55 protein-coding genes (1 of these 55 running past the window's edge) are annotated in these 57026 nt (G+C 58.8%); 31 read left to right on the forward strand and 24 right to left on the reverse strand.

Annotated features, from left to right (window positions below; genetic code table 11):
* The 11 genes from YWC_RS30435 to YWC_RS30450 all read left to right on the forward strand — a co-directional run.
* Positions 1–252: integrase core domain-containing protein (locus YWC_RS30435; protein ID WP_036215568.1), on the forward strand; the 252-nt coding region annotated here is incomplete at its 5' end.
* A 2494-nt stretch (positions 253–2746) separates the two neighbouring features.
* Complete coding sequence (locus YWC_RS33905) at positions 2747–2887, forward strand: hypothetical protein (RefSeq protein WP_229413168.1); 141 nt, start codon at positions 2747–2749, stop codon at positions 2885–2887.
* A gap of 28 nt (positions 2888–2915) precedes the next feature.
* The gene (locus YWC_RS0122785; RefSeq protein ID WP_229413169.1) at positions 2916–4217 is read left to right on the forward strand and encodes a TolC family protein; all 1302 of its coding nucleotides are present in this window, start codon (positions 2916–2918) and stop codon (positions 4215–4217) included.
* 13 nt (positions 4218–4230) lie between these two features.
* On the forward strand, positions 4231–5622 hold the full coding sequence (locus YWC_RS0122790) for a multicopper oxidase family protein (RefSeq protein WP_027867466.1): 1392 nt from the start codon (positions 4231–4233) through the stop codon (positions 5620–5622).
* Between the two features lie 95 nt (positions 5623–5717).
* The gene (locus YWC_RS0122795; protein WP_027867467.1) at positions 5718–6065 is read left to right on the forward strand and encodes a copper-binding protein; all 348 of its coding nucleotides are present in this window, start codon (positions 5718–5720) and stop codon (positions 6063–6065) included.
* A 94-nt stretch (positions 6066–6159) separates the two neighbouring features.
* The gene (locus YWC_RS30440; RefSeq protein ID WP_084416539.1) at positions 6160–6774 is read left to right on the forward strand and encodes a DUF305 domain-containing protein; all 615 of its coding nucleotides are present in this window, start codon (positions 6160–6162) and stop codon (positions 6772–6774) included.
* An 88-nt stretch (positions 6775–6862) separates the two neighbouring features.
* Complete coding sequence (locus YWC_RS0122805; RefSeq protein WP_027867468.1) at positions 6863–7291, forward strand: YybH family protein; 429 nt, start codon at positions 6863–6865, stop codon at positions 7289–7291.
* A 23-nt stretch (positions 7292–7314) separates the two neighbouring features.
* Positions 7315–7683: a copper resistance CopC family protein gene (locus tag YWC_RS0122810; protein ID WP_027867469.1), complete on the forward strand. Its 369-nt coding sequence runs from the start codon at positions 7315–7317 to the stop codon at positions 7681–7683.
* Positions 7684–8583, forward strand: a complete 900-nt coding sequence (locus YWC_RS32280; RefSeq protein WP_027867470.1) for a CopD family protein — start codon at positions 7684–7686, stop codon at positions 8581–8583.
* A 186-nt stretch (positions 8584–8769) separates the two neighbouring features.
* Positions 8770–11190: a heavy metal translocating P-type ATPase gene (locus tag YWC_RS30445; protein ID WP_156923849.1), complete on the forward strand. Its 2421-nt coding sequence runs from the start codon at positions 8770–8772 to the stop codon at positions 11188–11190.
* Positions 11191–11197: 7 nt separating this feature from the next.
* Positions 11198–12589, forward strand: a complete 1392-nt coding sequence (locus tag YWC_RS30450) for a hypothetical protein (protein ID WP_229413170.1) — start codon at positions 11198–11200, stop codon at positions 12587–12589.
* A gap of 138 nt (positions 12590–12727) precedes the next feature.
* Here YWC_RS30450 and YWC_RS32285 read toward each other — a convergent pair whose 3' ends face one another.
* The 10 genes from YWC_RS32285 to YWC_RS30470 all read right to left on the reverse strand — a co-directional run bounded on the left by YWC_RS32285 (position 12728) and on the right by YWC_RS30470 (position 24103).
* The gene (locus tag YWC_RS32285) at positions 12728–13021 is read right to left on the reverse strand and encodes an H-NS histone family protein (protein ID WP_084416540.1); all 294 of its coding nucleotides are present in this window, start codon (positions 13019–13021) and stop codon (positions 12728–12730) included.
* Positions 13022–13213: 192 nt separating this feature from the next.
* The gene (dmeF, locus tag YWC_RS0122835) at positions 13214–14173 is read right to left on the reverse strand and encodes a CDF family Co(II)/Ni(II) efflux transporter DmeF (RefSeq protein WP_156923854.1); all 960 of its coding nucleotides are present in this window, start codon (positions 14171–14173) and stop codon (positions 13214–13216) included.
* A gap of 32 nt (positions 14174–14205) precedes the next feature.
* Entirely contained in the window at positions 14206–14382 is a 177-nt protein-coding gene (locus tag YWC_RS32290; protein WP_084416541.1) for a DUF1289 domain-containing protein, read from the reverse strand.
* Positions 14383–14389: 7 nt separating this feature from the next.
* Entirely contained in the window at positions 14390–14668 is a 279-nt protein-coding gene (locus tag YWC_RS0122840; RefSeq protein WP_027867472.1) for a metal/formaldehyde-sensitive transcriptional repressor, read from the reverse strand.
* Positions 14669–14748: 80 nt separating this feature from the next.
* Positions 14749–15684, reverse strand: coding sequence for a cation diffusion facilitator family transporter (locus tag YWC_RS30455; protein WP_051306679.1), 936 nt, complete (start codon positions 15682–15684; stop codon positions 14749–14751).
* 57 nt (positions 15685–15741) lie between these two features.
* Positions 15742–18921, reverse strand: a complete 3180-nt coding sequence (locus YWC_RS0122850; RefSeq protein WP_027867473.1) for a CusA/CzcA family heavy metal efflux RND transporter — start codon at positions 18919–18921, stop codon at positions 15742–15744.
* A 14-nt stretch (positions 18922–18935) separates the two neighbouring features.
* Complete coding sequence (locus YWC_RS0122855; protein WP_027867474.1) at positions 18936–20177, reverse strand: efflux RND transporter periplasmic adaptor subunit; 1242 nt, start codon at positions 20175–20177, stop codon at positions 18936–18938.
* A 9-nt stretch (positions 20178–20186) separates the two neighbouring features.
* Positions 20187–21482, reverse strand: coding sequence for a TolC family protein (locus tag YWC_RS32295; RefSeq protein ID WP_084416542.1), 1296 nt, complete (start codon positions 21480–21482; stop codon positions 20187–20189).
* Between the two features lie 73 nt (positions 21483–21555).
* Entirely contained in the window at positions 21556–21900 is a 345-nt protein-coding gene (gene czcI, locus YWC_RS32300; protein ID WP_084416543.1) for a cation efflux protein, CzcI family, read from the reverse strand.
* A 61-nt stretch (positions 21901–21961) separates the two neighbouring features.
* Positions 21962–24103 (reverse strand): heavy metal translocating P-type ATPase, encoded by a 2142-nt coding sequence (locus tag YWC_RS30470; protein WP_036215586.1) that lies wholly within the window; start codon positions 24101–24103, stop codon positions 21962–21964.
* Positions 24104–24454: 351 nt separating this feature from the next.
* Between YWC_RS30470 and cadR the strand changes: the two genes are divergently transcribed.
* The 3 genes from cadR (at position 24455) to YWC_RS0122890 (ending at position 28851) form a co-directional block, all read left to right on the forward strand.
* Entirely contained in the window at positions 24455–24862 is a 408-nt protein-coding gene (gene cadR, locus YWC_RS0122880; protein ID WP_027867476.1) for a Cd(II)/Pb(II)-responsive transcriptional regulator, read from the forward strand.
* A 715-nt stretch (positions 24863–25577) separates the two neighbouring features.
* Complete coding sequence (locus YWC_RS33045) at positions 25578–27098, forward strand: competence protein CoiA family protein (RefSeq protein WP_156923850.1); 1521 nt, start codon at positions 25578–25580, stop codon at positions 27096–27098.
* 229 nt (positions 27099–27327) lie between these two features.
* The gene (locus tag YWC_RS0122890) at positions 27328–28851 is read left to right on the forward strand and encodes a hypothetical protein (protein WP_027867478.1); all 1524 of its coding nucleotides are present in this window, start codon (positions 27328–27330) and stop codon (positions 28849–28851) included.
* A gap of 611 nt (positions 28852–29462) precedes the next feature.
* Here YWC_RS0122890 and YWC_RS0122895 read toward each other — a convergent pair.
* The 9 genes from YWC_RS0122895 to petA form a co-directional block, all read right to left on the reverse strand.
* Positions 29463–29948, reverse strand: coding sequence for a hypothetical protein (locus tag YWC_RS0122895; RefSeq protein WP_027867479.1), 486 nt, complete (start codon positions 29946–29948; stop codon positions 29463–29465).
* A complete protein-coding gene (locus YWC_RS33050; RefSeq protein WP_156923851.1) occupies positions 29945–31840 on the reverse strand; it encodes a tyrosine-type recombinase/integrase in 1896 nt (631 codons plus the stop codon). Before YWC_RS33050 ends, YWC_RS0122895 begins: the two co-directional genes overlap by 4 nt.
* Positions 31837–33372, reverse strand: coding sequence for a site-specific integrase (locus YWC_RS33055; protein ID WP_156923852.1), 1536 nt, complete (start codon positions 33370–33372; stop codon positions 31837–31839). The genes YWC_RS33050 and YWC_RS33055 overlap by 4 nt, the downstream gene beginning before the upstream one ends.
* Positions 33369–34556 carry a tyrosine-type recombinase/integrase gene (locus YWC_RS30480; RefSeq protein WP_084416545.1) on the reverse strand — a complete coding sequence of 396 codons (1188 nt, stop codon included), beginning with the start codon at positions 34554–34556 and terminating at the stop codon, positions 33369–33371. Before YWC_RS30480 ends, YWC_RS33055 begins: the two co-directional genes overlap by 4 nt.
* A 485-nt stretch (positions 34557–35041) precedes the next feature.
* Positions 35042–35524 carry a ClpXP protease specificity-enhancing factor gene (locus YWC_RS0122910; RefSeq protein WP_027867481.1) on the reverse strand — a complete coding sequence of 161 codons (483 nt, stop codon included), beginning with the start codon at positions 35522–35524 and terminating at the stop codon, positions 35042–35044.
* A 141-nt stretch (positions 35525–35665) separates the two neighbouring features.
* Positions 35666–36277 (reverse strand): glutathione S-transferase N-terminal domain-containing protein, encoded by a 612-nt coding sequence (locus YWC_RS0122915; RefSeq protein WP_026354566.1) that lies wholly within the window; start codon positions 36275–36277, stop codon positions 35666–35668.
* Between the two features lie 99 nt (positions 36278–36376).
* Entirely contained in the window at positions 36377–37138 is a 762-nt protein-coding gene (locus YWC_RS0122920) for a cytochrome c1 (RefSeq protein ID WP_027867482.1), read from the reverse strand.
* Positions 37139–37160: 22 nt separating this feature from the next.
* Positions 37161–38576 carry a cytochrome b gene (locus YWC_RS0122925; RefSeq protein ID WP_027867483.1) on the reverse strand — a complete coding sequence of 472 codons (1416 nt, stop codon included), beginning with the start codon at positions 38574–38576 and terminating at the stop codon, positions 37161–37163.
* 1 nt (position 38577) lies between these two features.
* Positions 38578–39192, reverse strand: coding sequence for a ubiquinol-cytochrome c reductase iron-sulfur subunit (petA, locus tag YWC_RS0122930; protein ID WP_027867484.1), 615 nt, complete (start codon positions 39190–39192; stop codon positions 38578–38580).
* Positions 39193–39421: 229 nt separating this feature from the next.
* On the opposite strand from petA, the gene mscL reads away from it, so the two are divergent.
* The 4 genes from mscL to YWC_RS30485 are packed head-to-tail and all read left to right on the forward strand — an operon-like array spanning position 39422 to position 42174.
* Positions 39422–39835 carry a large conductance mechanosensitive channel protein MscL gene (mscL, locus tag YWC_RS0122935; protein ID WP_027867485.1) on the forward strand — a complete coding sequence of 138 codons (414 nt, stop codon included), beginning with the start codon at positions 39422–39424 and terminating at the stop codon, positions 39833–39835.
* A 22-nt stretch (positions 39836–39857) separates the two neighbouring features.
* A complete protein-coding gene (locus tag YWC_RS0122940; protein ID WP_084416546.1) occupies positions 39858–41069 on the forward strand; it encodes a Do family serine endopeptidase in 1212 nt (403 codons plus the stop codon).
* A gap of 18 nt (positions 41070–41087) precedes the next feature.
* Positions 41088–41789: a DUF2461 domain-containing protein gene (locus tag YWC_RS0122945; protein WP_027867487.1), complete on the forward strand. Its 702-nt coding sequence runs from the start codon at positions 41088–41090 to the stop codon at positions 41787–41789.
* A gap of 10 nt (positions 41790–41799) precedes the next feature.
* Positions 41800–42174: a cupin domain-containing protein gene (locus YWC_RS30485; RefSeq protein ID WP_036215594.1), complete on the forward strand. Its 375-nt coding sequence runs from the start codon at positions 41800–41802 to the stop codon at positions 42172–42174.
* A 168-nt stretch (positions 42175–42342) separates the two neighbouring features.
* Here the strand turns inward: YWC_RS30485 and YWC_RS0122955 are convergent, their stop codons facing one another.
* From YWC_RS0122955 to YWC_RS0122975, 5 genes are all read right to left on the reverse strand, one after another.
* Positions 42343–43374 (reverse strand): NAD(P)H-dependent glycerol-3-phosphate dehydrogenase, encoded by a 1032-nt coding sequence (locus YWC_RS0122955; RefSeq protein ID WP_036215614.1) that lies wholly within the window; start codon positions 43372–43374, stop codon positions 42343–42345.
* A gap of 25 nt (positions 43375–43399) precedes the next feature.
* Positions 43400–43840, reverse strand: a complete 441-nt coding sequence (locus YWC_RS0122960; RefSeq protein WP_027867489.1) for an SH3 domain-containing protein — start codon at positions 43838–43840, stop codon at positions 43400–43402.
* Positions 43841–43918: 78 nt separating this feature from the next.
* Positions 43919–44377, reverse strand: a complete 459-nt coding sequence (gene secB / locus YWC_RS0122965) for a protein-export chaperone SecB (RefSeq protein WP_027867490.1) — start codon at positions 44375–44377, stop codon at positions 43919–43921.
* A gap of 131 nt (positions 44378–44508) precedes the next feature.
* Positions 44509–44778: a glutaredoxin 3 gene (gene grxC / locus YWC_RS0122970; protein ID WP_027867491.1), complete on the reverse strand. Its 270-nt coding sequence runs from the start codon at positions 44776–44778 to the stop codon at positions 44509–44511.
* 20 nt (positions 44779–44798) lie between these two features.
* Positions 44799–45200, reverse strand: a complete 402-nt coding sequence (locus YWC_RS0122975) for a rhodanese-like domain-containing protein (RefSeq protein ID WP_027867492.1) — start codon at positions 45198–45200, stop codon at positions 44799–44801.
* A gap of 210 nt (positions 45201–45410) precedes the next feature.
* Here YWC_RS0122975 and gpmA point away from each other — a divergent pair, with 210 nt between their 5' ends.
* From gpmA to gspD, 13 genes are all read left to right on the forward strand, one after another.
* Positions 45411–46157 (forward strand): 2,3-diphosphoglycerate-dependent phosphoglycerate mutase, encoded by a 747-nt coding sequence (gene gpmA / locus YWC_RS0122980; protein ID WP_027867493.1) that lies wholly within the window; start codon positions 45411–45413, stop codon positions 46155–46157.
* 9 nt (positions 46158–46166) lie between these two features.
* The gene (locus YWC_RS0122985; protein WP_027867494.1) at positions 46167–47582 is read left to right on the forward strand and encodes a murein hydrolase activator EnvC family protein; all 1416 of its coding nucleotides are present in this window, start codon (positions 46167–46169) and stop codon (positions 47580–47582) included.
* A 19-nt stretch (positions 47583–47601) separates the two neighbouring features.
* Positions 47602–49083 carry a S41 family peptidase gene (locus tag YWC_RS0122990; RefSeq protein WP_027867495.1) on the forward strand — a complete coding sequence of 494 codons (1482 nt, stop codon included), beginning with the start codon at positions 47602–47604 and terminating at the stop codon, positions 49081–49083.
* Positions 49084–49251: 168 nt separating this feature from the next.
* Positions 49252–50046: a HesA/MoeB/ThiF family protein gene (locus YWC_RS30490; protein ID WP_051306680.1), complete on the forward strand. Its 795-nt coding sequence runs from the start codon at positions 49252–49254 to the stop codon at positions 50044–50046.
* A 103-nt stretch (positions 50047–50149) separates the two neighbouring features.
* Positions 50150–50593 (forward strand): type II secretion system major pseudopilin GspG, encoded by a 444-nt coding sequence (gene gspG, locus YWC_RS0123000; RefSeq protein ID WP_027867496.1) that lies wholly within the window; start codon positions 50150–50152, stop codon positions 50591–50593.
* A gap of 8 nt (positions 50594–50601) precedes the next feature.
* Entirely contained in the window at positions 50602–51090 is a 489-nt protein-coding gene (gspH, locus tag YWC_RS0123005) for a type II secretion system minor pseudopilin GspH (protein ID WP_051306681.1), read from the forward strand.
* A gap of 11 nt (positions 51091–51101) precedes the next feature.
* Positions 51102–51473 (forward strand): type II secretion system minor pseudopilin GspI, encoded by a 372-nt coding sequence (gene gspI, locus YWC_RS0123010; RefSeq protein ID WP_027867498.1) that lies wholly within the window; start codon positions 51102–51104, stop codon positions 51471–51473.
* On the forward strand, positions 51470–52105 hold the full coding sequence (locus YWC_RS0123015) for a PulJ/GspJ family protein (RefSeq protein WP_027867499.1): 636 nt from the start codon (positions 51470–51472) through the stop codon (positions 52103–52105). Before gspI ends, YWC_RS0123015 begins: the two co-directional genes overlap by 4 nt.
* Positions 52105–53139, forward strand: a complete 1035-nt coding sequence (gene gspK, locus YWC_RS0123020; protein ID WP_027867500.1) for a type II secretion system minor pseudopilin GspK — start codon at positions 52105–52107, stop codon at positions 53137–53139. The genes YWC_RS0123015 and gspK overlap by 1 nt, the downstream gene beginning before the upstream one ends.
* Before the next feature lie 16 nt (positions 53140–53155).
* The gene (gspL, locus tag YWC_RS30495) at positions 53156–54400 is read left to right on the forward strand and encodes a type II secretion system protein GspL (RefSeq protein WP_051306682.1); all 1245 of its coding nucleotides are present in this window, start codon (positions 53156–53158) and stop codon (positions 54398–54400) included.
* Entirely contained in the window at positions 54397–54939 is a 543-nt protein-coding gene (locus YWC_RS0123030; RefSeq protein WP_027867501.1) for a type II secretion system protein M, read from the forward strand. The genes gspL and YWC_RS0123030 overlap by 4 nt, the downstream gene beginning before the upstream one ends.
* Positions 54936–55709, forward strand: coding sequence for a type II secretion system protein N (gene gspN / locus YWC_RS0123035; protein ID WP_027867502.1), 774 nt, complete (start codon positions 54936–54938; stop codon positions 55707–55709). The genes YWC_RS0123030 and gspN overlap by 4 nt, the downstream gene beginning before the upstream one ends.
* Positions 55709–57026 carry the 5' portion of a type II secretion system secretin GspD gene (gspD, locus tag YWC_RS30500; protein ID WP_051306683.1) on the forward strand. The gene runs 1064 nt beyond the window's last position, so the window shows 1318 of its 2382 coding nt (coding positions 1–1318); its start codon is at positions 55709–55711; its stop codon lies beyond the right edge, outside the window. Before gspN ends, gspD begins: the two co-directional genes overlap by 1 nt.

Here is a 57026-nt window from a genome sequence, read left to right on the forward strand (position 1 = left end):
GAGCCTTCTGTGGGCAGCAAAGGCGACAGCTATGATAATGCCCTAGCCGAGACCATCAACGGGCTCTACAAGGCTGAGTTGATCCACCGCCGTGCTCCTTGGAGAACACGTGAAGCCGTTGAACTGGCCACGCTGGAATGGGTTTCCTGGTTCAACCACCACCGCTTGCTGGAGCCGCTCGGTTATATACCGCCAGCGGAAGCTGAGGCAAACTATTACAAGCAGTTGAGCAGTCAGGCTGTTCCGGCCTGACTCACACTAACCGGCCTCCACGAAAGCCGGGGCGATTCAGTATCAAGGCCTGCCGCGTGTTTACAATTACTTGCTACGGTAGTGTCCGCGAACGTACGTTCCATCACGACGTGTGTAACCGCTAACGTGTGTCGTCTTGGGCCTTAGTGTTGCTGAGCTGATGTCGCCATAGCAGGACCCATTCTCAGCGCAAGTCGGCCCGGCTGCGACTGGTAACACGACTGTTTCGACTGCGTCAGGGCCCAGGGCAGTTGGCGCCTTAGGTTTGGTTGACGCGCTCTTCGCCGTTTCAAAAGAAGCCTGTTGGCCACCTGTAATGTAGGTGTCGCGAGTGCGGGCGTGGGGCGAGCTTGAACTACGTCCCGGCGCCGACGATAGTGACTCCGAAGTCCTGACCGTATGAACACAGCTGCTGTACCCCTTCTGGCAGTTATACGCATTTCGGCGTGAAGCGGATTCCGTAACGGTCGTACGTTGGACGTCAGTGAGGATGCTCGCATCGCATCCAGAGTATCCGCTGTTGCAGCTGTGGAAATTGCGGGTACGACCTGACGCATCGACTTGTGCGCGCTGTGCTGCAGTCAAAAGCGCCGTATCGCACCCTGAGTAACCTCTATCGCAGCTGGCGAAATTTCGAGCCAGGGCCGAGAGCTTAACTTTGTCATGCTGCTGCTGTGTCAGCAGTGTCAGGTCGCAGGATGAATATCCGCTATCGCAGCTCCGAAAGTTTCGGCTGTGCTGGGATTTGAGCACTTGTGTCTGCTGTGCTGTCGTTAGTAAAGATTCGTCACAGCTGCTGTAACCGCTATCGCAGCTCCGAAAGTTCCTAGCCAAGGCAGAACTGTGAACCTGTGTTCGCTGAGACTTAGTCAGCAGGGCCAAGTCACAACTTGAGTATCCACTGTCGCAAGAACGGAAGTTTCGTGCGAGGGTTGATTGACGGACTCGCTCGAGTTGCGACCCGTTTAATAAAGATATATCGCAGCTTGAATACCCGGCCTCGCATGAGCGAAGGTTCTGGCTGACTTGTGACTCTTGAGCACCAGCTTGCGTCCATACAAGCAGAAGCAGGGAAAGCCAGAGTCGGATGAGGGTCGTCATGAAAATACCGTAATGTTGTGGTAGCGCAAAAGTATATATTTTCGTAGCGTATTGATACTGCCTTTTTTTGTAAATCTGGCAATGACACGGCGCCGGGGCTTGGCAGACGCAACTATTTGTTAAGTTCAGTGCGATTTCGCTTGACCTTCCTGTTGTGGGAAGGTGTATCTTGGATTTGTGTCACCTTGACGGTGAAAGAGCTCGTGCTACACTTTCGACCAATGAATCGAACCCTGAAAACCTACGTACTATGGCTGCTAATCGCCGTGATGCCTTTCCAGGCATTTGCAGCGAATGTGCTGCGGGCGTGCGGTTCAAGTCATCAGAGTATGAGCATGGTCGCCAGCGCGATGGACCACGGTAACGTATCAGATATTTCTGACGGTGCAGGCATGGACCAACCGTCCGGCCAGGATGACCATTGCCCAGAGATGGCGTCGTCTAGCAAACAGAGCAGCGATACGTCCACAAGCATCAAGCATGGGTCGTGCAGTGCTTGTGCTGCTTGCTCTGTTGGGGCCTTCGCTCCCCCTCAGCTGTTGACCTTCAAACCTTCCTTCAGTAACGCTGAGGTCTATGAGACCTTCGGCTCTACATTTGTCGGCGGATTCATCCCCGACAGTCTCGAACGTCCCCCCCGGCCCTTCGCCGTTTAATCGTTTTCGGTAGCAACGACGCGCGTACTCGCTCGTATTTCGTTGTGCTTTTGTCGCGCGATACTACTGCGCGCCTACTTTCGATTTTGGGACAACTATGTTTTCAAAGCGTTTTGTTGCCGCTACCGCGGCAGCCGTAACTTCGCTCGTGTCCTTTGCGAGCGAGCCTCCAGTTTCTCTTAAGGTCGCTGACCCAGCTGCCCAAGTTCCGCAAACGTCGTACACCTCGGTTTTGTCGACATACACCCCAGTGAGGGAGAGTAACGTCTCACCTGACAAAGTATGGCGAGAGGCTAACGCTACAGTTGCAAGCGAGGGCATGCATGGGGAAGCTCATGGGGCCGAATCTCCGGCGCCGCAAGATGCTAGCGGCCACTCTGGGCACACGATGCCGGCCCAAGGTGTAAATCCAAGCGCTAGCCCGAGCCGCGCAACACCAGCTGCACCCGCTGGCCAGGCGTCCCATGCCGGTCATCAAATGCCAGCTCCAACAGCCTCTCCAGCGACGTCTAATGGCCAACCTGCCGCTGCAGCGCATACGGGCCATCAAATGGCGCCAACTCCAAAGCCAGACCCACACGCAGGTCATCAGATGGCACCAGCTCCAAAGCCCGACTCGCATGCTGGGCATCAGATGGCACCAGCTCCAAAGCCCGACCCGCATGCTGGGCACCAGATGGGCCAGCCGAAGAAGCCAGCCAATGCGGCTAGCGCAGCACCTGCGAGTGGAGCAATGAATGACGCTGCGCATGGGCAGCATCAGCAACCTCAAGAAAAAGGAACCAGGAAATGAGGCCTCTGAATATCACACCTGCTTTGAAGACTTCTGGCCTCCTTCTAGCGATATCAGTTTTGGCCGGGTGCTCGACGCTGTCTAGCGACGGCGGAGCAAGTGACGTCTCAACGTTGACGAAACCGCGGACCGGCTTCGGAGTCTCGGCAGAGCGCAACGACAAAGATGCGCAGACTAGCACTACTGAAGTCTCGAAGCTGTTGTCGCCGCCGCTGACACCGGACAGCGCTGTACAGATTGCCCTGCTCAACAACCGCGGCTTCCAGGCGTCACTGGCGGAGCTGGGCGTATCGGAAGCCGACTTCGTTCAAGCCGGCCGGCTGCGTAACCCTGGTTTCTCGTTTAGCAAGATGCGGGGCGTCGACACTACTGAAATCGGACGTAGCGTCATGTTCGATTTGATTGGCCTCCTGACTCTTCCAGTTCGAAGCACTATCGAACGCGGCCGGTTTGAACAAGCGAAGCTGGTCGCAGCGTCAGAAGCCGTCCGCTTAGCTAGCGAAACTCGCCGGGCTTACTTCAACGCTGTAGCGGCTGCTCAGGCAGAGAAATTCATGAGCCAAGTAGTAATTTCAGCCGAGGCTGGAGCTCAACTGGCGCAAGAGCAGGCGAAGGTTGGTAACTCTAGCAAACTGGACAGGGCACGCCAGCAGGCGTTTTATGCCGAAGCAACGACGCAGTACGCCCGTACCCGCCACGCTGCGACGGCTGCACGTGAACAACTCGTGCGGTTACTCGGCCTCTGGGGTTCAAACATCAACTTCAAAATTCCTGACCGCTTGCCGGACCTGCCGCAAAAGCCGAATGAGCCTGGTGCGCTTGAGGCAATGGCGATGGAGCAGAGGCTCGACATTCAGTTTGCCAAACGAGATGTCGAAGCTACTGCTCGGTCGCTGGGCCTGACCAACGCGACGGGCTTCATCAATGTCCTTGACGCTGGATATGCCAATAAGAGTACGACGGGCGCACCTCGCGAAAACGGCTACGACATATCACTGGAGCTGCCCATTTTTGACTGGGGCGGGGCACGACGGGCTCGTGCCAAGGCTACCTACATGATGTCTCTCAACCGCACCGCTGACACTGCCATTCGAGCGCGCTCGGAAGTGCGCGAAGCGTATTCGGCGTACCGGACTACTTACGACGTCGCCAAGCACTATCGCGACGAAGTCGTCCCGTTGAGAAAGCAAATTTCGGACGAAGTTCTTCTCCGCTACAACGGCATGCTTGCCAGCGTGTTCGAGCTTCTGGCCGATGCACGCGACCAGGTGATGAGCGTGAACGGCGCCATTGAAGCGCAGCGCGATTTTTGGATTGCAGAGACCGACATGCAAGCAGCTATCAATGGCGGCGGCGGGGCTGTTTCGCAAGCAGTGACGGCAAGTTCAAGTTCTGCGCCAGCAGCACAACATTAATTGGAGAGTTGAGATGGTTTCACGTAGAGATTTATTCACCGGTGCAGCAGCCTTGGTCGGGGCCGGGGTAGTCAGCCGTGTTGGCGCAGCGTCCCTCCCAGAAGCGGTAATCATTCAAAGTGCTTCCACACAGGTGCCGCCGCCTCCACCAAACGGGCGCCCGTACAACCCAGTGGTGACGCTCAACGGTTGGTCGCTCCCCTGGCGTATGAATAACGGGGTAAAGGAATTTCACTTGGTTGCTGAGCCCGTCGTACGTGAATTCGCACCGGGCATGAAAGCGAACCTCTGGGGTTACAACGGCGCTTCACCAGGGCCAACCATTGAGGTAGTTGAAGGCGACCGTGTTCGAATTTTCGTGACGAACAGGCTCCCTGAGCATACCAGTGTGCACTGGCATGGTCAGCGCCTGCCTAACGGCATGGATGGCGTTGCCGGATTGACGCAAAAGCCAATCCAGCCCGGTAAGACGATGGTCTATGAGTTTGAAGCGAAACGCCCGGGCACCTTCATGTATCACCCGCATGCGGACGAAATGGTGCAAATGGCTATGGGGATGATGGGATTTTGGGTAACTCATCCGAAGAATCCCAACTTCATGAAAGTCGACCGCGACTACGTATTCCTCCTCGGTAGCTACGACATCGAGCCTGGTAGCTTTGTGCCAAAGACATCGACGATGTTGAACTTCAATTTATTTACGTTTAACAGCCGAGTGTTTCCGGGAATCGATTCAATGGTCGCGCGCCAGGGCGAGCGCGTGCGCATTCGTTTTGGCAACTTGACGATGACCAATCACCCGATTCACCTGCACGGCCACGAATTCGAAGTAACTGGCACGGACGGCGGCTGGACTCGACCGGAATCGCGTTGGCCAGAAGTGACTGTCGACGTCGGCGTGGGTCAGATGCGCGCTATCGAGTTTGTCGCAAGTGACCTGGGCGACTGGGCATTCCACTGCCATAAATCTCACCACACCATGAATGCAATGGGACATGACGTTCCCAACATGATTGGCGTATCTCAGAGCGACGTCGCGAAGAAGATTAGCTCAATCATTCCGGACTACATGGCCATGGGCTCGACAGGTGGAGCGATGGGTGAGATGGAGATGCCGCTGCCAGAGAACACCCTTCCGATGATGGGGGGACAAGGACCCTTTGGCGGAGTTGAAATGGGCGGCATGTTCACTGTGATGAAGGTTCGTAAAGACCAGAAGCGAGGCGATTACAGCGACCCGGGTTGGTACAAGCACCCTGCTGGAACTCTAGCGTATGAATGGAATGGTGCCCCGCCTGAAGCTACCAGGAACACCTCAGCCGGCGGGCAGTCTATGCCTGCAGGTAAGCCTGCTCAGAATGTGGAATTTAACGTCCGTAAACCATCGGGCCATTCGGGGCATTGACCTCAAGCGAAGTGACTGAGTTTGAGCGTAGTGAATCGTGTGTAACTGGCAGTTCGAAATGGGCTGCTAAACCTAAATCAAAGAAGAGATATCGAATGAAAATCGCAAAAATCGTTGCCAATGTCGCCGCCACAGTTGCTCTCCTCGCTTTCAACAGTGCGATGGCGCAGTCTCACGACCATGGAAATCACGCGCCCGCGGCAGTCGCAGGTCAAGAACTGGCACTGTCGGAAGGCGAAGTCAAGAAAGTCGATAAAGACACCGGGCGTTTGACTATCAAGCACGGTCCACTTGAGAACCTTGGTATGTCCGGGATGACTATGGTGTTCGGTGTAAAGGACGTTTCAGCACTCGATACGCTCAAGGCCGGCGACAAGATTAAGTTCGTCGCTGAAAGGCTTGATGGGCGCTTGGTGGTGACCCAGTTGGTGCTTCAAAAATAAGTGAGGGAGGTAGGAGGCGTCTGTGTCTGAATCAGCATCGGCGCTAGGTGTATGTAATCGGGTGAGTACTCTTGCAACCAACCAAGGAGTAAATATGAAAATCTCGAAAATCGCACTAGCCGCAATCGCCGTGATTGCGCTGTCTGCTAACGCGGCACCTCAGCATCAAAGCGGCGCACACGGTGCCGCTGGGCATGACATGACAAACATGCAGTCGATGCACAAGAGCTCGCCGAACGCGGCTAAGGCGCCGTATGAACTGCAGTTCCTGGACACCATGGCGATGCACCATCAGATGGCTATGCACATGGCCAGCCTGGTCGAAACTCGTTCTGCTAGCGAACACCTCAAGGGTATGGCTAAGAAGATGATGGCCGAGCAGGAGAAAGAGATTGCGCAGCTCAAGGGTTGGAAAGAGCAGTGGTATGCCGGCAAACCAGATGCAGTAAACATGAAGATGCCAGGCATGTCCGAGTCGATGAAGGGAATGACAGGCGACAAGCTAACGTCGGCGAAGGGCGAGCAGTTTGACCGTATGTTTGTGGACATGATGAGTCAGCACCACAAAGGCGCAATCAAGATGGCGCAGACCGCGGCACCAAAGCTCGAGCACGCCGAAGTTAAAGAGTTCGCAAACAAGCTCGTCGAGATGCAGAAGAAAGAAGTGGCACACATGGCAGAAATGAAGAAATCTTCGGCGAAGAAATAAGACGCTGCAGCTGAGCGAAGAGCCGACAAGCCTGTCAGCGATGAATGGCTTGTCGGGTCGTCCCCTACAACTACCAACCTATAAATCTATGCGTAAAACACTGTTTGCCATTGCTATCTCGGCCGCATCGCTTCAGGCATTCGCAGCAACGCCGCTTGAAACGTTAACTGCGTTTCATGCGGCACTGTCCGCCGGAAAGGCTGACGCAGCAACCGTTTTCCTCTCCCCAACCATCAACATTTTCGAGTCCGGTTACGTCGAGCGCTCCCGCGATGAGTACGCTGGTCACCATCTTCCTGGCGACATCGCGTTTGCCAAGGCCACAAGTCAAACGGTCGTGCGACAGAACGAAAGAGTTGAGGGAAATATCGCCATCGTCACACGTGAAACGGAAACAAAAGGCAAGTTCAAAGGGACCGATGTTCACTCGTTTGGCACCGAGACTGCCGTATTGGAAAAGCAGGGTGACAAGTGGGTCATCACGCACGTTCACTGGTCTTCCCGTAAAGCCAAATAACCAATCACCTACATAGAGGCAATATGAAAACCCTTCAAAAAATCGTAGCAGCCTGCGTTTTTACAGCAGCCACCATTGCGGCCCCATTTGCCATGGCGCACGCGAAACTCAGTACCTCGAACCCGACGCCAGGGGCGGTCTTAGAGACAGCTCCTGCCGAAATTACCCTGACTTTTAATGAAAAAGTCGAGCAGGCGTTTAATACTGTGACGTTGACTTATACGGATGGGAAGGTCATCGCAACCGACAAGGCGAAGGTCGACGTCAGCAACCCCAAAATTGTGCGACTTCAAACCAAGGGTCTGTCCACCGGTACTTACACCGTTAAATGGGCTGTCGCCGGAAACGATGGTCACCGTCGTACGGGAACTTTCTCGTTCTCGGTGAAATAAATGGATAGTGTCCTGGGTCTACAGGTTGGGTCAGCCATTTTCCTGAACGTTGCGTTCGCTTGGCTTGTAGGTTCATGGCTCGCACGCCGCTGGATGTTGGCAGCCGGTGTTTCGAAACCGGACACCGAACGCCTGCTAGGTTCAGCTGACATCTTTGCTGGAACACTGGGAGTGTTGGCAGGCTGCGCGGGTCTATGGGCTTCCGCCGCAGTCATGGGTGGTGTGAGCCTGGCGGAAGCTAAGGACCTCGTGTGGCAGATGTTGACCATGACGAGTATCGGACGAGCTGGCTATATTTCGCTTAGTGCTCTAGCGCTCGCACTCGCGATTCGCGCCTATCGTTCAACGGCCGCATGGCGTGAGTGGGCAGTGCTTGCGGCATTAGGCGTCTTTGCGTTTGTACGCGCATCGATGGGCCACGCTGGAGAGAACGGTTACTGGACTATTCCTTTTGCAGCTGAGGTAGTTCATCTAACTGCTATGGGAGCATGGACCGGCCTTGTGTTTGTCTCAGCTTGGAAGGCGATGGGAGCCGACGCGCTCCAAGACGATTCGAATCGGATGGGTGGATATCTCGAGGCGATGTCGGTAGCGGCCACTGTTGCAGTCATCGCGATTTTTGCCACGGGATTATTTAACTCATGGCACAGGGTTGGCACCGTGGACAACCTTCTTGGCGGCACCCTCTATACGACGGCGCTTTTGGTAAAGGTCGCTCTAGTTGCAGTGGCTTTGCTACTGGGCGGGTACAACAAATTTTTCGGACTGGCCCTTGCGCGGAACTCAGCGCATGGTCTTGCGCGCGTGAAGTTGGCACTAACGATAGAAAGCATTGTTTTACTTGCTGTGTTGTTCGCTGCGGCTGTTTTGACTGCGCAACAGCCGCCAGCTGCCATGTGAGTGCTAACCGTCCAAATATTGCATATTTCTGAGGTATTTGCCAGCTTAAGAATGCTTGACCTTCCCATTTTTGGAAGGTCCAAAGTGCACTGTGAATGAGCTATCACGCGTAGATACGCAACTCTGCCGCACACCTTCTAGTAGTGCTGCAGCTTCGGACGACATCACGAACATTGAGAGGCGACCATGGCTGAGCGTAAAGCGACACACGACCATATGGCGGGAAACGGCCACCACCACGCGCATAGTGCGGAGTCCACGCGCCTTCCAGACCAGGCATCGGACTCAAAGCCATTTGTTGACCCTGTATGCGGGATGAAGGTTGGACAGAACCCCGAGCGTGAGATTTCGTTTGAGGGCGAGGTATATCACTTCTGCAGCGCAAAATGCATGGTTAAGTTTAGGGCCGCTCCAGAGAGCTATTTAGCCCCAAAGAACTCAGCCGAGGTGCGCCTACAGGAAGCACCGGCAGGGACAATTTTTATCTGTCCGATGCATCCTGAGATTCGACAGCCTGCGCCGGGAAATTGCCCGATTTGCGGTATGGCGTTAGAGCCTGAGCTCCCGTCGTTGGAAGATGAAGAAAATCCAGAGCTGGTCGACTTTCGCCTGCGCTTCTGGTGGACGCTACCACTGACAGCAGTTGTCTTTGCGCTGGCAATGTTCGGCCATATGCTTTTCCCGGCAGGCGTAGCGGGACAGAACTGGATTGAGTTAGCGCTAAGCACACCGGTAGTTCTCTGGGCCGGCTGGCCATTCTTTGTGCGATGGTTCCAATCCCTCATACGCATGCGCCCGAATATGTGGACGCTCATTGGCTCAGGGGTCATGGCTGCGTATGGCTACAGCGTCGTTGCCACTTTAGCCCCAAGCGCTTTCCCAGTTAGTTTCGCGAGCCACGGTCGTATCGGTGTGTACTTCGAGGCGGCGGCAGTTATCGTTTCGCTGACGCTCCTTGGCCAAATCCTCGAACTCCGTGCGCGCTCACAAACTTCTGCTGCCATCAAATCGTTGCTGGGTCTGGCTCCCAAGACCGCAAGACGCATTGCTTCGGACGGAAGCGAGGAAGACGTTCCACTTACCCATGTACACGTTGGGGATTCCCTCCGGGTTCGTCCAGGTGAGAAAGTCCCGGTAGACGGAGTGGTGTTGGAAGGGGCGAGCGCGGTCGACGAGTCGATGCTGACAGGCGAACCCGTGCCCGTAACAAAAAGACCTGGCGACCGGCTGATAGGCGCAACTATCAACACAAGCGGAAGCCTTGTAATGACCGCGGAGAAGGTCGGGTCAGAAACGATGCTGTCGCAGATTGTCCAGATGGTTTCGCAGGCTCAGCGGTCTCGCGCGCCAATGCAGCGCCTGGCTGACTCGGTTGCCGGATACTTCGTTGTCGTCGTGGCAGCAATCGCGGTTATGACCTTTGTGGTCTGGGGGCTGTTTGGTCCCGAACCAAGCTGGGTTTTTGGATTCGTCAATGCGGTAGCAGTGCTCATCATCGCCTGCCCATGCGCGCTCGGCTTGGCCACCCCGATGTCAATCATGGCCGCGACCGGCCGTGCGGCAACGCAGGGTGTTCTCTTCCGCGATGCTGCAGCTATCGAAGACCTTCGGAAAGTGGATACCCTCATTGTAGACAAGACGGGAACGCTAACGGAAGGGAGGCCGGCGTTTAACACCGTTGTCGCGGCGCAAGGATACGACGATGAGTACGTCCTGCAGCTCGCCGCGAGCCTCGACCAAGGCAGCGAACATCCGCTAGCTCACGCTATCGTGGCTGAGGCAAAGAGCAGAGGGATTTCGCTCTCGAAGCCTGAGTCCTTTGAGTCAGCCAGCGGTATCGGGGTGACAGGCGTCGTAGAGGGAAAACGTGTTGCTCTAGGCAATACGGCACTGATAGAGTCTTTGGGCGTAGCTTGGGCCGGCCTTACAGGACATGCTGAGACTCTAAGAGCCGAGGGTGCCAGCGTAATGTATTTGGCCGAGGACGGCACGCTCGTAGGAATCTTGGCGGTATCCGACCCCATCAAAGCGACAACGACAGAGGCGCTGACAAATCTGCGTAACGATGGGATTACTGTCGTGATGGCTACCGGGGATGGAATCACAACGGCGCGCTCGGTTGCCTCGAAACTCGGGATAGACGAGTTCCATGGCGAAGTAAAGCCTCAAGACAAGCTGGCTTTGGTAGACAAGCTGCAGAAGCAGGGGCGGGTGGTTGCAATGGCTGGCGACGGCATCAATGATGCGCCGGCGCTCGCCAAAGCAAATGTCGGTGTAGCCATGGGTACGGGGACGGATGTGGCTATCAACAGTGCCCACGTCACCCTCGTGAAGGGAGACCTACGCGGCATTGCAGTCGCTCGCTCCATCTCTGTACAGACAGTGCGAAACATGTGGCAAAACCTCGGCTTTGCCTTTGTCTACAACGCGCTCGGAGTTCCACTGGCAGCTGGAGTGCTCTATCCCTTCACTGGACAGCTGCTGTCGCCGATGATTGCCGCTCTCGCCATGAGTCTTAGCTCGGTCTCAGTAATCACTAACGCTTTGCGTCTTCGAGGACAGGTGGCTCCGGCGAGTACCCGCGCCATGAACTCACATCAAGGATAGGACGCACATGCGACACTCAGACATCGTTAGCGAGAACCAAGTGAGCGCCTCTTGCTTGTCCAAGTTGCAAGCAGAGCAGCTCAACAGTTCCTGCTTCTGCAGCAGCCTGGACAAGTCTGTCTTGAAGGCGGCACTGTCTGGTGAAGTGCACGACGACACGCTTTTTGAGTTGATAGAGGAACGATGTCCGTTCCTGTTCTCGGCACGGCCAGTGTTTATTTCACAGACCCAAGCAGACAGAATCAAGGAGGTAGTTGCGGCGCTTGAGTCAGTCATCAGGCTTCCCGCATACAGGGAGCTCATACTGGCCGATGCGCCAGACATCGCCAGGATAGGCACCTGCGGTGTACAGGGCGTATTTTTCGGATACGACTTCCACCCTGACGGCGAGAACCTCGGCCTCATTGAAATCAACACGAACGCCGGAGGCGCATTGCTTAACGCCGTTATGGCGAAAGCGCATCGAACCTGCTGCCTGGACGATACGCAACTGGCACAGGCGGTTTTTTCGGGCGCTACGTTCGAGGACCAGATAGTTCAGATGTTCAAGTCGGAATGGGCCGCTGCAAGACCAGCCGCGCCTCTACGAACCATTGCGATAGTAGACACGCAACCTCATCAACAATACCTCTATCCGGAGTTTCTTCTCTTTCAACGACTGTTCGCCAGGAACGACATCAATGCCGTCATCGCAGACCCTGGTGAACTTGCGTTCAGAAACGGAGCACTGTGGTGTGGTGAGCTGAAGATTGACCTGGTCTACAACCGACTTACTGACTTCATGCTTGAAGCGCCCGAGTCGCGCCCTTTGCATGACGCCTACTGCGAGGATGCCGTCGTACTCACCCCGCATCCTCAAGCTCACGCTCTCTACGCAAACAAGCGAAATCTCACCATTCTGAGCGATGCCACAGCACTGGAAGCTCTCGGTGTGCCCCAAGCGACGATTGAGATATTGGTTGCTAACGTGCCGTCCACGGAGAGCGTATCGACAAGTAACGCTGAACGATTGTGGAACGAGCGCCGCAACCTGTTTTTCAAGCCTGTCGCCGGGTATGGAGGAAAAGCTGCTTACCGGGGCGACAAGGTCACAAAGCGGGTTTGGCAGGAAATATTGGCAGGCGAGTATATCGCCCAGCGGGTTGTTGCTCCGGGCATGCGAGTCTCCGGCACGGCACATAGTCCCGAAACGTTGAAGTTTGACTTACGCAGTTACGTTTACGACAGCAAGGTTCAGTGGACCGCAGCGCGCGTCTACCAAGGCCAAACTACGAACTTCAGAACCCCGGGCGGCGGCTTTGCGCCTGTCTATACTCTGGCTGACAAAGACTTGGCCGCGGAGTTGCTTGAGATTAGAGCAGCTGTGAGTGAGAGCTGCTGCGCTAGTGACTGTAAGTGACCAGGCGCAGCGCTGATGAGCAATGGACGAATAGCTGACTGGGACGTCATTAAGGCAGGGCAGAAGTCTTACCTTACGCTTTAAAAGCACATGAGTTCACACGTGCCCCAGTGAAAATCTACACGAGCGCGGGTTACTTCACTTGATAAGGAATTCTTCCTTATTTCTGCCGCTGAGCCAACGAGGCGCGCGGCCACGGCCTGTCCAGGTTGCTCCAGAATCTGGGTCGCGGTACTTGGCTTGAACCGTTCCCTTCTTCTCCGCCGACTTTGTCTTCTTGTTTGATTCGGCGAAGTCTAAGGGCGAAAGTTTATGTGCATCCATGAGCTCACGAACTTTGCGACGAGCTTCAACGAGTTCATCTTGGCGTGCTTGCTCGGCGAGCGCCTGCAATTTTGCGATTTGTTCCTGATATTCTTGATAGGTAGGCATAGAGGACCTTTGGTGGTATGTAATAGTCAGCAATTTACCACGCCGGAGCTTTAGCGAAGTAAACCCTTGCCGTCGCCAGTCGCACCGCTTGCGATGAGTTAAGCCGAGTGTTCCTCATTGTTCTCAGGCTTCGAAAAAGCCTACACGCCAGTTCAACTGGCACGAGGTGCTTTGGCACTGGCAAAGTCCTGCTTATGAACGATAGTTCAACTCAATTGTCGAATGAACTATCTCCTCGTGTATCGAAAGCTGCTCGCGCACTCTTTCCGCAGTAAGGGTTGGGTCACGCGTGACCACGCTCAATGCGCAAGAGTAGCCTTGCCGGCCGACTCGCCACACGTGGAGGTCGACAATCCTAGTATCGCTATTTCCTGCGTTCGCTTCGACTACCTCACGAATCTCTTCGACCACTGGGGCGTCCATCTCGCGGTCGAGCAGAACCTTACCGGACTCTTTCATGAGGTTCTTAGCCCAAATCGCAACTAGGACGGCGCCCACGATACCCATTGCTGGGTCCAGCCAGGCCCATCCAAACATCCAACCGCCCACAAGCGCGGCAATCGCGAGTACCGAGGTGGCGGCGTCAGCGACAACGTGGATATACGCCGACTTCAGATTTAAGTCGTGGTGATTGCCATGGTCGTACGCGTCATGGTGGTCGCCGCCGTGATGGTGGTCATGCTCTCCATGATGGTGGTGTGCGCCTCCCAAGATAACAGCACAGACGACATTCACGACAAGTCCAATGACCGCAATGATGATTGCTTCGCGATAGTGAATTGGCGCCGGCGAAAAAATTCGCTCGACTGAGCTGACCGCCATCAAGACAGCGATGCCAATCAGAGAGACCGCGCTAGTATACCCGGCCAAGATTTCAATCTTCCAGGTTCCAAACGCGAATCGAGGGTCATTCGCGTATTTGCGGGCAGCTGAGTACGCGAAAGCACTAAGCCCGATTGCGAGGGCATGCGAGCTCATGTGCCACCCGTCCGCAAGCAGTGCCATCGAATTTAGCCACCAGCCAGCGACGATTTCGATAACCATCATCACTGCAGTAATCCACATGACTATTCGCGTTCCGCGCTCACCCGCCTGGCTACCCTTGTCGAAATTATGTGTGTGAACCCATGGGGAGAGGTCGTCGTTCTGCAGGCTAATCTTCATGGCGTTTGTGTGCTGACCAGTCATTTCCCTGTCAGCTTTTTCTCGCGTCTTCCGCGCTCATTGATAATTTGATGACGGGTGTGGTCCGTCATCTTTTTCCAGCCCTGCGCCTCAGGTCGCGTCCGTAGGCAGCCTGTACAGTAGCCTGTACGACCGTCGAACTTGCACAGGTCAACGCATGGTGATTTGACAGCCATTGCTCGCTCACTTCAGGTATGAGCGGACAACATCGATGAGCTCATCTGCACCTTGAGCGCGCTCCTCGTCACTCTGAATTGATGGGCTAGCTACATGTTCGCGGATGTGGTCTTCAATGACCTCGGCCATTAAACCGTTCATCGCTCCCCGGGCGCCCGCTAACAGGTGCAGGACTTCTGTGCAACCGCTCTCAGATTCTAACGCTCGCTCGACGGCTTCGAGCTGGCCGCGGATGCGACGAACTCGGTTGACCAATTTTTCCTTCTGACGGCTTGTATGTGACATTTCACCCCCTAAGCTTAAATGATAGCATAGGGGGGTAGGGTATGTCCCCGCATCTTGGCGCGAGGTCTTCGACGCCTAAACTAATGCGTATGTCCGGCATGCGGGTCGTTAGATAGCTTGTCTGAGAAGTGAAACTGTTCGTCTATTTGATGACACGGCGTCAGTTCACCCTGTACGGTGATATGCGCAATACCGAATTTCTCGAACATGACCTGCCTTACCGTGTGTTGAATTGTTGCCGGCAATACTTCATCGTGGTGTACAAGGTGAACAGTCATGCTAGTTTTCCCGCTGCTGATGGCCCAGACGTGCAAGTCATGGAAGCTAATGACGCCTGGAACTGCACTCAACGCAGCGCCCAAATCGTCGATATCGATTTCTTCAGGAACACCCTCCAGCAAGATGTTTACGCTCGCCCTTAGGAGGGCCCATGTGCGGGGTAGAACCCATATTCCGATAGCAACCGCGACCGCAGAGTCAACCCATGTCCAGCCTGTGTATCGGATGACCAGTGCGCCGCCGATGACGCCGGCCGACCCTAACAGGTCACTCCAAACCTCTAGGTACGCCCCTTTCATGTTGAGGTTCTTATCTTTGCCAGACTTCAGAATGCTGATACTGACTATGTTTGCGACCAGGCCTACCGCTGCATACGCTAGCATGCTGATGGATTGAATTTCAGGAGGATTACCTAAGCGCTGATAGGCCTCGTAAAGGATATAGATGGCCACCCCAAACAGCATCAACGCGTTGAACGCTGCCGCCAGAATTTCAAACCGGTAGTAGCCGAAGCTGCGTTTTCGGTCGGCGGCCCGCTGGCCTATGCGAATTGCAACAAGCGCAATTGCGAGCGCCGCAGCATCAGTCAACATGTGGGCTGCATCAGATATAAGCGCCAGACTCCCCGTGACGATACCTCCGACTGTTTCAGCAACCAAAACGCTACTCGTTAAACCAAGGGCTATCCACAATGCCCGTTCACTACTACCCGACGCGTGGTCGTGTTCAGCACTCATAAAGCCTCCAATGTTCGTGAAGAGGGGCTCACAGCCACAATGAGCCCCTTTGATTTTTTAGGTTGTTACCAAGTGCTCGTTGCCTTTTGACGCCGCGATGTCGACATCTTCTTCTTTTCGATATGCGAAGCGGTACAGCAGAGGTAGGACAAGTAGCGTCAACGCAGTCGAGGAAAGAATTCCGCCTATAACAACTGTCGCTAAGGGGCGTTGTACCTCGGCGCCTGTCCCTGTGGCGATAGCCATCGGTACGAAACCAAGTGATGCAACCATCGCTGTCATAAGGACAGGGCGGAGCCGCGTAAGAGCGCCGAGTCCAATTGCTTCGTCCAGAGACATGCCTTCTTCACGAAGGCTGCGAATGAACGAAATCATGACCAGGCCATTAAGCACTGCAACGCCTGACAAAGCGATGAAGCCGACTGCTGCGGAGATTGAGAAGGGGATTCCCCGAAGCCAGAGTGCAAGTACCCCCCCGGTAAGCGCAAAAGGAATGCCTGAAAACACAATCAGTCCGTCACGGAGATTGCCGAACATGGCGAAGAGCAGAGTGAACACTAGAAGCAGAGCTAGTGGAACCACCACCTTCAAACGGCCGGCAGCCGACTCCAGTTGCTCGAATTGCCCGCCCCATACTGTCCAGTACCCGGCCGGTATTGACACGGACTTTTCAATCGACGCTTGAGCTTCGGTCACGAACGAGCCAATGTCTCGTCCGCGAACGTTCGCAGACACGACAACGCGCCGCTTTCCGCTTTCTCGACTAATCTGGTTAGGCCCAGGGCCAACCTCCAGAGTTGCAACCTCACTTAATGGAATAAAACGTGGACCAGAGGTCGATTGCTCCGAGCCGGGTAGCGCTATTGGCAGACGTCTCATCGTCTCAAGGTCGTTTCTCGTACCCTCTGGGAGGCGCACCACGATATCGAACTGACGGTCGCCTTCAAAGACGGTCCCTGCTTCAGTTCCGCCGACGGCAGTGGCTACCGCCTTCTGGACATCACTGATGTCTAGGCCATAGCGGGATGCTTTGCCTCGGTCGATATTGACCGTTAACGTAGGCAAGCCGCTAGCTTGCTCAACCTTTACATCAGTAGCGCCAGGAACCTTCGACAGGGCAGTGGACAGCCGAGCTCCGGTCGCGGTAAGCACCTCCATATCGTCACCGAACACTTTGACCGCGACATCGCTTCGCACCCCCGAAATCAGTTCGTTAAACCGGAGCTGGATAGGCTGAGAAAACTCGTACGCATTACCAGGCAGAGTCGCTGCCGTTGCTTGAATCGCCTCGAGCAACTCGTCACGGGACTTCTTGGGTTTAGGCCACTGTGACTCCGGCTTGAGCATCACGTATCCGTCGGACATGGTTGGTGGCATAGGGTCGGACGCCACCTCAGATGTTCCAGTACGGGCAAACACGCGCTCAATTTCCGGATGCTTGGCTTTAAGTTCCCGTTCTAGCTGAGCTTGCATAGTGACTGTTTGGGACAAGCTAGTGCCTGGGATGCGGTTTGCGTTGATGGCAAAGTCGCCCTCGTTCAGGCTTGGCGCAAACTCGCTGCCAAGACGCGTCGCTAGGAGGCCCGAGAGTACGATGCTGACTACTGCGAAAGTAATGACAACGGCACCGTTAGCCATGACCTTGCGAAGGAGCGGCTCGTAGAGTCGCGTGGCTTGGTGCATCAACCTGCTTTCCTTTTCCGCCACCGACTTACCAATGAACAGCGCTACGGCCGCGGGAACGAAAGTAATTGAAAGAATCATCGCCCCAAGCAGTGCGATGACGACAGTTATCGCCATCGGATGGAACATCCTGCCCTCGACACCGGAAAGCGCAAAGATAGGCAGGTAGACCACCATGATGATGAGCTGGCCGAAGAGTAGCGGCCGGCGCGCTTCGCGCGACGCAGCGAAAACCTCTTCGAAGCGTTCGGCTCGAGTCAGAGGGCGGCCGAGCCGTCCCTGTGCTTCTGCAAGTTTTCGCACGCAGTTTTCGACGATAACCACCGCCCCGTCGATGATGATGCCGAAGTCTAGGGCGCCCAAGCTGAGCAAATTAGCGCTGACCTTGTACGTGACCATGCCTGTAAAGGTGAAGAGCATCGAAAGAGGTATGACCATCGCAGCGATGATTGCAGCGCGGATGTTTCCCAGGAAGAGAAACAGCACTGCGACGACGAGCAACGCGCCTTCTACCAAGTTCTTCTTGACGGTATTAATGGCCTTATCGACCAGCACCGTTCGGTCATAGACCGTTATTGCATTCACGCCCTTTGGAAGTGTTCGGTTAATTTCCTTCATCTTCAGGTCGACCGCCTGGGAAACAGCGCGGCTGTTCTGACCGATAAGCATGAAGACCGTTCCAAGCACCACCTCGCGCCCGTTGTCAGTCGCGGCGCCCGTACGAAGCTCTTGGCCAATACTTACTTCAGCCACATCCCGAACGCGAATCGGAATTCCCTGAGAGGTTCCAAGGGTGATACTTGCAATCTCATCAAGCGACCGTACCTGTCCCGGTGCGCGAACCAGAAGCTGTTCGCCGCGACGTTCGATATACCCGGCTCCCGCCGTGCTGTTGTTACGGTCTATCGCTTCCACAATGTCCTTCATCGTGAAACCGTATGCGGCCAAGCGCTGCGGATTGGGGGCCACGTGGTACTCCTTCACGTATCCACCAATGGAATTGACCTCAGTGACACCAGGCACAACGCGAAGCTGCGGCTTGATAATCCAGTCTTGGACCTCCCGAAGGTCTGTCGGCGTGTACGGTGTCCCATCGGGCTTGCGTGCGTTCTCATCAGCCTCTACTGTCCAGAGGTAGATTTCTCCGAGCCCCGTCGAAATGGGGCCCATTTCCGGGGTGACGCCTGTTGGTAGGCGCTCCTTTGCCTCCTGCAGCTTTTCGTTCACGAGCTGCCGGGCAAAGTAGATGTCGGTCCCGTCTTTGAACGTCACCGTCACTTGCGAAAGTCCGTAACGAGAAATGGACCTTGTCTGCTCAAGATTCGGCAGACCAGCCATTACGTTCTCGATAGGATACGTTACCCGTTGCTCCGACTCGAGCGGCGAGAACCCGGGCGCCGCAGTGTTAATTTGGACCTGAACATTCGTGATGTCCGGGACGGCGTCTATAGGAAGACGTTGATAGTTGTAGACTCCAATCGCCGCCATACCGGCAACGATTAGAAGGACCAGCCATCGGTGCGCGATGGCGAAGCGGATTAGACGTTCGAACATGAGTGTGCTCCGCCTTAGTGAGAATCTTCGTCGCTGGATTTACCCAGCTCCGCTTTGATTACAAAGCTGTTGGCGGCAGCGTACTCGGTGCCTGGGGCGAGACCCTTCGTGACCTCGACCGTCGCAGTATCTCTACGGCCAAGAGTCACGTGCTCCGCTCGGAAGCCTCCGGGCATACGGACAAATACCGTTGGCTTCTCTTCAACAGTTTGAAGCGCGGCCGCTGCAACCGTAACCGGCGCTTCCCGCTGATTTGACTGGAGCTGTACCTCGACGTTGACGAACAGTCCTGGACGCCAGGATAGGGCGGGATTTGGAAGGACAACGCGGGCAGTGGCAGTACGAGTTTCAGCACCGAGCAGCGAGCCGACGTACGCAATTTTCCCAACGGCCTCAGTTTCAAGCGCGCTTGCTCTGACTGTGACTTGCTCCCCAACACGCACGTTAACGAGGTCACTGGCCGGCACCGCGACATCTGCCCAGACGGTGGAAAGGTCGGCAATGGTAAAGAGGGATGAGTTCTCCTTGACAGACTGACCCAAGGAGACGGCCTTTTCTACGACTACACCGTGGAAGGGAGCCCGGAGCTCGTAGCTGTTCAACCCGCCTTTGGAATAGGCGCTGGAGCCGAGAGCGCGAAGCTTTTGCTCCGCGTTGCGATAGTCAATTTCTGCTTCCTGCATCGCTTGGCGGGCCTGCAGATAGTCCTGCTCTGGCGAGATTTTTTCTTCCCACAGTTTCTTCTCACGCGCGAGGGTCGTTTTGGCAAGCGATAGCCGCTTTTCGGCAGTGAGCAGTTGGCTACGCAGGTCCGAGAGTTCCACGCTTGCGATAACGGCCAGCACTTGCCCTTTTTTCACTGATTGGCCGATGTCCGCGTGTACAGCCTGTACGGTCCCCTCAAGGAGTGGGACAACCTGTGCCGTCCTGTCCTGGTTGAACTTAATCTCTCCCGGAAGAGAAAGCGTAGAACGTATCGTAGCTGGCGCGGCCTTCAATACCTTGATTCCTGATGCCGAGATTTGAGCGTCCGTGAGTTTGACGCTGTCGGAATGCGCCTCTTCGGCTTCATGGGAATCTTCGCCGGCCTCGCCTTCCGCCTTGCTCGCCATCTGTTTCTCTGCGTGCTCTGCCTCACCTGCCTCGGCAGCTGGAGCCCCTGGCTTGGTCAATATGATAAGGAGCGCCAGGACGACGCCTACGGCTAGGATGCCGACGATATACGCCAGCTGTTTCTTTGACATTTTGCTGTCCATTTTCGTCTCTTAGTGTTCGATGTTCGGCGTGTCTACGCCGGTAATACGTGTGATGTCCGCGGCGGCACGATGCGATTCAGAGAAAGCACGCAGGTAATCCGCTTTCGATTGGATAAGAGTACGCTGAGCATCTAACACATCGAAATATGCGAACTTGCCAAACTCAAATCCCTTAACGGCTGCGTCATATGCGCTTTGGGCACCTGGAAGAATGTCGGAGGCGAGTGCCTGAGCCTCATGACGAGACACGCGCAGCCGTTCATACGCTTGGGCAAGGTCGGTGTAGGTCTTGGTCTCGGCAGCTTCGAACTCATCCTTTGCAACATCTGTTCGACGCAGTGCTTCAAGGACGTTTCCACGATTCCTATCGAATAGCGGTAGAGGTACCGAGAGGCCAAAGACTGCCTGATTTCGACCCGGCTCAGCTGACCGCTTTACGCCAGCCGTAATGGCGACGTCAGGAATACGCCGACTCTGTTCAACTGCGACGAGGGCCTCGCGACGGGCCACCTCGACACGAGCGCGGACTACTCTAGGCAAGGACGAGAACTTAGCAGCTAGAACGTCCCAGCTTGGAAGCTCGGGAAGATTGGATACCGTACCAACGGCATGCTGGAATTGCGGAGAGCGGTTTTTCCAAGTAGAGGCCAAGGCAAGCCGCGCGTTGTTTAGTTCACTCTGCGCTTTAGAGACCTCGAGACGAACATACGATTGTGCGACACGGGCCCGGGTTTCCTCTACCGGTGAGGCTTTACCTGCTTGCACGCGTTTAGAGACCGCAGTCGTCACTTTGTCGGCAACGTCTTGCGATTCTTGGGAAAGTCGCAAACGCTCCTGGGCCGCTACCGTGTTCATGAATGCCGTAATGACGTCGGCCTGCACTGCAGCGCGCCTGACGCGAAGGTCAGCCAGTGCCGCGTCTTGGGCCCGTTCAGCTGCGTTCATACGACTAGCACGTCTCCCGCCCAGTTCAAGCGGTTGGCTGAGCTGAACAGTAGTTTCTCTGGTTTCGCGCCTGGTATCCTCGACTCTAATCTCAAGAGTTGGGTTGGGCAGGGTTCGGGCCTGCATGGTCGCCGCCTCTACGGCCAGGACCTCATGTTCGGCTGCGCGAAGTTCAGGGTTCGCCTGGAGTGCCAAGCGAAGCGCGGCTTGTAGAGATAACGGGTCAGAGGCTTCACGCGTTTGGCTGGCAACACTTGAAGGCATCGTATGCCCGAGCTGCGCAGCCGGGTGCGCCGTTATTTGGGCAAGAGCTGGACAGCTCAATGCCACCGCAAGAAGCGGAATGATTGGTCGATACATCGAATTCTCCGAAATTTGGACGAAATTCGACGGGACCCCTTGTTAGGGACTAACGGAGGGAGTCTCGTCGCTGCTAGGCGACGAGATGCCAATCGGGCTTTGAGGGGCCCTCTGGGATATGTGATGAGTAGTTCAGCGTTCTGAGTGCTGCATGACGGCGCGCCTCAGGATTGGCAGGTTCGTCAGGGGTACTTGTGAAAAAGGCATGCGAGAAGAGGTGGCAATACTCGCAGTCTGCGTGTGCTTTCTCCATCTCTCCGTCGTCGTCGGCCGCGCCGAGCTTCTCCTCATGCTCGTGCGCATGGTGCCCAAAATGCAGAGTAGCTCCGGTCTCATGCTGGCAATACGAGGCAGCGGCTGACCAGGAATACTGGGCAGGCAGTACGAGCATCAACAGTATGAGGAGAAATCTTTTCACGTTGCGGACGATAGCATAAGTATGGTTAAGACGAAGTGTGGGCTCACAATATCGGCGTGGTCTATGACGGTGCTCTGCTAGATTTCAGTAGGCGCAGTCCGTTGAAAACGACCAATAAGCTTGCCCCGACATCAGCGAACACGGCCATCCACAATGTCGCAGAACCAGTTAGCGCAAGAGCAAAAAAGACGCTTTTGATGCCGAGCGCAAGCACTATGTTCTGAATCAGAATCGCATGGGTTGAGCGGCTGAGGGATACAAATGTAGCGAGCTTTGTCAGGTCGTCATTCATGAGCGCGACGTCAGCGGTCTCAATGGCGGTATCGCTGCCAGCAGCACCCATGGCAAACCCGATATCTGCCTTGGCCAACGCTGGAGCATCGTTGATGCCGTCGCCGAGCATGCCGACCATGCCGAATTGTCTCTGAAGTCCTTCCACTTCTTGTAGCTTCTGCTCTGGAAGAAGCTGCGCGAGAACCGTGCTAATTCCCGTAAGCTTTGCCACATGCTGTGCCGTTCGCTCGTTATCGCCAGTGAGCATTACAGTGGTAACGCCCATCTGCTTTAACCGGCCGATGGCCAGTGTAGCTTCCGGGCGAACTGAGTCAGCCACTGCAATCACCCCCAGAACTGAGGCGACATTGGCCAAAAGGACTGTCGTCTGCCCTTGCTCCTCAAGTGTGGCAAGAACTTGCTCTACTGCGGGAGTGAGGAGGCCCAGCTCCCTTATCAAGCGCTGGTTACCCAAGTGGTATGCCACTCCGCTGATGGTGCCCTGGACTCCACGTCCTGGCAGGGATTCAAAGGACATTACGGGCATCGGTGCGCCACTTGACACGGAGGCAGCGACAATTGCACTCGCCAAGGGATGTGACGAATTTATGTCCAGACTACCGGCAATACGCAGAACGTCTTCGCTTGATAGGGACGACATCGTAGCTACTTCGGTAACTTTCGGCCGGCCGGTCGTAAGGGTGCCCGTTTTGTCTACAGCAATAGCCCGAAGTCTGTAGCCGGTTTCAAGGAACTGGCCACCTTTCACCAAGATGCCCATCCTTGTTGCAGCAGTGAGGCCGCTCACGATAGTCACCGGCGTGGAGATGACCAGGGCACAAGGGCAGGCGATGACCAAGAGCACTAGGGCCCTGTAGAGCCATGGGGCAAATTCTCCGCCAAATACCAAAGGCGGAACTAGCGCGACCGACAACGCCAAGAGGACCACAGCAGGAGTGTAGTACCGTGCGAAGACGTCGACAAAACGCTGGGTCGGCGCCTGATTACTCTGCGTTTCCTCGATTACTCGAACGATTTTGGCAAGGGTGCTGTTTCGGCTGTCCGACGTCGCCTTGACTTCCAGGACTCCTCGCTCATTGATGGTGCCGGCAAACACCTGGTCACCGGCTGCTTTGTCGACAGGTACGCTTTCGCCGGTAATAGGTGCCTGGTTTACCGAAGACTCGCCGGCCTGGACGATGCCATCGAGCGAGATGCGGTCACCAGGCTTCACTAGAAGGATATCGCCGACTTGTACCGCTTCGACAGGTACTTCGCGCAGTTCACCGGTAGGTGACCGAAGGTTGGCCACGTCAGGTGCTAGCTTAAGCAGACTATGGACGGCGTTTCTGGCCCTAGTGAGCGATAGGCCTTCGATTAGCTCGGCGACAGCGAAAAGGAAGACAACCATTGCGGCCTCTGGCCACTGACCGATTACGACCGCGCCGATGACCGCGAGGCTCATCAGAAAATTAATATCAAGAGTCAGGGTTCGAAGTGCTATTAGCCCTTTCCTGAGAGTCGGTATGCCACCTGTGGCGATGGAAATAAGGGCCAAGGCTATCACGAGGGGAGAGGAGTCCGTGTGCGTTGTCCAGGCGAACGCTTCCGCAGCGGCTGCGGTGAATCCAGAGACTGCTAACAAGAATTTTTGACTCGTCGTGAGGCCCGCCGACGCGCCATCGTTACCAGGAGTCGCCGCAGTTTCGTCCACTAGCTCCGCATTCATTCCGACCGACCGTAAGGCAGTGGCAAGGGTGTCTGTGCTTTTGAGCTCATGGTGGACTGTAAGCGTTCTACTCATGAGGTTAAAGTTCAGTCGAAGAACGCCCTTTATCGGCTCCACCTTGTTACGGATGAGCCGCTCTTCAGTAGGGCAGTCCATGTTGGAAATACGGTAGCGCGTTACGTCTGCCCCTGCAGGCGCCATAGTCACTCCACCAGGGGGCGGAGCGCTACTCGCTTTTGCACAACATGCTGCTGCCGAGCTCTCGGGACGTTCTTCCGCAACCCGGGCAATATTCGCCGTTGGCGGCAACTCGCCTCGTCGGTTTGGACTCGTGCTATCGCACGCGCAGCATGATGGCGTCTGACCCGTTGGGTTAGCGTGCATTTCTGTTTGCACAGGTATTGGTGAGTCCAACGCTTCGGGAGCGTCGGCAAGGGCTTGTGAACAGCAAGATTTGCTACTTTCGGGGTTCATATCAGCACCTTCAAAATCTAGTATGCTTGCATTAGAAACCCTGTAGCCCCTACGGGGTCAAGCAATTTTGGAGGACGTATGCGCATCGGAGAATTAGCTAAACAAACTGGATGCGATGTCGAGACCGTTCGATACTACGAAAAGGTAGGGCTACTGCCAGACCCGTCACGTACCGACTCCGGTTATCGGCAGTACCTCCCGGCCCACCTGGAGCGGCTTCAGTTCATCCGTCATTGCCGGTCTTTACAGATGGGACTCCCTGATATCCGCGTGCTCCTAGAGCTCCAGGCGCAGCCGACCAGCGGATGCAAGGGCGTAAATGACTTGCTTGACCATCACATTGAACTTATCCGGGTTCAAATGCAAAAGCTCCAGAGCCTGGAGCAGCAATTGATGAGGTTGCGCCACCAATGCGAAGAGCCGCATCTGGTGCAAGAGTGCGGCATCTTGCAGAATATGAGCGAGAGTGCTTCGAGCAATGGTTGATTGCAAGTCAGCACGTGGAGGCCGGCACTATCGACCCGCGGGTCGATACGTTGTTCGCGATGGCTCGTTTTCTTGGCCAAGAACAGCTTTTAGTGCCATCCTGGTTGCGACCTGAGGTCATCGGCTACATACAATCTGCGGGCAGACTGCTTGGTCAGCAGCTTAGTCTGGGTGCGCCCGTTGTTCATAGTTGACAAACTACGGGTAAGTCGACGGCATTAAAGAAATTTGGCAGCAAGGAGGACTGCGCTGAGTGTTACACCACCGACAAGAGTAAAGGTGCTCAAAACGTCGATGATTTTGTTGCGACCCTTCGTCGTTTCTATATATCGGAGTAGTTTTTTCATTTAACACACCTGTAAGTAAACTCGCTTCCAAGTATTATGCGACACCGGCAACGGTATCAGCTAACAGGCAGTGAAATCGCGCAACTTTGGGCAGGCGAGTCGGTGTAAATTCTTCGTGAAGCTTCACCGAGCTGGCGAAGTAACGCCGCGTACGACAAGCCAGGTTTGAGTCCATTGCCGACACAGAGGTAGGAAAGGTTTGCGCGCAGCTCGCGCACCTCCCGGTAGTTGACTAACGCTCGATTTGTGCAACAGCTTGTTGCACAATTGCCGAGGTACCGGGCTACAGTGAGCTGCCTTCTCGCCGTGAGACCTCTTATGACCTGAAATCGGTACGTCATACCAGGGAACGCGCCTGCGGAACAGTTATGGTGAACGTAAAAGCAAGCAACTCCGATTCGACTCAAACAGGTTTTGGACTTCGAAATGGCCGGATGTACGCGCCGGCCGACGTCGATGCCGGTCTTGCTTGTCGATGCAATTGCGTGGGTTGCGGCGCCATCCTGGTGGCAAAGAAGGGAACGAAGAAGCGTTGGCACTTTGCACACCACAATGTCGAAATCGGTGACTCTTGTGCAGAGTCCGCCATTCACGCAGCTGCAAAACAAGTCCTGCTTGAGCAAAATTGGCTGCGCTTGCCAGGTGCGTACGTTGTTGTGTCCAGCCAGGCGATTTCTGGTTTGACATTACAAGAGTCGAGCACGCTCTCGGAAGAACGTGCAGTTCGCTTCGAGCGTACTAGTGCTGAAGTATGGACAGACGGTATTCGTCCCGATGTCATCGGATACAGAGGTGACCGTAAGCTTCTGGTTGAAATGTACTTCCGTCATCAAGTCGACGATGACAAGCGGCGTAAGCTTGCGCAGCTTAAGTTACCTGCCATCGAGGTAGACCTCTCAGACTTAGACGTCTCGACGGGATTCGACGCTGTTGAAGAGCGAGTGCTCCGCGAAACAGCCTATAAATCGTGGCTGTATCTTCCCGGTGAGGATGAAGAGCGGCAGCGTTTGGGGGCACTCCTGGCCTCTCGAATAGAACAAGCCAACAGCGAACATCGTGCGAAACAAGCTGCTGAGCAGGAGCGACAAGCAGCCCGACAGCGAAAGCTTGACGATGAGCGTCGCCGGCGGGAGGCCGCTACCCGTCGCTATCGCGAGACTTCGCTTGAGGACAAGGAACGTGATTTGCGCAAACGTTTGGGAATTGTAGGGCGCTGGCCCTACTACCTACGCAAAGAGAGCGACGGCGCCAGTCCAATCGCTGAGCCAGCGATGATTTGGCAGGCGGCGCTCTTTAGCCGCTTCATTTTTCGGAAAGCGAACAATGGTTTCGAGCTCAAGCAGACTTCTGTTGTGCAGTGGGTATGCGAACGATTTGACATCGGCAACAACTCCGCCGCTGTTGTACACGCTGAGGTCCGCCGCTACCTCGGCTACCTCAGTGCCTGTGGCTTTCTGAAAAAGCTTCCGTACAACCCATACGAAAGCCAAGGCTATAACGTCGTTCATGGCGAACTGGAGCCACCTGCACGGGCGGAGCGCCCAGCGGTGGGGTTGAAAAATCACCCCGTCGTATTAGCTGCCGCCACGAGACTGACGTTAGACACCGCGACAGCTTCAGAACGACCGCTCGCGGAACGCTGGATATGGCGGGCGAGCTGGCCGAAATGGGATGAGGTTGCTGATGAAACAGCGAGTATCCTGGCAGACTCGGCACATGCCCCTTACTTGAGCGCGCTACTCAGTAGCATTTCTCAGTTCAGTCGACCAGACAATCCACTTGAATGTGGCGAAATCCTCGAAGAGTGGGGCGTGCCTAAGGATGAAGTGATGTCAATGCTACAGAAGATTGGTTTAGTGTTGAGAGTTGCAGCACGGCTTCCGCGTTAAGGCAGCCACCTGCGTGATTGCCTAGTCGTCGAAATTTACGCTGATTGCTCGAACCAGGTGCTCTAAAATCCCTGCGGAGGTGGCGGTCTGGACCTGGGCCCGGACAGCTAAAATTTTTCGACTGCGTTTTTCGCTTTGTAAGTAACTGAAAACAATCATGTTTTCTCTGAGTATGACGAAAATGACGGGACAGGGGTAGTAAAATTAATGAATTACGCAGTGTGACATCATGACGACCATTTCAAATTTCCTGGAGCGGCACGGCCCGTCTCGTTCATCGGTCGTCGCACAGTGGCTAGTTGATGAGCTCAAACTCAAGCCCGAGGCGGCACGCAAACGCCTGTCAAGACTGCGCGCGCCTTTGCACCGTTTCCCCATACATTTGCTTCCCAAGGGCGAGAGCTTCATCTATCACGTCGACGACCGGAAAACTGAGCGGTTCTGGACGCGATTTTTGGATGCAATGCGAGCGAGCAAATCGGGATTTGGAGCAACGCTGGACGCCCTGACGGCTCGAGGTGGCATGGTGCTCACCAGCGAATTTGCAGTCATCGGCGGCACCTCCGGAATGGGTACCCGCGGGCAGCTGATGGCCAACAGCATGGCTGAGCGCCTCATCAAGGCGGGAGCTATTGCTCAGTTCGCAGGAAGCGGTAACGAAACGTTTTATGGCTTCGCCCAGCAAGCCCTGGGTTCATCGGACCGTAACGGCCACCATGCACGACAGCTTACAGAAACCATTGTTCTCAATGCCGTGCGTGAGTGGATTCGAAAACTAGGGCTCGCGTCGTACAACTCCATCGCGATTAGAACCGAGGAAACCAGGCAGCCGGTATGCGGCTTCTTGTTCGACCTGGCGGGTCCTAGCTACCTGCTACCCGTTCGCTCAGGAGGAAAGCAACCCGGGTTTGTGGTTGCGGACGTGTTTTCCGCAGCTATCCTGGACGAACATCAAATCCACTATTTCCTGAGAAAAGTCGCCCTGGTAAACGCTATGCTCAAGCGTAGTGGAAGCGGGGTATTCGCATTCTTGATAGCGGACGGCTTTACCGGGGCTGCGTACACTGCGGGCCATGCGGCCGGTGTGTCACTTGCCACCCCGAAGGAATTGTTCGGCCTGCGTGCCGGCAATGCCCTTCAAACGCTCGCGCAAACGCTCAGGAACACGGCTGCGTTTGCCGCCAGTGCGCCTCCGGAACGTATTGCGAAACTGATTGACGACCTGAGCGATATCGAGGGCACGGCCGGCAACCTGCGAGGTGTGTTGTTCGAGCTCCTGTGCGCCTACCTCATACGACGGGACGCCCAGTCCATCAACATGGGCGTAAAGGCTACGGACATAGGAACAGGAAAAGTTGCTGACATCGACATCTTGAAATTCACCAATCAACAGTCGGACTGCGTTGCTATTGAGTGCAAAGGCAAAGAGCCAGGTGGCACACTGTCGCTCGAGGAAGCACAAGAGTGGGTCCGCAGGCTGCCTACGTTCCTCTCGCACATCAGGGCAGGAAACCGCGAAGCCGCAGTATCGTTCGAGCTGTGGACATCAGGCGAAATCGAGCCCGATGCATTGGCCTATCTAACGCGAGAGCAGGCTCATCGAACCAAAACCCCTATCAGCTGGCGCGCTGGAAGAGATATTCTCACACTCGCTACGAAGGGGAGAGAGAAGGCCATCGCTGACGCGCTGAAGCAGCACTTCTTCCATCATCCCCTGGCGAAAGTGCCTCCGCCTCCGCCCCCGGCGCCGTGAGTAGGGCTGAGGAGGGCAGTCCAGCTGGGTGTGCGTATCGGGGCGCTTTGAGAAGTTTCCTGCTCAGCACATCTAGTTGTTGGAAGCCTTCACTGCAACAGACGGTCTGTAAGTAGGATGTTTGCGAAATCGGGAGCAGATACTCATATCCGGATTGAGAGACAGAGAAAGCGCTCAATAACCCACGGCGGTGGTGGGAGTTTTATGTAACCGAAGCGCTAGTGACAGGCGATGGTCACTACATGGTGATTTGACGTGAAGCAAAACATGGTGCCGAGTGTCTGGATTGAACAGACGACCTACCGCTTACCTTACCACTACGGCTTTCGCCGCCTTTCGTTTGTGGTCTGGACTATCCCTTAGCCATAGCAACACCTTAGGCCCCCTCCGTCTAGTCTCTACACCTTCCTGCATAAGCAAGCTTGGCTCGGGATTGGCATAGCCAAAATGGCTTTAGCGTTCCCCGAATTTGAAGGGTTCTACTCCTGCCGTTTCCAGCAGGGCACTCGTATGTTCAAGGCGGTTGCTCTACCACTGAGCTAACCCGGCACTGTCTTCTAGTATACTCTATTGTCCACGACAACAGGAAGCACTTGGGCTTGGCGTGTGCATCATTCACTCTTCTTGCTAGGCGAGCGCTGCCTGGACGTCTTCAAGTCAATCACTGCTGCTCGTTCGGACGGCATAGCAACGGGACGTACGGCCTCACCAATCGCTTTGTAGTCATGCCAGAAGCGCTCCAACGCGTTCAATCCGCCTGCTGTCATTACGGCCCGAATACACGCTGCGTGTGACGCTATCAAAGCTTTGACCTGGATGCCGAGCATGTCGTTGGCGTCCTTCGCTTGAGCCAGCTTGTCGCTCAAAGACTGTGACTGTACGAAGTGAGGGTTAAGCGCACTGCGAAGCTGCGTTTGGCGGTCCTGATAGTTCGTTATCATCTCCATACGGTCGGGGTCTCTGGTAAAGGCCGACGCGTTGCGCAGGCTAGCATGGTGGCGAGAAACCTCTCGTGCAGTGATGTCAATATCTGCAGCTAACAAGGCATCTAACACCCTCGACAGTTCAAGGTTCGACGAGTCAAGCTTCGGCTTCATTTGAATAGGTCCTTCGCAGGCTTTGAGTGGTCAGGGCCATCGTTGAACAAGGGTACATTTGGCTGCGCAGCCAAGGCGATGTCAATACCGGAAATCAAACGCTCAGCATGTGCAACTTGGTTCTTGCGCCCTGTCGAAGTGAGAGGCTTGGCTGCCGCAGTGTCCCTCATCACTCGAAGATTGGCTCGAAGTGATTCCAACGAGATTCGATGCTCCTTCATACCGCTCGGAAGGTAGTGGCGACAGTTATCAAAACACTTGAGGTGCCGAACACATGGGTTTACAGCAAAGCTCGTTATACAAAAGCCATAGGGTGTTGCGTGAAACCCGTCACTATTTTGCGCCAAATACATGAAAGCGGCCTCATCACCACTCTCGCTTTGTATCTTCTTGAACGCCACAGCTATGGGACTTCCGCCGAACAAATCGGACAAAACCATCTTCGCAACGGTCTCCTGCGGCGTTCCCGGCACGATGAGCTTGGCCGCTTTTTCTGGAATTTCAACATCTTTTAAACGCTCAGCCAGACTCCGGTGGTCGTACACGTAGCTCTGTGCTACCGACTGGCGGCCGAAATGCTGAGTGATAACAGTGTCCGGTACACCCTGTCGGAAGAGCTCAGTATTCATCAAATGACGTAAAGAATGCGACAGGACGAAGAGGTTGGATTTGTTTGGGAGAGTACTGTATTTAGTGAAAATTGTGTCTTTCCCTTTATCGGTGCTCAAGAAAGCTGCAAAAGAAGATTGTGCGGCAATTTCAATTTTTTCAGTCTCAGGAATGACGCCTGGTAGTTCACCGCGACCACCATGAATTACCAGGAACAGGAAATCAGCTAAAGAAAGCTCCTCTCCCGAAGCAGTTTTATATATACGCTTTGAACCTGAGCGGGTCTTCAGCGCATCCCTAAGTGGCTGCGTTGCTTCCAGAATGCCCGATACCGTTGACGCTACGAGCTCTTCGAAGCGCGCGGGGACCCACTGAAAATCCTCAACTAGGACTTTAGAGCCCTTCTTTCGCCTTTTTTCTCCAAAATATTTGAGCCTCAGAGAACGGCTGATGCCTCCAACCTCACCAGCCGCCTTCCCGGTAACGATATCAACATGGTCCTCCCACTGTAAGCAGTCGGCAGGAAGCAAAATTATCTCGTTTAACCTCAAGCCAGTTAGGGTCACGAGGCGAGCAATCCCAAATCGAATTTTATGTTGATGTCCAATCGGCGCTTCTTGGAACACGATTCGCACCATTTCGTGTAACGCATCGACATCCGGAAGCTTTTCCTCACCTTTTCTTGCGCCTAGCATAGTGCTCAAAAAAGCATTGACTTCTTTTTTGTCTCGATAAACGAGAGGCACATGTGCGGAAAGCAAATTCGAGTTAATGACGTTAGCAAGAACTGCTATGCTGGCAGTAACCTTATCGTTTTTTGGAACCAGCTCTAAATATCTGTTTAAGTCTTCAGAATTGAGTTGCCATGGAAATTTGTTCGTACTTGAAAAAAAATTCCTCAGCAAAGAGAACTCATTCCGAACATTTCTTGGAATTATTCCTTCTGAGGCCCGTTGCGCCACTAGTGCTTTCAAAAAGTCTTGAATTGCTTCGCTTAATACCAAGTCAGGCGGTAACAAAACCTCCGGCCATCCGGCGGAAAGCGCTTTTTCACGCACTTCATTGTTGATAGCGAAACTGTTCAGGCGAGCAGCATGGCGCTCGTTATTCGACGTTAATTCTCGCAGGTCCCAACTATCACAAGCCCTAACGTTTCCGTTCTCATCATGAATAATTTCCCATGACAAACCTTTTTCGGCGACAAGTTTCCGCCCTTGCTCTATAAAGCGTTGATAACCTGCCGGAGCTCGCGAGTTAATAGTTTGACTTGAAGCTTTTCTCATGCTGGAGTCGCATTTTGTTGTGAAATGACGAGTGCTTTTTGGGCCCCGGCTATAGCAGTATTCAACTGCAAGTAAGCTGGATTTTCCTTGTTACCACCAGCTCTGATGAAGACGATTACCTGCTCTCGCATTCCTGCAATTGCCTCTTTATGCACGTTAGGGTCGAGCACAGGCATATATTTTTTGCAGTTGTAACAGGACATAACCGGGTCGTAGACACAGGACCCTTGTCCGCTAGCGCATAATCCAATCCCCGCAATTAACCTGTCGCCAACAATTCCAGCAATCTGCTTGTCTTCATGTGCTGCTTCCAACTGTTCTCTTGTGACGTATTCTCCAGTAGCAATCGACTCAATTGTAGAGTAAAGTTTGGATGTCCCTAAAGCCTTGTTGATAAAATGGGCCTGTTTTCTGGTTGACCGGATATAGGGAGTCGCAGAGTTCGGATGTGATTGCCCCAAGTAATTACTGATATCGTGGCGACCGTGACCGGCATCGGCTAAAGTCTGTCCGCCAGTATGTCGCAATTTGTAGTAGTTGTACTGGATTGAAATTCCAAATTGCTTGCCTACTTTCTTTGTGTATCTCCAAAGTTTTTCACTGTCTGTCGTTGCAAACAATCTAGTGCGACCGGCAGCGGCCGCCGCGTCTAATAATTTGAAGACTAATGGAGCCCATTCTGGCTTAAGCTGCCTGGAAATTTCTTTGATTTCTCCCGTGTTCTTCTTTTTGGCCTCATGAAATGAGATAATGCAGGCAACTTGACCCTCGCTCTCATCAAGAAGCTGGACGTGATTCGTCATAAGAGTCAGTATTTGGACCGGACGAATCCCGTGCTGGAATCCTAGAGCTAGAGCTGCTAACCCTTCGATTTGCCATTCAAGCAGGTCGTCGGCGCCGCCTTTTTCGTCCAATAAGCGTACGATGTCAGCCTGGCTAGAAGGCTCTAGCAGCTTTGAGCGTTTTGCAAGCTTGTCCTTCTGAGCCGCTACAGTACCGTTCGCCCTGGTGCTAAGTCCTTTTACTAAATTTTTATGCGTGACGTCCCAAGGACCGAGCGAGTGTTTAGCTGCCAGCTTCAAGATGGATTTTCCAGCTTTAGCAAGGTCAATGGTAAGTATTTTTGCGTCCCAGAATAATTTGATGACTGCCGGGTCCGTCTGCAGCATTTCAACATACACGTTCCAGTGCCGCAGCAGGGTGGAGGCGAACTTGTAGAACGATGACGGTGCAGCCTGTACTTGCGTTAAGAGAACAAGTTTCTGCTGAAATATACCAAGTTCGCCGGATAAGAAATTAAATTTTCTTTTCACCCCTTGAACGGATACTGTCCACGTAGGCTCACCCAATACGACGGTCCATGATGCAAGCGTATCTTCGTCAGCGGGAATCGGTTCACCAGATGAGACGTTAGCTAACCCATCCGTGTATTTGTCACGGAGTGTGAACGTTCGCGGCACGTTGGGCCAATCCCAATGTAATGGATTGGTGTTTAGTGTACTGCCGCCGCTAAGTAGATTATCAAGACTCATTTCATTCCCCGGAAAGTCTCAAGCATTGCGTCGAAAGTCTTCGCTACTGAGTTCTTGACGTCATCCTGAATGGCGGCGCGCGCATAGGTATCGGGCATATTCGAATTTACGTCCCAGCCAAAGAAAACCCTCATTCTGGCCAACGTTCTATCCTTATCTACGTCCGACAGAAACATTACATACCTGACGCATGCACAGGTATGCCTGAGGTCGTGCGAAGAAATGACCTTTTTGTTTGTTCGTTGGCGAAACTGTTTCAGTGCTTCAGGATTAATCGCAAGCGAAAATTTGCGCAATACTTTGCCCACCGACTCGGCAGAAAGTGGATTGCCAGTGTTCGATGTAATCAAAAAACGGTGTTCCCTGCTGTCCACGCGATATTCTGAAATATAGCGTTCTATTAACAGCGCTAACTCTTCTGAAATAGGCACGTGTCGGTGTGATGCATGTGTTTTAATGCTAGGTCGCGTGGCGCGGGTATCGACATAAGTATCGTCCTCTTCAGGGGTATCGGTAACATTGAGCCAATACTGAATTTCACCCGTCTCCATGTTCAGTTCTTGCTTGAGTGAGTCGAGAGTGAGTAACAATGTTTCGCCCCTTCTTAGACCACAGAGCAGCATAAGGAGAACGAGCAGCCAATTTCTGACCTGAACGGCAGGCGTTGCGTAGGGATTTCTCTCGGCGCCAGGCTCGGCTATCGCAAGCAAATCCCTGAGGGAGGCGTCAGGTAGCGCCCGGGTAAATTTCACCCTACCTTTGGTTGAGACGCGAATAGCGCCTGGCTGCGGAATTACCTTTTGGAGGGAACGCCATTGCTGGTCACCTACGGCCCAGTGATTAGCGAAGAAATGGAAGAAGCTGCTTACAGAGTCCCAGCACGCAACGTCTGTAGTGGTTTTGGGGACCTTTGTCGTGAGCGCGACGAAGAAGTCATCGAAAATGCTGCGTAATCGGTTCGCCTCTTTGTCGCCAAATGCATTGTCGAGAGCGTGATGACCGAACTTCTTATCACAGTAGAGATAGAAGCGGTCGAGGTGGCGAAGGCGCTGGGTCAGAGTATTTTCAGCCCAATTCTGGCCTTCGTATAGCGACCAAACGGTCGACCAGTACCGCGGTCGAGGAAGGGGCGACGACTCTGTGACGACGTGACTAGGCAGCGCGTCTGTGCGGACGATTGGCATAGGGCTAGGCAACCAAGACGGAGTTGGCCAAGCGATGGCATGCATTGTCCGGGTAAGAGAGGGGTTCGAAGCTCGCTAAGGGAAAACGCACTCGTTTCGACGCTTGGAGCTGCCTGCTACCCAAGCAAGACATGCAAGATGCGGCTCGCTCAAAGGCTTTAACAGTTGCGCGAGGCACTGGCGTGAAGCAGCAAGCTACCAGGAGCCTAGGGCCACAGACGCTTAAGCGGTTGAAGAAGGGGAGATGGGAAGCGATGGCAGGCCATCGCAACGAAGAAGAGTCGAGCTCCTGATTTGAACAGCACTTCGACGTACCCATACCCGCATCCTCGCTAGATGAGTCCCATGAGATATTCTCATAGGACAACTAGGACGATGCTAGCCCAGGCCGGAAGCAAACGCAACAGGCTTGGGAGGTACGTATTCAAATCAACTGCTCTACCTGATGAGCTAAGTCGGCTTAATCTTGGAACAACGATTATACGCTATTTGATGCGTGTCAACGTTGGACGCCCACCCTTCTTGGGCGGCTCGTCGTCATCGCTCGGCGTGGAAGCGGTTTCAGCCGCCGGCGTCTCCGCCCCCTTGGCCGGCACCGCCGACAGCGACGGCGCAGAAGCTTCCTCGGCAGACGCGGGCGCCATCTCGGACGCCGTCACGTTCACCTCGAAGGCCATGCCCTGGCCATTCTCGTTCGCGTAAATCGCCAGCACGTTCTGCACCGGAATGTACAGCTCGCGCGAGACGCCATTGAAGCGCGCCCGGAAGTGGATCGCGTCATTGTCCATCTTCAGGCCCGAGGTGGCGCCGTAGCTGATGTTCAGGATGATCTCGCCTTTGCGGACGTATTCCATCGGCACCGTGGTGGCGGCGTCGACCTTGACCGCGAGGTAGGGCGTGTAGCCGCTGTCCGTGCACCACTCGTAGATGGCGCGCAGCAGGTAGGGCTTGGTGGAGATCTCTGACATGGATGTGATAAAAAAAGCTATACCTGACCGCGCCAGTTTACCGGATTCGCCTGGGCGGCGTCCGAAACCGGCGCGTATCGAATCGAGATGCGGAATCGAGTGACGATTGATGCGGGCGCGCAAACACGCCCGCAGCCAACATCAGCGGCGCATCACCTTCTCGGACGGCGTCAGCGCCTCGATGTAGGCCGGACGCGAGAAGATGCGCTCGGCGTACTTCATCAGCGGGGCCGCGGTCTTCGACAGCTCGATGCCGTAGTGGTCCAGGCGCCAGAGCAGCGGGGCGATCGCGACGTCCAGCATCGAGAACTCGTCGCCCAGCATGTACTTGTTCTTCAGGAACAGCGGGGCCAGCGTGGTCAGGCGGTCGCGGATTTCCGAACGGGCCTTGTCGTGGCTCTTGTCGTTCGTCTTGTTGCGCTCGCTTTCCAGCGTGTGCACGTGGACGAACAGTTCCTTCTCGAAGTTGAACAGCATCAGGCGGGCACGGGCGCGCATCAGCGGGTCGGCCGGCATCAGCTGCGGGTGCGGGAAGCGCTCGTCGATGTACTCGTTGATGATGTTCGACTCATACAGGATCAGTTCGCGCTCGACCAGGATCGGCACCTGGCCGTAGGGGTTCATGGTCGAGATGTCTTCCGGCTTGTTGAACAGGTCGACGTCGCGCACCTCGAAGTCCATGCCCTTTTCGAACAGGACCAGGCGGCAGCGTTGGGAGAACGGGCACGTAGTGCCGGAGTAGAGAACCATCATGGTTTATAGTTCCTTAAGAAACAATGGGGTGAAGCGCCTAGCGATTCACCCCGAAAAATGATTGCCCGTATTATAGCCAACCGGGCAATGAAAGCGAATTTACTTCACTTCTTTCCAGTAGGATTTGTTTAAAAGCCAAGCTAGGAAGGCAAATCCTGTCATGAACAGCAACACGATAACCCCCAACTTCTTGCGCGTGTCTTGCGCTGGCTCAGCCATCCACACCAGGTAGGCAACCAGATCGGCGGTGGCGGTGTCGAACTCCTGCTGGGTCATCGTGCCCGGTTGTACCGCTTCGAAACCGACGAACTTGTGCAGGGTCTTGCCGGCTTCGTGCGGGTCAGGCACGTCCTGGAACTTCGCCTGGCGCACGCCCTGCTCCTGCCACATCACGTGCGGCATGGCCACGTTCGGCACCACCATGTTGTTCCAGCCGGTCGGGCGGGCGTCGTCCTTGTAGAAGGTGCGCAGGTAGGTGTACAGGTAGTCCGCGCCGGTGCCCGAAGGCGAGGCTTTCGCGCGCGCCATCACCGACAAATCCGGCGGCACGGCGCCGAACCAGGTCTTGGCGTCGTCCGGGCGCATGGCCGTGGTCATCATGCCGCCAACCTTGTCTTGTGAAAACAACAGATTGTTCTTGATCTGCTCTTCGGTCAGGCCAATATCGCGCAGGCGGTTGTAGCGCATGGCGGATGCCGAGTGGCAGTTCAGGCAGTGGTTCACGAACAGCTTGGCGCCGTTCTGCAGCGAGGCCAGGTCGCTGCGCTCCGGTGCCGGCTCGAGCGGGAAGCCGCCTTCCGCGGCGAATGCCAGTCCCGGCACCAGGGCCAGGACCGCGATCAGTTTCTTCGCAAATTTCATGTGTCTGTCCTTTGGTCCGTGATTAGTGTGCCGAATAGGTCAGGCGATTCGGGACCGGCTTGAACCGGCCCATCGTGCTCCACCACGGCATCAACAGGAAGAACGCAAAGTACAGCAGGGTCGCCACTTGCGAGATGATGGTGTAGGCCGGCGTCGGCAGCTGGGTGCCCAGGTAGCCCAGGGCCACGAAGCACAGCCCGAACAGGATGTACACGTACTTGTGCCAGTCCGGACGGTAGCGGATCGAGCGCGCCGGCGAGTGGTCGAGCCACGGCAGGAAGGCGATGATCACCACCGACGAACCGAACAGCACCACGCCCCAGAACTTCGCATCCAGCACCTGCGGCAGCATGCCGACGATCAGGACCAGGCCGATCACGGCCACGGCGATCTTGGTCTTGTAGGCCAGGCGCGACTTGAGCCAGATGAACACGACATAGGCGGCGATCGCGGCCATCAGCACGTACATGAAGTCGGCGGTGGTGGCGCGCAGCACCGAGTAGAACGGGGTGAAGTACCAGGTCGGCGCGATGTGCGGCGGGGTCTTCATCGGGTCGGCCGGCAGGAAGTTGTTGTACTCCAGGAAGTAGCCGCCCATTTCAGGCGCGAAGAACACGACCGCCGAGAAGATGGTCAGGAACACCGCCACGCCGAAGAAGTCCTTGGTCGAGTAGTAGGGGTGCGACGGGATGCCGTCCACCGGGTGGCCGTCCGGACCGAGGTTGTCCTTGATCTCGATGCCGTCCGGGTTGTTCGAGCCGACTTCGTGCAGCGCGATCAGGTGCGCTGCCACCAGGCCCAGGATCACCAGCGGCAGGGCGATGACGTGGAAGGCGAAGAAGCGGTTCAGGGTGGCGTCCGACACGACGTAGTCGCCGCGGATCCACAGCGACAGGTCCGGGCCGATCACGGGGATCGCGCCAAACAGGTTGACGATCACCTGGGCGCCCCAGTACGACATCTGGCCCCACGGCAGCAGGTAGCCGAAGAAGGCTTCGGCCATCAGGCACAGGAAGATGCCGAAGCCGAACAGCCAGATCAGCTCGCGCGGCTTGCGGTAGGAGCCGTACATCAGGCCGCGCGCCATGTGCAGGTAGACCACGATGAAGAACATCGAGGCGCCGGTGGAGTGCATGTAGCGCACCAGCCAGCCCCAGGGCACTTCGCGCATGATGTATTCGACCGAGCCGAAGGCCAGGTTGGCGTCCGGCTTGTAGTGCATGGTCAGGAAGATGCCGGTGACGATCTGCAGCACCAGCACCAGCATGGCGAGCGAACCGAACAGGTACCAGACGTTGAAGTTCTTGGGGGCGTAGTACTTGCCCCACTGGTCGTTCCACAGCTTCGACAGCGGGAAGCGGTCGTCGACCCAGGCCAGGGCTTTGGCGCCTGCGCCCGCGTTGGCCGGGACTTGGGTTTCTTTGAATGGGCCGCCCATGTTATGCCTCGCCTTTCTCGTCTTTGCCGATGATCAGCTTGTTATCGGAGAGGTACATGTACGGCGGGACGTCCATGTTGGTCGGCGCCGGCTTGTTGCGGAAGACGCGCGCCGACAGGTCGAAGGTCGAGCCGTGGCAGGGGCACAGGAAGCCGCCCGGCCAGTTGTCGGGCAAGTTCGGCTGGGGGCCGGACGCGAGGCGCGAGGACGGCGAGCAGCCGAGGTGGGAACAGATGCCGACCGTGACCAGCACTTCCTTGTGGTCTTCGCGCGCGCGCCAGGGGTTCCTGGCGTATTCCGGCGTCGGCAGCTGGTATTCTTTTTCGGAGTTCGGGTCGGCCAGTTCGGCCGTGTCCTTCTCGAGGGTGGCCATCATCTCGGGGGTGCGGCGCAGGATCCAGACTGGCTTGCCGCGCCACTCCACCACCTTCATATCGCCTGGCTTGACGTCGGAGATGTCGACCTCGACCGGGGCGCCGGCGGCTTTCGCCCGCTCCGACGGCTGGAAGGTACTCACAAGAACTCCCGCCGTGGACACCCCGACGACGCCGCCTGCAGCGCATGTCGCGACGAGCAGTCCGCGTCGGCCTGAATCGACCTGCTTTTCATTACTCATACCAACCCCACTCCGTGAAAATACGAATCTTAAGAATCAATAAAGAGCTTCCAGCAACACAAAATTATATGTGAACGGCAATACCGATTGGAAAAAAATTATCAAGCGGACACATACGTGCGGAATTGACCCTCCTGTTTAGACCACAAACCTGTGTGTGCATCCGCAGCATTTGCGCTTGGGGTATCATGAAATCGCATGACTCAATAACAACCTAAGGGGAACAAACATGTCAATGATGGGAGAGTTCAAAACCTTCGCCATGCGTGGCAACGTCGTCGATCTTGCGGTCGGCGTGATCATCGGCGGCGCCTTCGGCCGCATCGTCGATTCGCTGGTCAAGGATGTCATCATGCCGCCGATCAGTATGTTGTTTGGCGGCCTCGATTTCTCGAATTACTACCTGCCCCTGAATGGCCAGAGTACCGCGCTGCCGCTGGCCGAGGCGCAAAAGGCCGGTGCCGTGCTCGCCTACGGCAACTTCCTCACCATTCTGCTGAACTTCATCCTGCTCGCCTTTGTCATCTTCCAGATGGTGCGCGTCGTGAACCGCCTGCGCGGCCCGGTCGAGGCGCCGACGGCGGCGGAGAAGGAAGAGATCCTGCTGCTGCGCGACATCCGCGACTCCCTGAAGAAGCCCTGAGAAAGCATTGAGAAAGCAAGCCATGAACGACAGCGTCCATGAACTCAAGCCGCCCGGCACGCGCCCGCGGCGCCAGCCGGGAGCGTTCAGGCGCTTCTGGCTGCTGTTCGCGCAGGCCGTCACGGTCGCGCTGGCGCTGTATTTCGTGGTCGCCGCGATGCGGCCGGACTGGCTCGAGCGCGCGCCCTCGCGGGTGGCGCTCGGCCCGGCCGGCCAGCAGGTGCCGGTGCTGCAGGGGGCCAGCGTGCCGGCCAGCGGCAGCTACCGCGAGGCGGCCGGGCGCGCCATGCCGGCCGTCGTCAACATCCTCACCAGCAAGGCCACGCGCGAGACGCATCCGCTGCTGAAGGACCCCTTCTTCCGCCGCTTCTTCGGCGACCGGATGCCGCCCGACGAGCAGCTGGCCAGCCTCGGCTCGGGCGTGATCGTCAGCGGCGACGGCTACATCCTGACCAACAACCACGTGATCGAAGGCGCCGATGTCATCGAGGTCGGCCTGGCGGACGGGCGCAAGGCGGCGGCGCGTGTGGTCGGCACCGATCCGGAGACCGACCTGGCCGTGATCCGCATCAATGAGCGCAAGCTGCCCGTGATGGTGCTGGGCGATCCGGAAAGCGCGCGGGTGGGCGACGTGGTGCTGGCGATCGGCAATCCGTTCGGGGTCGGCCAGACCGTCACCCTCGGCATCATCTCTGCGCTGGGGCGCAACAACCTGCACATCAACCACTTCGAGAATTTCATCCAGACCGACGCCGCGATCAACTTCGGCAACTCGGGCGGGGCGCTGGTCGACACCAACGGCCAGCTGCTCGGCATCAATTCGGCCATCTACTCGCAGACCGGCGGCTCGGTGGGCATCGGCTTCGCCATCCCGGTCAGCACCGCCAAGATGGTGCTGGATTCGATCGTCAAGAACGGCCAGGTGGTGCGCGGCTGGATCGGCATCGAATCGCAGGACATCACGCCGGAACTGGCCGAAAGCTTCGGCCTGGGGCGCTCGAGCGGCGCCATCATCGCAGGCGTGGTGCGCGGCGGCCCGGCCGACCGCGCCGGCATGCGTCCCGGGGACATCCTGGTCGCGGTCGGCGGCAAGAACGTGGCCAACACCAGCGAGATGCTCAACCTGATCGCCCAGCTCGAGCCGGGCGAGAAGGCGCCGCTGCGCATCCTGCGCAAGAACCGCGAGTCCACGCTCGACGTCACCGTCGGCAAGCGCCCGCGCCAGCCCCAGTAACTCTTTTCGGACCTTTTCATGCACCTGCGTGACCTGACGCAATTCTTAAGCGAGCTCAGCGAGAACAACAACCGTCCCTGGTTCCTCTGGAACAAACCACGCTACGACATCCTGCGGGCCGAATTCCTGCAAGTAGTCACCGAATTGATCGGAGAGCTGGGCGCTTTCGACAGGCAGGTAGCCGGCTGCGATCCCAAGAAGGCGCTGTTCCGCATCCACCGCGACGTGCGCTTCGCCAAGGACAAGCGGCCCTACAAAACCCATTTCTCGGCCGGCATCGCGCCGCTCAACAAGCGCCGCCCGAGTGCGGCGGGCGGGCCGACCTATTACTTCCACATCGAGGCCAACGGCAACCTGCTGTTCGGCGCGGGCGAATACCTGCCGCCGGCGCACCGCCTGAAGGCGATCCGCCAGCACGTGGTCAACGATGCGACAGGCTTCAGCAAAATGTTGAAGAATAAGCATCTCCGCGCGACCTACGGCGACCTGCAGTTCGAAGACGTCCTGCAGCGGCCTCCGAAAGGCGTCGACCCGAACCACCCGCTGGTCGAGTACCTGAAGCTGAAGAGCTATTTCGTCTGGGTCGAGGTGCCGCTGCTGCTCAACTCACCCGAGTTGCTGGTGCCGCAGCTGGCGAGCGGAATGAAGGACGCGTTCCCGCTGGTGACCTGGTTACGTAGCGTACCGGAGACGCGGGAAGAAGAGGAACCAAGCGAATAAGGAGGGCGACATGGCCTTGCAACACGCAGTTTCGGGCGAGCGCATCGTATTACAGCGCGGCGACGACGACATCGCCCATTTCACGTCGATTGCGCTCATCAAGACCGAGCACATGGAACTGATCCGGCTGGTGCTGCCGAAGGAAAAGCCGATGCCCGCGCACCGGGTCGAGGGCGAGATGACCCTGGTGTGCCTGGAAGGCGAAATCGCCTTCGACGCGCACGGGCGCACCACGATCCTGCGGCCGAACGAGATGGTCTACCTGGCGGGCGGCGAGCCGCATGCGATCCGCGCCAACAAGGATGCGGTGGCCTTGTTGACCATCCTGCTGGGGCCGGTGCGGACGGGTGGGCCGACCAACGATCCGCGCGGCTCGGGAAACTGAGGTTCGCTGCGCTCTGATGAGCTGGCGTAACGCGACGGACTTGGGTCCCCGCCTTCGCGGGGACGACCTTGGGTTTGTTTGCGGGACACCGGCTTCGTTAAAGCCTTCGTCCTAAAACCGTCGTTCCCGCGTAGGCGGGAACCCAATTTTGCCTGACCAGCCACCAACTCACGCCAACTCATCCCTCGGATCGCGCGCCAGCAAGCGCTGCGCCATCTCCGTCGCATTCACGCCGTCGAACAGCACCGCGGCCACCGCCTCGGTAATCGGCATCTCCACGCCCAGCCTGCGCGACAGTTCGCGCACCGCCTTCGCGCACGGCACGCCTTCCGCCACGTGGCCCAGTTCGGCCACGATGGTGTCCAGCTGCTTGCCCTGCGCCAGCGCCAGCCCCACGCGCCGGTTGCGCGACAGGTCGCCGGTGCAGGTGAGGATCAGGTCGCCCATGCCGGTCAGCCCCATGAAGGTGCCGGCCTGCGCGCCCAGGTGCACGCCCAGGCGGGTGATCTCGGCCAGCCCGCGGGTGATCAATGCCGCGCGCGCGTTCAGGCCCAGTCCCAGGCCGTCCGAGGCGCCGGTGGCGATCGCCATCACGTTCTTGACCGCGCCGCCCACTTCCACGCCGACCATGTCGTCGCAGGCGTAGACACGCATGTTGTCGGCGTGCGCCGCCGCGACCACGCGCTCGCGCAGCGGCGCCGAGGTCGAGGCCACGGTCAGGGCGCAGGGCAGGGCGCGCGCCACTTCCTGGGCAAAGGAGGGACCGGACAGCGCCGCTGCCGGCACGCTGTCGCCCAGCACCTCGGCCGCCACCTGGTGCGGCAGCAGGCCGGTGCCGGCTTCGAAGCCCTTGCACAGCCAGACTACGTTCGGAATGGCACGGCCCTTCAGCTGCCCCAGCAGGGGACGCAGGCCGGCCACCGGGCAGGCCAGGATCAGCAGCGGTGCTTCGTCAGCCGAGGCGCCGGCCACGTGGGCCAGCGCGGCCTCGAAGTCGGCGCTCACGCGCAAGGAGGAAGGCAGCGGGTAGCCGGGCAGGTAGTGCAGGTTCTCGCGCGCTGCCTGGGTTTCGGCCATCTGTTCGGGATTGCGGCCCCACAGCAGCACGTCGTGGCGGGCGGCCAGGGCGATGGCCACGGCCGTGCCCCAGGCGCCGGCGCCCAGGACGGTGATCTTGGAAGGAGTTTTCTGTTGTTGCATGCGCATTAGCTAAAACTGCGGGGCATCACAGGCCCCAGACGTCGTTCGCACGGACATAGCCGTCGATGCCGTCACGGTGGCGGATCCGGATCCAGGTGAGGGCGGTCGGGTCGACCAGTTCGAGCAGGACACCCCTGTCGGCCGTCATCAGGACCTTGCTGGTCTCGTCGGGGCCGGCGAAGACCTTGGCTCCGGGCGTGCGAACCACGAGGTTGCGGCGCGGGCTCAGGCCCTTGGCTTCGGTCCAGGCCAGGTCGCCGTTGGCGTCGCGGACCTTGACCCACTCGGCGTAGCTCGACACTACCTGCAGCGGCATGCCGCGCGGGGCGATGTACATCCTGGCGCCCTTGGTGCTCGGGGTGTCGTACAGGATCACCGCGGCCGCGCCCACGCTCTTGAAGTCGAAGGCGAATGCGGACGGTGCCGCCAGCAGGAGCACGCTTGCAAGGAGACGGGATGGAATCATGGCGGGCCGAAGGACGAAGTGACCGGGGCGCCGGAGGCACGGACACCGCGTCGAGCGGCGCCCGTGGATGGGAACAACTTATTGTGCCGGGGTGGTAGCGGCCTGGGCCATTGCCTGCTGGCGCTGCTGGTAGAAGGCTTCGAAGTTGATCTCGGCCAGGTGCACCGGCGGGAAGCCTGCACGGCTGATCACGTCAGCGATGTTGGCGCGCAGGTACGGGTAGACGATGTTCGGGCAGCCGATGCCCAGCAGCGGATCCATCTGGTCAGCCGGGATGTTGCGGGCTTCGAAGATGCCTGCCTGCTTGCCTTCGACCAGGAAAGCGACCTTGTCCTTCAGCTTGGCGGTGACGGTGATGGTCACGGTCGATTCGTAGATGCCTTCGGCGATCGACTCGGCGCCGACGTCCAGCGACACTTCGATGGTCGGGGCTTCCTGCTCGAGGAAGATCGACGGGGAATTCGGTTGTTCCAGCGACATGTCTTTCAGGTAGACGCGTTGGATTTGGAATACTGGTTGCAGGTTTTCGTCGGACATGGAACGCTTTCGTTTTAAATGATGGTGGACGGACGCGCCGTCCCGGTACTTTGGTCAAACGCGAGGGCAATTGTATCAAAATCAATTCTGATGCAATACCCCCAGCGCCACGGACCCCAAAGCCCGTCAAATCAAGCTTGCTGGCCCTTCAGCAGCGGATCAAGGCGGCCGGCCTGCTCGAGTGCGTACAGGTCGTCGAAGCCGCCGACGTGGGTGTCGCCCACGTAGATTTGCGGCACGGTGCGGCGGCCGGTGCGCTGCATCATGATCTGGCGCTGCTCCGGATCGAGGTCGATGCGGATGCGTTCGATGTCGGTCACGCCCTTGGCTTCGAGCAGGCGCTCGGCGCGGACGCAGTAGGGGCAGCTGGCAGTGTGGTAGAGAACGACGTGTGCGGTCATGATGCTTCCTTTCCCATAAATTATTTAGTCACCGGCAAGCCGGCCGCGATCCATGCCGCCTGGCCGCCTTCGAGCGCATGCGCGTCCTCGAAGCCGGCCGCCTGCAGCTGGCGCGCCGCCTTGTCGGCGCGGGCGCCGGTCTGGCAGACGACGATCACGGTGCGGTTCTTCGACTTCTCCAGCTCGCCGATCCGCTTGTCCAAGTCTGCCAGCGGGATGTGTTTCGCGTCGCGCAGGTGGCTGGCGGCATATTCCTCGGCAGTCCTCACGTCGAGCACGAGGCTCTTGCCGCGGTTGATCATCTGCGTGGCCTGCAGCGGGGTGACGCGCTTGCCGCGCGGGCCCAGGGCCGGCCAGAGCAGGGCGCCGCCGGAAATCACGGCGATCGCTACGATGAAGATATTATCGAGAATGAAATTCACAAGGGTTCCGTTGGTTGTACTGAATCGGGGCATTATAAAATAGATGTCGGACCGGATTTTAATTAGGCCCTCGAGATACCGTCACGAGCGGCAGCGATGGCGGTCGAGAAGCGCAGCTGTACGAAGAGTACAGCGAGCATCGCAGGCCGCCAGCGCAACGCGCAGCAGGTATATCGAGGGGCGTTTGCACTTTTAGCGAGAAGAGTATTTATGTACAAAATCGTATTCATGCGCCACGGCGAATCCACCTGGAACCTGGAAAACCGCTTCACCGGCTGGACCGACGTCGACCTGACCGAGAAGGGCATCAACGAGGCCAGGAGCGCCGGCCGCGTGCTCAAGGAAGCCGGTTTCACCTTCGACGTGGCCTACACCTCGGTGCTCAAGCGTGCGATCCGCACCCTGTGGCTGGCGATGGACGAGATGGACATGATGTACCTGCCGGTGAAGAACGACTGGCGCCTGAACGAGCGCCACTATGGCGCCCTGCAGGGCCTGGACAAGGGCGAGACCGCCGCCAAGTTCGGCGACGAACAGGTGCTGGTCTGGCGCCGCAGCTACGACACCCCGCCGCCGGCACTGGAAGAAAACGATCCACGTACCTCCTTCAATGACCCGCGCTACGCGGCCCTGGCGAAAGAGCAGATCCCGCTGACCGAATGCCTGAAGGACACCGTGGCCCGCGTGATGCCGTGCTGGGACGAGGAAATCGCCCCGGCCATCCGCGCCGGCAAGAACATCCTGATCTCGGCCCACGGCAACAGCCTGCGCGCCATCATCAAGATGCTGGACAACATCAGCGACACCGACATCGTCGGCCTGAACATCCCGAACGGCCAGCCGCTGGTGTATGAACTGGATGCGGACCTGAAGCCGATCAAGCACTACTACCTGGGCGACCAGGAAGCGATCGCCGCCGCCGTGGCGGCCGTGGCCAGCCAAGGGAAGGCGAAATAAGTCTTGCGTTTGCCATTCACGAAGTTCGCCGGCAGTGCGCTCCTGGGCGCGCTGCTGGCCGTCGCGTTGCTTGAACCCGCCTTTGCCCAACGCCAGACTGAACGCAGCCGCCAGAAGGTGACTGCGGAGAAGCAGCGCACCGGTATCCAGCAGAAGCTGGAAGCGATCAAGCGCGACATCGCCCGCACCGAGGACGCGCGGGCCGACGCCGCCGACGAGCTGGCGGCGTCCGAGGCCGCCATCTCCGACGCCAACCGCGCGCTGCGCGACCTGGCCGAGGAACAGGACGCGACCAGCACGCGCCTGAATGAGCTGTCGAACCAGGGCGAGCGATTGCAGCAAACAATTGTTAATCAAAAGAAACAATTGTCACAACTGCTGCGCGAACACTACGTGGCCGGCAACGAAGACCGGATCAAGCTCCTTCTGTCTGGCGACAACCCGAACCGCATCAATCGCGACCTGCAGATGATGGCCTATGTGTCGCAGGCCCAGGCAAAACTGCTGGACTCGCTGCGCGCCAACCTGGCCGAAGTCGAGGCAAACCGCGACAAGGTCGAGAACGCCCAGCTGGAACTGCAGGAAATCGCCGGCGAGCAGCAGGAACAGAAAGCAACGCTGGAAAAGGAAAAGGCCAAGCGCGCCGGCCTGCTGCAGAACCTGTCGACCAAGCTGGCCGACCAGCGCAAGCAGGCCGACCGCCTGCAGCGCGACGAACAGCGCATGACCGAGCTGGTGGACCGCCTGTCGCGCCTGATCCGCGAGCAGGCCGAGGCCGAACGCCGCCGCCAGGCCGCCCTGGCCGCGGCCAAGGCCAAGGCCGAAGCGGAAGCGAAGGCGCGCGCCCTGGCCCGCGCCAAGGCCGCCGCCGAGCGGGCCGAGCGCGAGCGCATCGCGCGCCAGAGCGGCAAGCCGGCGCCCAAGCCGGAGCCCGAGCCGCCGCCGCCGCGGGTGGCCGAGCAGAAGCCGCTTGAAACCCGGCCGAGCGAGGTGGAGCGGGAGGTTCCGCTGGCGCCGCCGGCGCCGGCCGGCGCCTTCGCCGCCCTCAAGGGACGCCTGACGGCCCCGATCAGCGGCAATATCCGCGCCCGCTTCGGCGCCCGTCGTACCGAAAGCCTGACATGGAAAGGCATGTTCTTCACCGCGCCGGAAGGCGCCGAAGTGCGCGCCGTCGGACCGGGGCGGGTGGTGCACGCCGAATGGATGCGCGGCTGGGGCAACATGATCATCATCGACCACGGCGGCGAATACCTGTCGACCTACGGCTTCACCTCGGCGGTGCTGAAGCGCCCCGGCGACATGGTGCGCGCCGGCGAGGTGATCGCGAGCGCGGGCAATACCGGCGGTATCGAGGAATCGGGGCTATACTTTGAGCTCAGGCATCGCGGCAAGGCCTTCGATCCTTCAGGCTGGATCAAATTCTAGGAACAGAGGTGGATAAGCGATGGGCAAAGCAAAGAATATCGGGCTGATCGGACTGGGCATGGTGGCCGGCGTGGCCGCCTCCTTCCAGTTCTCCGCCCACGCGCAAAAAGACGTCGGCTCGCCGCTGCCGCTCGACGAGCTGCGCCAGCTGGCCGACGTCTACGGCCTGATCAAGACCGACTACGTCGAGCCGGTCTCCGACAAGAAGCTCCTGTCCGAAGCCATCGGCGGCATGGTCGCCTCGCTCGACCCGCACTCCGTCTACCTGGACCAGAAGGCCTACAAGGAGATGAAGGAAGCGGTGCAGGGCAAGTTCGTCGGCGTCGGCATCGAGGTCGCCAGCGAAGACGGCTACGTCAAGGTGGTCGCCCCCATCGAGGACACCCCCGCGCACAAGGCCGGCATCAAGTCCGGCGACCTGATCACCCGCATCGACAACGTCCCGGTGCGCAACATGTCGCTCGACGAAGCGATCAAGCGCATGCGCGGCAAGGCCGGCAGCAAGGTCACGCTCACCATCGCGCGCCGCGGCGAGGACCGGCCCTGGGTGGTGCCGGTGCAACGCCAGGAAATCGTGGTGCAGAGCGTCAAGGCCAAGATGATCGAGCCGGGCTATGCCTGGCTGCGCGTCAGCCAGTTCCAGGAAAACACCGTCGAGGAACTGGCCAAGAAAGCCAAGGCCCTGTACGCCGAGAACCCCGAGATCAAGGGCCTGGTGCTCGACCTGCGCAACGACCCGGGCGGCCTGCTGCCGGGCGCGATCGGCGTGTCGGCGGCCTTCCTGCCGCAGCCGGAGCAGCTGATCGTCTCGACCAAGGGCCAGCTGCCGGACTCCAACCAGCAGTTCTACGGCCGCCGCGAATTCTATTCCCAGCGCGGCGCCGACCCGCTGGCCGGCCTGCCCGCCGGCCTGAAGACCGTGCCGATGGTGGTGCTGGTCAACGGCGGCTCCGCCTCGGCCTCCGAGATCGTGGCCGGCGCCCTGCAGGACTACAAGCGCGCCATCATCATGGGCAGCCAGACCTTCGGCAAGGGCTCGGTGCAGACCCTGCGCCAGCTCTCGCCCGACACCGCCGTCAAGCTGACCACGGCGCGCTACTACACCCCGAAGGGCCGCCCGATCCAGGCCACCGGCATCGTGCCCGACATGCGCGTGGACGAGACCCCCGAGGGCGACGCGCTGGCCGTGCTGCGCGTGCGCGAGGCCGACCTGCAGCGCCACCTGGCCAGCGAAGGCGAGGCTGGGAAGACCCAGGCCGCCAAGGACCAGAAAGAGGCGCTCGACGCCCAGCAGCGCGCGATCGCCCAGCTGAAAGACCGCAAGCCGCTCGACTACGGCAGCAAGGACGATTTCCAGCTGGCACAGGCGATCAACCACTTCAAGGGGCAGAAAGTCGTACTGGCCAAGTCCGAGCCGGAAGCCGAGAAGCCGGCGGCGCCGAAGACCCTGCCGGGGACGGAGCAGAAGCCGCCGGAGATCAAGGCGCCTGCCAAGAAATGATCGGCGTTTCTCTCTGATCTACGGAATTGGGTCCCCGCCTGCGCGGGGACGACGTTGTTTTGGTGCGGTGGATGATTGTTAGCGCAGTTCTTTAGCCACAAGCCGTAAAACCGTCATCCCCGCGAAGGCGGGGATCCAAGTTGACTTTTGTCGCACACCCCACGCACGATGAACGACGCCCAACTCCTGCGCTACTCGCGCCACATCCTGCTCGACGAGATCGGCATCGAGGGCCAGCAGCGCCTGCTCGATGCGCACGTGCTGATCATCGGCGCAGGCGGCCTCGGTTCGCCCGCCGCGCTCTACCTCGCGTCCGGCGGCATCGGCCGCATCACCCTGGTCGACGACGACGAAGTCGACCTGACCAACCTGCAGCGCCAGGTCATGCACACCACCGCCCGGATCGGTCAGCCCAAGGTCGATTCCGGCCGCGCAGCCATGCTGGCAATCAACCCCGAGGTCGAGGTCAGCGCGCTGCGCGAACGCGTGGGCGGCGCGCGCCTTGCGGAACTCGTCCGTGCGGCGACGGTCGTACTCGACTGCAGCGACAACTTCGCCACCCGCCACGCCGTCAACCGTGCCTGTGTCGAAGCGCGCAAGCCGCTGGTCTCCGGCGCCGTGATCCGTTTCGACGGCCAGTTGTCGGTCTTCGACACGCGCCGGCCGGAGGCCCCGTGCTACGCCTGCCTGTTCCCCGAAGACAGTCATTTCGAGGACGTGGCCTGCAGCACCATGGGCGTGTTCGCGCCGCTGGTCGGCGTGGTCGGCGCCATGCAGGCCGCCGAGGCCATGAAACTGGTGGCCGGCATCGGCGAGCCGCTGGCCGGCCGCCTGCTGCTGCTCGACGGCCGCGCCATGGAATGGACCGCGCTGAAGGTGGCGCGCCAGCCGGCCTGCCCCGTCTGTTGCGTCCGTTCCGAGGAGAATGAGTACAAAAACAAGACTGCTTTAAGACAGAATTAAACTTGCTCTTCGGCTTACAATTTCTCCAGTGCACGCGGTAGCTCCTGCTGGCGTGTAGGCTTATACTGTCAGCCTCCAACCGACATACTTACAAAGAGCATCCATGCACATTGATTCGCAACGCAAGCAGCGCCGCGCACGTGGCTTCACCCTGGTCGAGATCATGGTGGTCGTCGTGATCATCGGCATTCTCGGCGCCCTGGTCGTGCCGAAACTGCTGGGCCGCACCGGGGAAGCGCGCGTGACCGCCGCCAAGACCGACATCGCCACCATGTCGCAGGCGCTCAAGCTCTACAAGCTGGACAACCAGCGCTACCCGAGCACCGAACAGGGCTTGCAGGCCCTGGTCACCAAGCCCACCTCGGGCCCGGCCGCGAACGGCTGGAAAGACGGCGGCTACATGGAAAAGCTGCCGAAAGACCCGTGGGGTAATTCTTACCAGTACCTGTCGCCAGGCATCCATGGCGAAGTGGACATCTTCTCGCTGGGCGCCGATGGCCAGCCCGGCGGTACCGGTGAGGATGCCGACGTCGGTTCCTGGGAATAAGGTCTCCAATGCGGGCCCTGGGCGCCCCGGCTCGCCGCCCGGCGAGCGCCGGCTTCACCCTGGTGGAGCTGCTGGTCGTGATGGTCATCATCGGCATCACGCTGGGCCTGGCTTCGCTCAACGCCATCCCCTCGCCGCGCCAGAACCTGCAGCAGGAGGCCCAGCGCCTGGCCCTGCTGCTGCAGCTGGCGCGTGACGAAGCCATCGTGCGCAACCGCCAGGTGGCCTTCGAGGCCAACGGCGAGCGCTACCGCTTCGTGGTGCGCAACGACACCGGCTGGGAGCCGGTTACCCGCGACGACCTGCTGCGCGAACGCACTTTCCGCGGCGCCCCCCTGCAACTGGTGCTGGAACCGAGCATGAGCAGCGACCCCAGCACCGTGCGCATCACTTTCGGACGCGAGCCGGTCGACAAGCCCTTCGTGCTGACCCTCGCCACTGCCGGCAACGCGGTCGCGATCCGTGCCGACGGCATCGGCCACTTTACCGTCGAATGAAGGCGACAGCGATGCGCGCACGCGGATTCACCCTGCTCGAAGTGCTGGTGGCCCTGGTCATCGTCGGCACCGCGCTCGGCGCCGGCCTGCGCGCCGTGGGCAGCCTGACCGCCAACAGCGACGGCCTGCGCGCCGCCATGATGGCCACCTGGTCGGCCGAAAACCGGTTGGTGCAGATCCGCCTCGGCCGCGAATGGCCTGAGGTCGGCAAGCGCAACTTTCCCTGCCCGCAAGGCGAGCTCAACTTGATCTGCGAAGAGCAAGTCCTGACCAGCCCGAACCCGCAGTTGCGCCGGATCGAAGTCTCGGTGTATGACGCCGAACGTCCGACGCGCCGTATCGTCAAACTGGTTCAGCTCGTGTTGAGGCCCTCGCGGACATGACACCCGGCATCCCACAACGCTCCCGCCGCCGCCACGGCTTCACCCTGGTCGAACTGCTGGTGGCGATCAGCATCCTTGCCATCCTGGCCGTGCTCGGCTGGCGCGGGCTGGACGGCATCGTGCGCGCCCGCATCGCCCTGACGCAAGAGATGGAAACCACGCGCGGCATGCAGCTGGCCTTCGCCCAGATGCAGAGCGACTGCGAGCACCTGGCCGGCCGCGAGATCATCGGCCGCCGCCCCAACCTGGTCTGGGAAGAAGGGCGCTTCATGTTGGTGCGCAAGGTCTACAACGAAAACGAACCCTCGCAGCTGGTCGTCGTGTCCTATCGCCTGGTGGACGGCAAGCTGATCCGGCGCGAATCGCGCGGCACCCGCGACCTGGCCCAGCTCGAGGTGCTGTGGCAGGCGGCCGCCAGCGACGCGCCCTCGGCAGCGTCGACGCCGGTGGCGCTGCAAAGCGGCCTGGTCAGCATGAGCATCATGGCCTGGCAGGGCAACCAGTGGCGCACCGAAGCGCTCCCTGCCGCCGACGGCGCCCAGGCCGAAGACCCCAGCGGCCTGCAGGTCGGCCTGGTGGTGCAAGGCCGGGATGTGCCGATGGTCAAGTTCTTCCTGCTGGGAGGCACCTGATGCGCCGGCCGCCACCCAGCTTGCGCCAGCGCGGCGTCGCGGTCGTCACGGCCCTGCTGCTGACCACGCTGGCCATCTCGATCGTCGCCAGCCTGTTCTGGCAGCAGCAGGTGCAGGTGCGCTCGATGGAAAACCAGCGCCTGCACCTGCAGACCAAGTGGATCCTGCGCGGCGCCCTCGACTGGGCCAGCCTGGTGCTGCGCCAGGACGCCTACACCTCGCAGTACACCTCGCTCGACCAGGTCTGGGCCACCCCGCTGGCAGAGACCCGGCTCGACCAGTACATCGAGCGCGAACGGGTCGAAGGGGAAAACTTCGACGCGACCCTGTCCGGTAATATTATTGACGCAACGTCGCGTTACAATCTCAGCAACCTGGCAAGGGATCGCCAGAAGGTGCCGGAACAAGTGGAGATCTTCCGCCGCCTGCTGGACAACCTGCGCCTCGACGCGCGCCTGGCGATCCGGATCGCGGACTTCGTCGCGCAGGGACAACAGGTGGCGGCGCCGGTGGATCCCAACAATCCGGTTGTGCCGCCGCCGGAGAATCCTGTCCCGACGCCGACGCCGACGACGACGACGCTGCCGCCGGTGCCGCCGGCGAACGGCGTACCGATCCCGGTACAGCGGGTGGACGATCTGCTGGCGGTGCAGGGCGTCACGCCGGAGGTCATGGCCAAGCTGCGGCCCTTCCTGATCGTGCTGCCCGGTACCGAGACGACGAAGTTGAACGTGAATACCGTGCCGGCCGAGTTGCTGGCAGCGATCGTGCCGGGAATGTCGCTGTCCCGCGCCAGCAGTCTGGTCGAGCAGCGCAAGAGGGTGGCGCCATGGCGCGACCCGGCGGTTTTTGCCAGCCAGACAGGTGCCGACCCGCAGCTGACCGAGACCTGGGGCGTCAAGAGCGAATGGTTTATCGTACAGAGCCGTATCCGGCTCGACCGCGCAGCGCTAAACGCGGAGTCGCTGATCAGGCGTAATCCCGCGCCCATGGTCGGCGGCGGCACCCAAGTAATCTGGACCCGCCAGAACTAGAAGAAAGCGAGACAGTTTGACTACTCTTTATATCCGGCACCCGGCCCGCGCAGAAGGCGAGGGCGCGCTGTGCCGCTTTGCGGTGGTGCTTGATGCCGGCACCATCGCGCAACAGGGCGAAGGCCTGTTGCGCAACCTGGGCGACGTGGTCGCGGCCAGCCGCCGCGTGGTGCTGCTGCTGGCCGGCGCCGACGTCAGCCTGCTGCCGGTCCAGGCCCCGCCGCTCACCGGCGCGCGCCTGCGCGCGGCCCTGCCGGCCCTGGTCGAAGAACATATCCTGGGCGACCCGCTCGATTGCGTGCTGGTGGCCGGTCCCCCCTTGCCGGACGGCCGCCGCCCGGTCGGCGTGGTCCAGCGCGACTGGTTCGAACCGCTGGTGAAGGCCCTGCTCGGCATGGGTGCGCGATCGGTCGCCGCCGTGCCGGCACAGCTGTGCCTGCCACTGCTGCCGGGCAGCGTCAGCGCCGCCATCGGCAACAACGAATTGCTGCTGCGCCAGGGTCAGTACGAAGGCCTGGGCCTGGCCCTGGACGGCAACCCGACGCTCGCGCTGCAGACCGCACGCGCGCTGGCGGGCGACGCCCCCCTGGTGCTGTACGTGCCGCACGAACAGCTCGGCGAATACCAGGCCCTGCTGGCCGAAGCGGGTCCCGGCATCACGCTGGAAAGTGAAGCCTGGGAGCACTGGATCGCAGGCAGCAAAAGCAGCACCATGGACCTGGTGCCGGGCCTCGGCACCGCCGGCGTCGCCCAGCGCGACTGGAGCCGCTGGCGCTGGCCGATCCGTCTCGCGCTTGCCGCGATCGTGGTCAACATCATCGGCGTCAACATCGAGTGGCTGCGCCTGAAGCGCGAAGCCGACGCGGTGCGCCAGGGCATGTCCCAGACCTTCCGCAGCGCCTACCCGGCCCAGCCGGTCATCGACCCGGTGGCGCAGATGCGCCAGAACATCGCGCGCGCCAAGGCCGCCAGCGGCCAGGTCAGCCCGGACGAGTTCGGCTGGATCGCTGGCCAGCTCGGCGAGGCGGTACGCGGCCTCGGACGTCCGCCCACGCTTGCGTCAATGGAGTTCCGCGAACGTACGCTCACCGTGCGCGTCAAACCTGACACCGTCGACCCCGCCACCACGGTGCAGCTGCGTTCGATCCTGGAAGCACGCAACATGAGTCTGGAAGAAAGTGCACCGGCTACCTGGGTCATCCGCAGCACGGGTGCCGCAGGTGCGTCCGCGCAGGCAGCCACCACGGGAGCAGCACAATGAAGGCAGCAGGAAACATCGGCGCGCAGTTCGGCGCGAAATTCAGCGCCCTGCGCGAGCGTGCGCTCACCTGGTGGCTGGGCCGTACCGACCAGGAGCGCAAGTTCCTGACCGTCGGCGGCGCCGTGGTGGGGGTGTCGCTGGTCTATGCGCTGCTGCTGGCGCCGGCCATCGAAGGGCGCGACAGCCTGAAACGCTCGCTGCCCGCGCTGCGCCAGCAGGCCGCCCAGCTGCAAACCATGGCCGCCGAAGCCCAGGCCCTGGCCGCCACGCCGGCGCCGTCGGTCGCGCCCATGAGCTCCGAGGCACTGAACGCCAGCATGGCCCAGCGCGGCCTCAAGGCAGGCTCGCTCACCATGACCGGCGAATACGCCAAGATCCAGTTCAACGGCGTGTCCTTCGCCAACCTGGTGTCCTGGCTCGATGCCCAGCGCCGCGAGAACCGCGTGCAGGTGCAGGACGCCACGTTTACCGCCTTGAGCGCGGTGGGACAGGTCGACGCCACCCTCACGCTGCGCCAGGCCAGCGCGCCGGCCCAATGAGGCGCCTGCTGTTGTGGACAGTGCCGGTCGTGCTGGCCGTGCTCGTCACGGTGCTGGCCTTCCTGCCCGCTTCCTGGCTGGGGCCGATCGTGGAACAGCAGACCGGCGGTCGTTTGACTCTGGGGGATGCGCAAGGTACGCTCTGGAACGGCTCAGCTTTCGTAGGCGGAGCGCCGGGCGAGGGCGGGGCAGTGACGCCGCTGCTGCCGGGGCGCTTCGCATGGCGTTTGTCGCCGCTGGTGATGCTGGGCCAAGTCCACATGGAACTAGAAAACCCGCAAGCACTGGCACGCCCGGTACGCATCGACGGCAGCTGGTCGCAGTGGCAGGTGAGCAGCGGCGAACTGCTGCTGCCGGCCGAGGGCCTGGCGGGGCTGGGTGCGCCGCTCAACACGCTGGCGCCGAGCGGCACCATCCGGCTGGTCTGGAATACGCTCGACCTGCTGCGCCAGCCCAATACGGTAGCGGTACAGGGCCGTACGGTATTGACCATGAGCGACATGGGTTCGCGCATGTCGCCCATCCGGCCGCTGGGCAGCTATGAAATGGCATTCGACTGGCGCGGCAGCCAGGCCGACCTGAACCTGCGCACCGTACGCGGTGCGCTCGTATTGACGGGCTCGGGTATGCTGCAAAATGGCCGCCTGCGCTTTTCCGGCCAGGCCTCGGCCGCCGAAGGATACGAACAGACGCTGGGTAATATGCTCAACCTGCTGGGCCAGCGCCGCATGGTGAACGGCAAAAACATAATCGCACTCGAGTTCAGATAATGACCAACAACATTCGCACCACCTTTGCTCGACCCCACCTCCGTCTGCCCATCGTGCCGAATATGCGCCGCGTCGCGGCCGGCGCCATGCTGTGCTGCTTCGCCGCGACCACGGCGGGAACATTCCTTCCAGCAGTTGCTCATGCCCAGGAAAGTGCGAACGCCGCGGCGCTGAGCTTCGTCAACGCCGACATCGAATCGGTGATCAAGGCGATCGGCCACTACACCGGCATGACCTTCATCATCGACCCGCGCGTCAAGGGCACGATCACGCTGGTGTCGGAAAAATCGCTGACCAAGACCCAGGCCTTCGGCCTCCTGACCTCGACCCTGCGCCTGCAGGGCTATGCCGTGGTCACCAGCGGCGACGGTTATGCCAAGGTGGTGCCGGAAGCCGAAGCCAAGGCCCAGTCCTCGCCGACCCAGGTCGGGGGCGTACGCGCCAGCAAGGCTACCGGCGACCAGATCGCCACCCAGGTGTTTTATCTCTCCTACGAGTCGGCGGCGAATCTCACCGCCGTGCTGCGTCCCCTGATTTCGCCGAACAATTCGATCATGGCGAACCCGGGCAACAACACCCTGGTCATCACCGACTACGCCGACAACCTGCGCCGCCTGGCCAAGATCATCGCCGCGCTCGACGCGCCGGTGGCGGCCGACCTCGACGTGATCCCGATCCGCAACGCGATCGCCAGCGACATCGCCGCCCTGGTCACCCGCCTGATGGAACCGAGCGCCGGCGGCGATTCCGGCCGCGTCACCGTGCTGGCCGACCCGCGCACCAACTCGGTCGTGATCCGCGCCCCTTCGCAGGCACGCGCCAACCTGGCCAAGTCCCTGATCGCGCGCCTCGACCAGCAGACCTCGACGCAGGGCAATATTCACGTCGTCTACCTGAAGAACGCCGACGCCAGCCGCGTGGCCCAGACCCTGCGCGCCGTGGTGTCGCAGGACGCTTCGGCGGTGCCGGTGCAGCAGCAGGGCACCACGGGCGGTTCCATCCAGGCGGGCTCCGCAGGAATGGGCGGCAGCAGCACCGGCCAGGGCGGACTCGGCAGCCAGCAGGGCCAGGGGGGCAGCCTCGCCACCTCCGGCACCGGCGGCACCTTCGGCCAGCAGAGCCAGCTCACCGCGGGCGGCGCCGGCGGCGGCCAGGGCTCGGGCTTCATCCAGGCCGATGCCTCGACCAACAGCCTGATCATCACCGCGCCGGACGCCGTGTACCGCAACCTGCGCAGCGTCATCGACCAGCTCGACGTGCGCCGCGCCCAGGTCTACATCGAGGCGCTGGTGGTCGAAGTGACCTCCAACAAGGCTT

The organism is Massilia alkalitolerans DSM 17462 (genome assembly GCF_000427785.1).
Lineage (GTDB): Bacteria > Pseudomonadota > Gammaproteobacteria > Burkholderiales > Burkholderiaceae_D > Telluria > Telluria alkalitolerans.

Excerpts from the sequence above, each read along its gene's own strand:
- YWC_RS33905 (WP_229413168.1), top strand. The coding sequence starts at position 2,747 with ATGACGCTGCGCATGGGCAGCATCAGCAACCTCAAGAAAAAGGAACCA.
- YWC_RS0122790 (WP_027867466.1), top strand. The coding sequence starts at position 4,231 with ATGGTTTCACGTAGAGATTTATTCACCGGTGCAGCAGCCTTGGTCGGG.
- YWC_RS0122795 (WP_027867467.1), top strand. The coding sequence starts at position 5,718 with ATGAAAATCGCAAAAATCGTTGCCAATGTCGCCGCCACAGTTGCTCTC.
- YWC_RS30440 (WP_084416539.1), top strand. The coding sequence starts at position 6,160 with ATGAAAATCTCGAAAATCGCACTAGCCGCAATCGCCGTGATTGCGCTG.
- YWC_RS0122805 (WP_027867468.1), top strand. The coding sequence starts at position 6,863 with ATGCGTAAAACACTGTTTGCCATTGCTATCTCGGCCGCATCGCTTCAG.
- YWC_RS0122810 (WP_027867469.1), top strand. The coding sequence starts at position 7,315 with ATGAAAACCCTTCAAAAAATCGTAGCAGCCTGCGTTTTTACAGCAGCC.
- YWC_RS32280 (WP_027867470.1), top strand. The coding sequence starts at position 7,684 with ATGGATAGTGTCCTGGGTCTACAGGTTGGGTCAGCCATTTTCCTGAAC.
- YWC_RS30445 (WP_156923849.1), top strand. The coding sequence starts at position 8,770 with ATGGCTGAGCGTAAAGCGACACACGACCATATGGCGGGAAACGGCCAC.
- YWC_RS30450 (WP_229413170.1), top strand. The coding sequence starts at position 11,198 with ATGCGACACTCAGACATCGTTAGCGAGAACCAAGTGAGCGCCTCTTGC.
- YWC_RS32285 (WP_084416540.1), bottom strand. The coding sequence starts at position 13,021 with ATGCCTACCTATCAAGAATATCAGGAACAAATCGCAAAATTGCAGGCG.
- YWC_RS32290 (WP_084416541.1), bottom strand. The coding sequence starts at position 14,382 with ATGGCTGTCAAATCACCATGCGTTGACCTGTGCAAGTTCGACGGTCGT.
- YWC_RS0122840 (WP_027867472.1), bottom strand. The coding sequence starts at position 14,668 with ATGTCACATACAAGCCGTCAGAAGGAAAAATTGGTCAACCGAGTTCGT.
- YWC_RS30455 (WP_051306679.1), bottom strand. The coding sequence starts at position 15,684 with ATGAGTGCTGAACACGACCACGCGTCGGGTAGTAGTGAACGGGCATTG.
- YWC_RS0122850 (WP_027867473.1), bottom strand. The coding sequence starts at position 18,921 with ATGTTCGAACGTCTAATCCGCTTCGCCATCGCGCACCGATGGCTGGTC.
- YWC_RS0122855 (WP_027867474.1), bottom strand. The coding sequence starts at position 20,177 with ATGGACAGCAAAATGTCAAAGAAACAGCTGGCGTATATCGTCGGCATC.
- YWC_RS32295 (WP_084416542.1), bottom strand. The coding sequence starts at position 21,482 with ATGTATCGACCAATCATTCCGCTTCTTGCGGTGGCATTGAGCTGTCCA.
- YWC_RS30470 (WP_036215586.1), bottom strand. The coding sequence starts at position 24,103 with ATGGCGCCTGCAGGGGCAGACGTAACGCGCTACCGTATTTCCAACATG.
- cadR (WP_027867476.1), top strand. The coding sequence starts at position 24,455 with ATGCGCATCGGAGAATTAGCTAAACAAACTGGATGCGATGTCGAGACC.
- YWC_RS33045 (WP_156923850.1), top strand. The coding sequence starts at position 25,578 with ATGGTGAACGTAAAAGCAAGCAACTCCGATTCGACTCAAACAGGTTTT.
- YWC_RS0122890 (WP_027867478.1), top strand. The coding sequence starts at position 27,328 with ATGACGACCATTTCAAATTTCCTGGAGCGGCACGGCCCGTCTCGTTCA.
- YWC_RS0122895 (WP_027867479.1), bottom strand. The coding sequence starts at position 29,948 with ATGAAGCCGAAGCTTGACTCGTCGAACCTTGAACTGTCGAGGGTGTTA.
- YWC_RS33050 (WP_156923851.1), bottom strand. The coding sequence starts at position 31,840 with ATGAGAAAAGCTTCAAGTCAAACTATTAACTCGCGAGCTCCGGCAGGT.
- YWC_RS33055 (WP_156923852.1), bottom strand. The coding sequence starts at position 33,372 with ATGAGTCTTGATAATCTACTTAGCGGCGGCAGTACACTAAACACCAAT.
- YWC_RS30480 (WP_084416545.1), bottom strand. The coding sequence starts at position 34,556 with ATGCCAATCGTCCGCACAGACGCGCTGCCTAGTCACGTCGTCACAGAG.
- YWC_RS0122910 (WP_027867481.1), bottom strand. The coding sequence starts at position 35,524 with ATGTCAGAGATCTCCACCAAGCCCTACCTGCTGCGCGCCATCTACGAG.
- YWC_RS0122915 (WP_026354566.1), bottom strand. The coding sequence starts at position 36,277 with ATGATGGTTCTCTACTCCGGCACTACGTGCCCGTTCTCCCAACGCTGC.
- YWC_RS0122920 (WP_027867482.1), bottom strand. The coding sequence starts at position 37,138 with ATGAAATTTGCGAAGAAACTGATCGCGGTCCTGGCCCTGGTGCCGGGA.
- YWC_RS0122925 (WP_027867483.1), bottom strand. The coding sequence starts at position 38,576 with ATGGGCGGCCCATTCAAAGAAACCCAAGTCCCGGCCAACGCGGGCGCA.
- petA (WP_027867484.1), bottom strand. The coding sequence starts at position 39,192 with ATGAGTAATGAAAAGCAGGTCGATTCAGGCCGACGCGGACTGCTCGTC.
- mscL (WP_027867485.1), top strand. The coding sequence starts at position 39,422 with ATGTCAATGATGGGAGAGTTCAAAACCTTCGCCATGCGTGGCAACGTC.
- YWC_RS0122940 (WP_084416546.1), top strand. The coding sequence starts at position 39,858 with ATGAACGACAGCGTCCATGAACTCAAGCCGCCCGGCACGCGCCCGCGG.
- YWC_RS0122945 (WP_027867487.1), top strand. The coding sequence starts at position 41,088 with ATGCACCTGCGTGACCTGACGCAATTCTTAAGCGAGCTCAGCGAGAAC.
- YWC_RS30485 (WP_036215594.1), top strand. The coding sequence starts at position 41,800 with ATGGCCTTGCAACACGCAGTTTCGGGCGAGCGCATCGTATTACAGCGC.
- YWC_RS0122955 (WP_036215614.1), bottom strand. The coding sequence starts at position 43,374 with ATGCAACAACAGAAAACTCCTTCCAAGATCACCGTCCTGGGCGCCGGC.
- YWC_RS0122960 (WP_027867489.1), bottom strand. The coding sequence starts at position 43,840 with ATGATTCCATCCCGTCTCCTTGCAAGCGTGCTCCTGCTGGCGGCACCG.
- secB (WP_027867490.1), bottom strand. The coding sequence starts at position 44,377 with ATGTCCGACGAAAACCTGCAACCAGTATTCCAAATCCAACGCGTCTAC.
- grxC (WP_027867491.1), bottom strand. The coding sequence starts at position 44,778 with ATGACCGCACACGTCGTTCTCTACCACACTGCCAGCTGCCCCTACTGC.
- gpmA (WP_027867493.1), top strand. The coding sequence starts at position 45,411 with ATGTACAAAATCGTATTCATGCGCCACGGCGAATCCACCTGGAACCTG.
- YWC_RS0122990 (WP_027867495.1), top strand. The coding sequence starts at position 47,602 with ATGGGCAAAGCAAAGAATATCGGGCTGATCGGACTGGGCATGGTGGCC.
- YWC_RS30490 (WP_051306680.1), top strand. The coding sequence starts at position 49,252 with ATGAACGACGCCCAACTCCTGCGCTACTCGCGCCACATCCTGCTCGAC.
- gspG (WP_027867496.1), top strand. The coding sequence starts at position 50,150 with ATGCACATTGATTCGCAACGCAAGCAGCGCCGCGCACGTGGCTTCACC.
- gspH (WP_051306681.1), top strand. The coding sequence starts at position 50,602 with ATGCGGGCCCTGGGCGCCCCGGCTCGCCGCCCGGCGAGCGCCGGCTTC.
- gspI (WP_027867498.1), top strand. The coding sequence starts at position 51,102 with ATGCGCGCACGCGGATTCACCCTGCTCGAAGTGCTGGTGGCCCTGGTC.
- YWC_RS0123015 (WP_027867499.1), top strand. The coding sequence starts at position 51,470 with ATGACACCCGGCATCCCACAACGCTCCCGCCGCCGCCACGGCTTCACC.
- gspK (WP_027867500.1), top strand. The coding sequence starts at position 52,105 with ATGCGCCGGCCGCCACCCAGCTTGCGCCAGCGCGGCGTCGCGGTCGTC.
- YWC_RS0123030 (WP_027867501.1), top strand. The coding sequence starts at position 54,397 with ATGAAGGCAGCAGGAAACATCGGCGCGCAGTTCGGCGCGAAATTCAGC.
- gspN (WP_027867502.1), top strand. The coding sequence starts at position 54,936 with ATGAGGCGCCTGCTGTTGTGGACAGTGCCGGTCGTGCTGGCCGTGCTC.